Origin of the sequence: Fictibacillus barbaricus (genome assembly GCF_014635025.1) — a bacterium.
Lineage (GTDB): Bacteria > Bacillota > Bacilli > Bacillales > Fictibacillaceae > Fictibacillus > Fictibacillus barbaricus.
The window spans coordinates 1-55152 of the sequence record NZ_BMCE01000007.1; the positions used below are offsets into that span (position 1 = coordinate 1).

At 40.8% G+C, this 55152-nt stretch carries 58 protein-coding genes and 1 tRNA gene; 1 reads left to right on the plus strand and 58 read right to left on the minus strand.

Annotated features, from left to right (window positions below; all coding sequences use genetic code 11):
• Positions 1–430 precede the first annotated feature (430 nt).
• From lysS to metG, 47 genes are all read right to left on the minus strand, one after another.
• Positions 431–1924 (minus strand): lysine--tRNA ligase, encoded by a 1494-nt coding sequence (gene lysS / locus IEV52_RS20910; RefSeq protein ID WP_188404500.1) that lies wholly within the window; start codon positions 1922–1924, stop codon positions 431–433.
• A 16-nt stretch (positions 1925–1940) separates the two neighbouring features.
• Positions 1941–2354, minus strand: coding sequence for a GreA/GreB family elongation factor (locus IEV52_RS20915; protein ID WP_188404501.1), 414 nt, complete (start codon positions 2352–2354; stop codon positions 1941–1943).
• 109 nt (positions 2355–2463) lie between these two features.
• On the minus strand, positions 2464–3456 hold the full coding sequence (gene dusB, locus IEV52_RS20920) for a tRNA dihydrouridine synthase DusB (protein WP_188404502.1): 993 nt from the start codon (positions 3454–3456) through the stop codon (positions 2464–2466).
• Between the two features lie 41 nt (positions 3457–3497).
• Positions 3498–3695, minus strand: a complete 198-nt coding sequence (locus tag IEV52_RS20925; RefSeq protein ID WP_188404503.1) for a helix-turn-helix domain-containing protein — start codon at positions 3693–3695, stop codon at positions 3498–3500.
• Positions 3647–4180: a 2-amino-4-hydroxy-6-hydroxymethyldihydropteridine diphosphokinase gene (folK, locus tag IEV52_RS20930; RefSeq protein WP_188404504.1), complete on the minus strand. Its 534-nt coding sequence runs from the start codon at positions 4178–4180 to the stop codon at positions 3647–3649. The genes IEV52_RS20925 and folK overlap by 49 nt, the downstream gene beginning before the upstream one ends.
• Entirely contained in the window at positions 4181–4543 is a 363-nt protein-coding gene (gene folB, locus IEV52_RS20935) for a dihydroneopterin aldolase (RefSeq protein ID WP_188404505.1), read from the minus strand.
• Positions 4536–5381 carry a dihydropteroate synthase gene (gene folP, locus IEV52_RS20940; RefSeq protein ID WP_188404550.1) on the minus strand — a complete coding sequence of 282 codons (846 nt, stop codon included), beginning with the start codon at positions 5379–5381 and terminating at the stop codon, positions 4536–4538. The genes folB and folP overlap by 8 nt, the downstream gene beginning before the upstream one ends.
• 16 nt (positions 5382–5397) lie before the next feature.
• Positions 5398–6264 carry an aminodeoxychorismate lyase gene (pabC, locus tag IEV52_RS20945; RefSeq protein WP_188404506.1) on the minus strand — a complete coding sequence of 289 codons (867 nt, stop codon included), beginning with the start codon at positions 6262–6264 and terminating at the stop codon, positions 5398–5400.
• On the minus strand, positions 6249–6845 hold the full coding sequence (pabA, locus tag IEV52_RS20950) for an aminodeoxychorismate/anthranilate synthase component II (RefSeq protein ID WP_188404507.1): 597 nt from the start codon (positions 6843–6845) through the stop codon (positions 6249–6251). Before pabA ends, pabC begins: the two co-directional genes overlap by 16 nt.
• A gap of 28 nt (positions 6846–6873) precedes the next feature.
• Positions 6874–8295, minus strand: a complete 1422-nt coding sequence (locus IEV52_RS20955) for an anthranilate synthase component I family protein (protein WP_188404551.1) — start codon at positions 8293–8295, stop codon at positions 6874–6876.
• A 274-nt stretch (positions 8296–8569) separates the two neighbouring features.
• The gene (gene cysK / locus IEV52_RS20960; RefSeq protein WP_188404508.1) at positions 8570–9496 is read right to left on the minus strand and encodes a cysteine synthase A; all 927 of its coding nucleotides are present in this window, start codon (positions 9494–9496) and stop codon (positions 8570–8572) included.
• Between the two features lie 158 nt (positions 9497–9654).
• Entirely contained in the window at positions 9655–10539 is an 885-nt protein-coding gene (gene hslO / locus IEV52_RS20965; RefSeq protein WP_188404509.1) for an Hsp33 family molecular chaperone HslO, read from the minus strand.
• 12 nt (positions 10540–10551) lie between these two features.
• Positions 10552–11322: a type III pantothenate kinase gene (locus tag IEV52_RS20970; protein WP_188404510.1), complete on the minus strand. Its 771-nt coding sequence runs from the start codon at positions 11320–11322 to the stop codon at positions 10552–10554.
• A gap of 222 nt (positions 11323–11544) precedes the next feature.
• A complete protein-coding gene (gene ftsH, locus IEV52_RS20975; RefSeq protein ID WP_188404511.1) occupies positions 11545–13452 on the minus strand; it encodes an ATP-dependent zinc metalloprotease FtsH in 1908 nt (635 codons plus the stop codon).
• Positions 13453–13494: 42 nt separating this feature from the next.
• Positions 13495–14040: a hypoxanthine phosphoribosyltransferase gene (gene hpt / locus IEV52_RS20980; RefSeq protein WP_188404512.1), complete on the minus strand. Its 546-nt coding sequence runs from the start codon at positions 14038–14040 to the stop codon at positions 13495–13497.
• Between the two features lie 14 nt (positions 14041–14054).
• Positions 14055–15452 (minus strand): tRNA lysidine(34) synthetase TilS, encoded by a 1398-nt coding sequence (gene tilS / locus IEV52_RS20985; RefSeq protein WP_188404513.1) that lies wholly within the window; start codon positions 15450–15452, stop codon positions 14055–14057.
• Positions 15453–15522: 70 nt separating this feature from the next.
• Positions 15523–16497 carry a serine/threonine protein kinase gene (locus IEV52_RS20990; RefSeq protein ID WP_188404514.1) on the minus strand — a complete coding sequence of 325 codons (975 nt, stop codon included), beginning with the start codon at positions 16495–16497 and terminating at the stop codon, positions 15523–15525.
• Positions 16460–17212 carry a vWA domain-containing protein gene (locus IEV52_RS20995; RefSeq protein ID WP_229754404.1) on the minus strand — a complete coding sequence of 251 codons (753 nt, stop codon included), beginning with the start codon at positions 17210–17212 and terminating at the stop codon, positions 16460–16462. Before IEV52_RS20995 ends, IEV52_RS20990 begins: the two co-directional genes overlap by 38 nt.
• Positions 17213–17359: 147 nt before the next feature.
• On the minus strand, positions 17360–19855 hold the full coding sequence (gene spoIIE / locus IEV52_RS21000; protein WP_188404516.1) for a stage II sporulation protein E: 2496 nt from the start codon (positions 19853–19855) through the stop codon (positions 17360–17362).
• 312 nt (positions 19856–20167) lie between these two features.
• Positions 20168–20244 (minus strand) — tRNA-Met (locus IEV52_RS21005).
• Between the two features lie 183 nt (positions 20245–20427).
• Positions 20428–20868: a S1 domain-containing RNA-binding protein gene (locus IEV52_RS21010; RefSeq protein WP_188404517.1), complete on the minus strand. Its 441-nt coding sequence runs from the start codon at positions 20866–20868 to the stop codon at positions 20428–20430.
• Positions 20869–20959: 91 nt separating this feature from the next.
• Positions 20960–21319, minus strand: a complete 360-nt coding sequence (locus tag IEV52_RS21015) for an FtsB family cell division protein (RefSeq protein WP_188404518.1) — start codon at positions 21317–21319, stop codon at positions 20960–20962.
• 20 nt (positions 21320–21339) lie between these two features.
• On the minus strand, positions 21340–21939 hold the full coding sequence (yabQ, locus tag IEV52_RS21020; RefSeq protein WP_188404519.1) for a spore cortex biosynthesis protein YabQ: 600 nt from the start codon (positions 21937–21939) through the stop codon (positions 21340–21342).
• Positions 21936–22244 (minus strand): sporulation protein YabP, encoded by a 309-nt coding sequence (gene yabP, locus IEV52_RS21025; protein WP_188404520.1) that lies wholly within the window; start codon positions 22242–22244, stop codon positions 21936–21938. The genes yabQ and yabP overlap by 4 nt, the downstream gene beginning before the upstream one ends.
• A 493-nt stretch (positions 22245–22737) precedes the next feature.
• Positions 22738–23004, minus strand: coding sequence for an RNA-binding S4 domain-containing protein (locus IEV52_RS21030; RefSeq protein ID WP_188404521.1), 267 nt, complete (start codon positions 23002–23004; stop codon positions 22738–22740).
• A gap of 2 nt (positions 23005–23006) precedes the next feature.
• Positions 23007–23279 carry an HU family DNA-binding protein gene (locus IEV52_RS21035; RefSeq protein WP_188404522.1) on the minus strand — a complete coding sequence of 91 codons (273 nt, stop codon included), beginning with the start codon at positions 23277–23279 and terminating at the stop codon, positions 23007–23009.
• A gap of 128 nt (positions 23280–23407) precedes the next feature.
• Positions 23408–24850, minus strand: coding sequence for a bifunctional methyltransferase/pyrophosphohydrolase YabN (gene yabN, locus IEV52_RS21040; RefSeq protein WP_188404523.1), 1443 nt, complete (start codon positions 24848–24850; stop codon positions 23408–23410).
• On the minus strand, positions 24850–26433 hold the full coding sequence (locus IEV52_RS21045; RefSeq protein WP_188404524.1) for a putative polysaccharide biosynthesis protein: 1584 nt from the start codon (positions 26431–26433) through the stop codon (positions 24850–24852). The genes yabN and IEV52_RS21045 overlap by 1 nt, the downstream gene beginning before the upstream one ends.
• A 255-nt stretch (positions 26434–26688) precedes the next feature.
• On the minus strand, positions 26689–27225 hold the full coding sequence (gene spoVT / locus IEV52_RS21050; protein WP_188404552.1) for a stage V sporulation protein T: 537 nt from the start codon (positions 27223–27225) through the stop codon (positions 26689–26691).
• Between the two features lie 143 nt (positions 27226–27368).
• Positions 27369–30908, minus strand: a complete 3540-nt coding sequence (mfd, locus tag IEV52_RS21055) for a transcription-repair coupling factor (protein WP_188404525.1) — start codon at positions 30906–30908, stop codon at positions 27369–27371.
• 102 nt (positions 30909–31010) lie between these two features.
• Complete coding sequence (fin, locus tag IEV52_RS21060; RefSeq protein ID WP_188404526.1) at positions 31011–31241, minus strand: anti-sigma-F factor Fin; 231 nt, start codon at positions 31239–31241, stop codon at positions 31011–31013.
• Positions 31242–31305: 64 nt separating this feature from the next.
• Positions 31306–31866, minus strand: coding sequence for an aminoacyl-tRNA hydrolase (gene pth / locus IEV52_RS21065; RefSeq protein WP_188404527.1), 561 nt, complete (start codon positions 31864–31866; stop codon positions 31306–31308).
• A gap of 99 nt (positions 31867–31965) precedes the next feature.
• Positions 31966–32628: a 50S ribosomal protein L25/general stress protein Ctc gene (locus IEV52_RS21070; RefSeq protein ID WP_188404528.1), complete on the minus strand. Its 663-nt coding sequence runs from the start codon at positions 32626–32628 to the stop codon at positions 31966–31968.
• A gap of 113 nt (positions 32629–32741) precedes the next feature.
• Entirely contained in the window at positions 32742–33692 is a 951-nt protein-coding gene (locus IEV52_RS21075) for a ribose-phosphate diphosphokinase (protein ID WP_188404529.1), read from the minus strand.
• 36 nt (positions 33693–33728) lie between these two features.
• Positions 33729–35108 carry a bifunctional UDP-N-acetylglucosamine diphosphorylase/glucosamine-1-phosphate N-acetyltransferase GlmU gene (gene glmU / locus IEV52_RS21080; RefSeq protein WP_188404530.1) on the minus strand — a complete coding sequence of 460 codons (1380 nt, stop codon included), beginning with the start codon at positions 35106–35108 and terminating at the stop codon, positions 33729–33731.
• Between the two features lie 238 nt (positions 35109–35346).
• Positions 35347–35637, minus strand: a complete 291-nt coding sequence (gene spoVG / locus IEV52_RS21085; protein ID WP_066238133.1) for a septation regulator SpoVG — start codon at positions 35635–35637, stop codon at positions 35347–35349.
• A 495-nt stretch (positions 35638–36132) separates the two neighbouring features.
• Positions 36133–36507, minus strand: coding sequence for a RidA family protein (locus IEV52_RS21090; protein ID WP_188404531.1), 375 nt, complete (start codon positions 36505–36507; stop codon positions 36133–36135).
• Positions 36507–37337, minus strand: coding sequence for a pur operon repressor (purR, locus tag IEV52_RS21095; RefSeq protein WP_188404532.1), 831 nt, complete (start codon positions 37335–37337; stop codon positions 36507–36509). Before purR ends, IEV52_RS21090 begins: the two co-directional genes overlap by 1 nt.
• Positions 37338–37397: 60 nt before the next feature.
• Positions 37398–38261 (minus strand): 4-(cytidine 5'-diphospho)-2-C-methyl-D-erythritol kinase, encoded by an 864-nt coding sequence (ispE, locus tag IEV52_RS21100; RefSeq protein WP_188404533.1) that lies wholly within the window; start codon positions 38259–38261, stop codon positions 37398–37400.
• Between the two features lie 145 nt (positions 38262–38406).
• Positions 38407–38589, minus strand: coding sequence for a small, acid-soluble spore protein, alpha/beta type (locus tag IEV52_RS21105; RefSeq protein ID WP_188404534.1), 183 nt, complete (start codon positions 38587–38589; stop codon positions 38407–38409).
• A gap of 139 nt (positions 38590–38728) precedes the next feature.
• Complete coding sequence (gene veg, locus IEV52_RS21110) at positions 38729–38989, minus strand: biofilm formation stimulator Veg (protein WP_066238125.1); 261 nt, start codon at positions 38987–38989, stop codon at positions 38729–38731.
• Between the two features lie 275 nt (positions 38990–39264).
• Positions 39265–40131: a sporulation peptidase YabG gene (yabG, locus tag IEV52_RS21115; protein ID WP_188404535.1), complete on the minus strand. Its 867-nt coding sequence runs from the start codon at positions 40129–40131 to the stop codon at positions 39265–39267.
• Between the two features lie 85 nt (positions 40132–40216).
• Entirely contained in the window at positions 40217–41092 is an 876-nt protein-coding gene (gene rsmA, locus IEV52_RS21120; RefSeq protein ID WP_188404536.1) for a 16S rRNA (adenine(1518)-N(6)/adenine(1519)-N(6))-dimethyltransferase RsmA, read from the minus strand.
• Positions 41089–41661, minus strand: coding sequence for a ribonuclease M5 (gene rnmV / locus IEV52_RS21125; protein ID WP_188404537.1), 573 nt, complete (start codon positions 41659–41661; stop codon positions 41089–41091). Before rnmV ends, rsmA begins: the two co-directional genes overlap by 4 nt.
• A gap of 188 nt (positions 41662–41849) precedes the next feature.
• Positions 41850–43055 carry a resuscitation-promoting factor gene (locus IEV52_RS21130; RefSeq protein WP_188404538.1) on the minus strand — a complete coding sequence of 402 codons (1206 nt, stop codon included), beginning with the start codon at positions 43053–43055 and terminating at the stop codon, positions 41850–41852.
• 215 nt (positions 43056–43270) lie between these two features.
• A complete protein-coding gene (locus IEV52_RS21135) occupies positions 43271–44041 on the minus strand; it encodes a TatD family hydrolase (RefSeq protein ID WP_188404553.1) in 771 nt (256 codons plus the stop codon).
• Positions 44042–44224: 183 nt separating this feature from the next.
• Positions 44225–46189 carry a methionine--tRNA ligase gene (gene metG, locus IEV52_RS21140; protein ID WP_188404539.1) on the minus strand — a complete coding sequence of 655 codons (1965 nt, stop codon included), beginning with the start codon at positions 46187–46189 and terminating at the stop codon, positions 44225–44227.
• Between the two features lie 601 nt (positions 46190–46790).
• On the opposite strand from metG, the gene abrB reads away from it, so the two are divergent.
• A complete protein-coding gene (abrB, locus tag IEV52_RS21145; RefSeq protein ID WP_066238107.1) occupies positions 46791–47075 on the plus strand; it encodes a transition state genes transcriptional regulator AbrB in 285 nt (94 codons plus the stop codon).
• 54 nt (positions 47076–47129) lie between these two features.
• On the opposite strand, the gene rsmI is transcribed toward abrB, so the two are convergent.
• The 11 genes from rsmI to IEV52_RS21200 all read right to left on the minus strand — a co-directional run bounded on the left by rsmI (position 47130) and on the right by IEV52_RS21200 (position 54465).
• A complete protein-coding gene (rsmI, locus tag IEV52_RS21150) occupies positions 47130–48008 on the minus strand; it encodes a 16S rRNA (cytidine(1402)-2'-O)-methyltransferase (protein WP_188404540.1) in 879 nt (292 codons plus the stop codon).
• A complete protein-coding gene (locus IEV52_RS21155; RefSeq protein WP_188404541.1) occupies positions 47980–48276 on the minus strand; it encodes a GIY-YIG nuclease family protein in 297 nt (98 codons plus the stop codon). The genes rsmI and IEV52_RS21155 overlap by 29 nt, the downstream gene beginning before the upstream one ends.
• Positions 48263–49009, minus strand: a complete 747-nt coding sequence (locus IEV52_RS21160) for a tRNA1(Val) (adenine(37)-N6)-methyltransferase (protein WP_229754405.1) — start codon at positions 49007–49009, stop codon at positions 48263–48265. Before IEV52_RS21160 ends, IEV52_RS21155 begins: the two co-directional genes overlap by 14 nt.
• 54 nt (positions 49010–49063) lie before the next feature.
• Positions 49064–49414 (minus strand): DNA replication initiation control protein YabA, encoded by a 351-nt coding sequence (yabA, locus tag IEV52_RS21165; protein WP_188404542.1) that lies wholly within the window; start codon positions 49412–49414, stop codon positions 49064–49066.
• A 14-nt stretch (positions 49415–49428) separates the two neighbouring features.
• On the minus strand, positions 49429–50259 hold the full coding sequence (locus tag IEV52_RS21170) for a PSP1 domain-containing protein (protein ID WP_188404543.1): 831 nt from the start codon (positions 50257–50259) through the stop codon (positions 49429–49431).
• Between the two features lie 4 nt (positions 50260–50263).
• Positions 50264–51250, minus strand: coding sequence for a DNA polymerase III subunit delta' (gene holB / locus IEV52_RS21175; protein ID WP_188404544.1), 987 nt, complete (start codon positions 51248–51250; stop codon positions 50264–50266).
• A 15-nt stretch (positions 51251–51265) separates the two neighbouring features.
• Positions 51266–51706 (minus strand): YaaR family protein, encoded by a 441-nt coding sequence (locus IEV52_RS21180; RefSeq protein ID WP_188404545.1) that lies wholly within the window; start codon positions 51704–51706, stop codon positions 51266–51268.
• A 21-nt stretch (positions 51707–51727) separates the two neighbouring features.
• Positions 51728–52057 (minus strand): cyclic-di-AMP receptor, encoded by a 330-nt coding sequence (locus tag IEV52_RS21185; protein WP_188404546.1) that lies wholly within the window; start codon positions 52055–52057, stop codon positions 51728–51730.
• 15 nt (positions 52058–52072) lie between these two features.
• Entirely contained in the window at positions 52073–52717 is a 645-nt protein-coding gene (tmk, locus tag IEV52_RS21190; RefSeq protein ID WP_188404547.1) for a dTMP kinase, read from the minus strand.
• 12 nt (positions 52718–52729) lie between these two features.
• Positions 52730–54154 carry an aminotransferase class I/II-fold pyridoxal phosphate-dependent enzyme gene (locus IEV52_RS21195; protein WP_188404548.1) on the minus strand — a complete coding sequence of 475 codons (1425 nt, stop codon included), beginning with the start codon at positions 54152–54154 and terminating at the stop codon, positions 52730–52732.
• A 116-nt stretch (positions 54155–54270) separates the two neighbouring features.
• Positions 54271–54465 (minus strand): sigma factor G inhibitor Gin, encoded by a 195-nt coding sequence (locus IEV52_RS21200; protein WP_188404549.1) that lies wholly within the window; start codon positions 54463–54465, stop codon positions 54271–54273.
• Positions 54466–55152 lie beyond the last annotated feature (687 nt).

Sequence of the window (55152 nt, forward strand, 5' to 3'; positions counted from 1 at the left end):
CTTTTGTTCAGTTTTCAAAGAACTTTTTTGTTGCTTATTTCGTGCGTCGCTCGTTTTGGCGACTTTATTAGATTACCATGTCGCAGCCCTCATTGTCAACAGCTTTTTTCAAAAACTTTTAATCGTTTAAGTGAAGCTTTCAACAAGTTAGTATTTCCTTGCGACGAAGAATAATATACCACCATTTTCGCTCTTGTACAATAGTTTTTTTGAAAAAAAGATTACTTTTATTTTTGTCATCATATAGTGATCGTGCATTATACCAAATAAGCTTGCTTCAAGACATGCTCTGCACAAGATATAGTGAAATGATATTACTGCAGCTTCCTCTAATAAACCACATTTCAATAAGGCCGTTTCAAGCACATTGACAAGGTTTATCTCCTAATAGAACAAAAAAACCAGCACAAGGCTGGTTTTTAATGATTCATTATTTTTCAGAGTGACGCATTTGAGGGAATAACAGTACATCACGGATAGAAGGTGAGTTTGTTAAAAGCATAACTAGGCGATCAATTCCGATTCCTAGTCCGCCGGTAGGAGGCATACCATATTCAAGAGCCTCTACAAAGTCTTCATCCATCATATGTGCTTCGTCATTACCTTCCGCGCGCTCTTTTAGTTGTTCTTCAAAACGTTCGCGTTGGTCGATTGGATCGTTAAGCTCAGAAAAAGCATTTGCATGCTCACGGCCTACGATAAATAATTCAAAACGATCCGTAAACCGTGGATCTTTAGGGTTCTTCTTCGCTAGAGGAGAGATTGCAACTGGGTGGCCGTACACGAATGTAGGTTGAATCAGCTTCTCTTCAACAAAGTGCTCAAAGAATTCATTTACAACATGGCCATAAGACATGTTTTCTTTTACAGGAACATTATGCTTTTTAGCTAATTCGCGTGCTTCTTCGTCTGTCATTTCTGTCCAGAAGTCTACGCCAACGGCTTCCTTAATCGCATCGACCATATGAACTCTCTTCCAACGAGGCTTAAGATCTACTTCATAGTCACCATACGTTACAGTTGTTGTTCCAAGGACATCTTCTGCAATATGAGCGATCAGGTTTTCAGTCAGTTCCATGATATCTAAGTAATCTGCATATGCTTCATACAGCTCGATCATTGTAAATTCAGGATTATGACGGGTAGAAACACCTTCATTACGGAATACGCGTCCAATTTCATAAACCTTTTCAAGTCCCCCTACGATAAGGCGCTTTAAGTGAAGCTCGATTGCAATACGCATATAAAGCTCCATATCAAGTGCATTGTGATGCGTAATAAACGGACGAGCCGATGCTCCACCTGGAATAGAATGCATTGTAGGTGTTTCTACTTCTAAATAACCGTGATCATCTAAATAGCGGCGCATAGAACGAATGATCTTAGAACGAGAAATAAAAGTATCTTTAACTTCCGGATTCATGATCAGATCTACATAACGCTGACGGTAACGCTGTTCCACATCTTTTAAACCATGGAACTTATCAGGAAGTGGTCGCAGAGATTTCGTAAGAAGCTGGAAGTCCTTCGCTTTAATAGAAAGTTCTCCTACTTTTGTTTTGAAGACTAATCCCGTTACACCTACCCAGTCACCGATATCGATCGTATTGAATAGTTCATATTGCTCTTCACCAACAGCATCTAATCGAACGTAGATTTGAATTTTACCTGTAAGGTCTTGAATATGAGCGAATCCCGCTTTCCCTTTTCCGCGCTTTGTCATTATACGACCAGCAAGGGTTGCTTCGATCTCTTCGCTATCCAGGTCTTCTTTTTCCTTTTCACCGTATTGAGAAACCAAATCGGCCGCTGTGTGTGTACGGTTGAATTTAGTACCAAATGGGTCTAGTCCCTTTTCTGTTAGAGCAGCTAACTTCTCTCTTCGTACACGCAGCAAATCATTTAATTCTACTTCTTGACTCATGGGAACACTCCTAGCTTTAGCAGTTTTGAATATCAATTATGGTATAAGTTAAGTTATCGCCTAAAGGAACACGAACACTAAACGTTGAATAAACGGCTTTTCCTAGTGCAGCTTTTGCAATAGGAGATTCAATAGAAATCATATTTTCCCGAGGATCCGCTTCGAATGGGTGAACGAGCGTATACGTATACCTTTCTTTATAAACCGTTTCCTCTATTGTAATGGCAGAGCCTGGTTCTACAAAATATCCTGGTTCCCTTACAATCGGCCAAGTACTGGACTGAGATAATATATCCTCTATCTCGGCCATCCGTGACTGTATGAATTCTTTTTCCGGAGAATGCCTGAATTCCTTTTTGCGTTTTGTTAGGTATTGAAGTTCTTTTTCTAGATTCCTGGTGCCTTCTTGTGTGAGTTTAAGCATAGCCATAAGCTATTCCTCCTCAATTTTTAAATAAGGAAAACACCGGATGCTGAATATGTTGTTTTTAAGCAAACAACAGCCAGTCATCTGATGATCTGGCTGTATTTCACTATCATTAGCTAATTTTTTGCTGTAAATCTTCTAGTTGATCAACGTAACCAAATAACAGCTTACTCATATCATCACGAGTTGTCATCTGGTTGATCTCATTACGGACAGAGCCCGTTTTTGGCAAGCCTTTCAGGTACCATGCTGCGTGCTTTCTCATTTCACGAACCGCAACATCTTCACCTTTTAGCTCGATTAAACGATCCATGTGAAGTATGCAGATGTTCATCTTCTCGCGAGCAGTTGGTTCTGGAGCAATCTCTCCGTTTTGAAGATATTGTACAGTACGGTAAAGCATCCAAGGGTTACCCAGAGCCGCTCTTCCGATCATAACACCGTCCACTCCATATTTATCAAGGCGGTCTTTCGCTTCCTGTGGAGTAGAAATGTCTCCATTACCGATTACCGGAATCGATACATTTTTCTTTACTTCTCCAATGATGTCCCAGTCTGCTGTTCCTTCATACATTTGAACACGCGTACGCCCGTGAACGGCTACTGCCGCTCCGCCTGCACGTTCAACTGCTTGTGCATTCTTAACCGCATAGACATGGTCTTCATCCCATCCGATACGCATTTTAACAGTAACCGGTTTTTGAACAGCGTCAACCGTTGCTGCTACCATCTCGTAGATCTTGTCTGGATCTAAAAGCCACTTAGCTCCTGCGTCACATTTTGTGATCTTTGGAACCGGACATCCCATGTTTATATCAATAATATCAGCGTTTGTATGTTTATCAACGTATTTAGCTGCTGCTACGAGAGATTCACGTTCTCCGCCAAAGATCTGCAGACTAAGTGGTTTTTCGCGTTCATCAACATAAAGCATCTTTAAAGATTTTTCATTCTCATAAAGAATTCCTTTGTCACTAACCATCTCTGCACATACAAGTCCAGCTCCGAATTCTTTCGCGATCAGACGGAATGCAGGGTTGCAAACACCAGCCATAGGTGCTAGAACTACTGGGTTCTTCATTGTAATATCACCGATTTTCAACATCCGTTTCACCTCTTTTCATCTGTTGTACTATATCTATCGTCTTACTGTAACTCTTCAACGTTAATACTGAATTGATTCGCTATTTTGTGAAGCAAATCGATTTTGGGCTTTCGGCTGCCTCTTTCTACCTCACCAAGAACGGACACGGAGATCCCGATATCTTTAGCGAGCTGTTCTTGCGTATAGCCTTTTAACTTTCTGAACGCACGGATGCGTCTTCCCAGTCGGTCTTCTTCCATATGCGTACACCTTCTTTATCTCTTTGTTCGCAAAGGACATGATGCAACGAAATCGATTTCTCCGGATAAACATCATCAGGAGCGATTTCACTTAGAGGTATGAGAACAAACGCCCTTTCAAGCATACGTGGATGTGGAATAGTTAACACTTCCGTCTGTATACTTACACTATTATACAATAAAATGTCAAGGTCTATTGTTCGAGGTCCCCATTTTTGAAGCCTTTTTCGGTCTAGTTTCGTCTCTATCTCTTGCATTTTACTCAAAAGTTCATGTGGAGAGAGTGTAGTTTTGAGCTTTAGGGCTAAATTTAAAAACACAGGCTGATCAGTAAAGCCAACGGGGTCTGTTTCATAGATGGATGAAACGGACTCAATTAAAATCTCAGGATACTCTCCTAAGAGGGAGATTGCTTTTTGCAGCAATTCCTCTCTGTTACCCATGTTCGAGCCAACTGATAAATAAGCGATATGATCTCCTGCCATCTATGCGCGCCCTCTTGTGATCTCAACCGCTACCGAATCGTAATGACCTGGAATGGGGGGATCTGGTTTTATGACCTTTATTGTTACTTCATCTATAAGAGTAAACCTTCCAAGTAGTGAAGCAGAGATCGTTTCAGCTAATGTTTCTAATAACTTTACTGGTTCGCCTTCCACTATTTCCTTTACGGCGTTATAGACTTCGCCATAATGAACCGTTTGTTCGAGGTCATCTGTAAGCCCCGCTTTTGAGAGGTCCATCGACAAAACTGCGTCAACGTTAAAACGCTGCCCTAGTTTTTGCTCCTCTCCAAACACACCGTGATAACCGTAAAATCTCATGTTGTTTACAAATATTTTATCCATGGGAAACTGCTCCTTTTTCGAGCATAATATCCATCATCTTTGCCATTCTGCTAATTTCCTTCACATCGTGAACACGCACAATAGAGCAGCCTCTTTCAATACCAAGGCAGACTGTCGCACCCGTACCTTCAACCCGTTCTTCTACGGGAAGATCAAGAGCTTTTCCGATCATTGATTTTCGTGAAGTACCTAATAAAACAGGATAGCCCATATCCACGATTTCATTAAGTCTTCTTATCGCTTCTAGGTTCTGCTTGAAAGTCTTCACAAAACCAACACCCGGATCCAAAATGATATTGTAAGGATTCACTCCCGCTTTTACTGTAATCGCGATGCTATGGTTTAGATCAGCGATAACATCAGGCATAAACTCTTGATAGTTTGTATCAAACCGGTTATGCATCAAGATAACGGGCACATTCGTTTCTGCCATCACGCTCGGCATATCTGGGTCGTATTTTGCTCCCCATACGTCATTGATGATATGAGCTCCAGCTTTAACAGCTTGATACGCGGTTTCTGCTTTGTACGTGTCGATAGATAAAGGAACATCTACTTCATTCTTCAAAGCCTCTATTACTGGAATTACACGCTCCAGCTCGTTTTCTAACGATACTTTTTCAGCTCCAGGTCTCGTGGATTCACCGCCGATATCGATAATATCAGCACCATCTCTCACCATTTGTTTCGCATGGGAGACGGCTTGCTCAATCCGGTTGTGATGACCGCCATCTGAAAACGAGTCAGGTGTTACATTAAGAATTCCCATAACAAATGTCTTTTTTGAGAAATCCAATACATATTCACCACATGTAAGCTTAGGCTGTTTCATTAACATTTCATGCATGGCTTATCTACCCTTTCAAAAAAACATCAATCGTTCGGCGTTTTTCTTTCGTATGGGCCTTATAAAGTGAAAGATACGACTGAAAAACTTCACCTTCGGCCCCAGGAAATACTTTATGTTCAAACCGCTTTACCGGTACGAGTTCTTGGATCGAGTTAGTGAGAAAGACTTCATCAGCTTGAACTAATTCTTCTATTTTATAATTCCCTGTTTTTAGAGGAATGTTCAAGGATTCTGACACATTCATAACCCATTTTCTAGTGATTCCCTCTAAAATTCCTGTAGAAGTTCCAGGAGTGAACACCTGGTTTTGCTTAACCCAAAACAAATTTGAGACTGTACCTTCACTGATGTACCCTTCTTTTGTTAGAAAAACACCTTCCTGGTTCACATCTGAAAGCTCTCTTTTACCAAGGATGCTGTTTAAGTAATGATGCGACTTTAACCGTTTTTCACCCTCTGGCGTGTTTCGGACGGTCTTTAGCAGGATCAGCTCTTTTTCTGAAACAGTATCTGTTTGTACAAGAGGTTTTGTATATAGAATAACTGTTGGTTCTTCGTAGGTTTCGGTTTGAAGACCAATATCTCCAGCTCCACCCGATACATTTAATCGAAAGTACGCATCACTCATCTCGTTCCTGCTTAAGAGGGTTTGGACCATTTTAATAACTTTATCTGAATCAAGTTCCAGACGAATATTCAGTTCATGTAAAGCTTCATGCAATCGGTAAAGATGTTCGTCGATCAAAAACGGAAAGCCGTCGTACGTTCTAAACGTTTCAAAGGCACCCACACCATACATAAATCCGTGGTCATACGGTGAGATAACAGCTTCCTCCTTTGATACGACTTTTCCATTTAAATAGATGTACATGATGCGTTTTTGCCCTTATAAAAATCGATAAAGTTTCGTAAGAGTTTCTTTCCGTCTTCCGTTAAAATGGATTCCGGATGATATTGAACACCCTCGATCGGGAGCTCTTTATGACGGATTCCCATGATCTCTCCTTCTTTCGTCCAAGAAGAAATCTCAAAACACTCAGGCAGCGTTTCCCTTTTTACTATTAAAGAATGATAGCGTGTTGCCGGAAACTCTTGAGCTAGTCCCGCGTAAACAGTCTTTCCGTCGTGGAGGACAGGTGACACTTTGCCGTGCATCAATCGTTCTGCTCGTACAACATCTCCTCCAAATACTTGCGCAATCGACTGGTGGCCCAAGCAAACACCGAAAATCGGAATTTTCCCAGCAAAATATTGAATCGCTTCTAAACTGATTCCCGCTTCATTTGGTGAGCACGGTCCCGGGGAAATCATTAAGAAATCCGGGTTCAATTGCTCTATTTCTTGTATCGTTATCTCATCGTTTCGTTTTACGACTAGTTCCTCGCCCATCTCCCCTAGATATTGAACGAGGTTATACGTAAAAGAATCATAGTTATCAATCATTAAAATCATCTCGTCTCTTCTCCTCTCATGTGCTGTGTTAGACCAAAATTGACCCGAGCTCGCTCTGCTCTTTGGCTCGCCACAGCGCCTCTGCTTTTTTTAGACTCTCTTTGTATTCACTTTCTGGTATGGAGTCAATCACAATACCAGCACCCGCTTGAACGTGTGCAGTTTCATTTTGACATACCATCGTGCGAATTGCGATATTCATTTCTGTGTCCCCATTAAAACCGATCCAGCCGATGCTGCCTGTATAAACACCTCTTCGTACAGGCTCGAGCTCCTCAATGATCTCCATCGTTCTCACCTTTGGAGCTCCAGTGATTGTACCGCCTGGGAAAGTCGCTTTGATACAATCAAACGCATCACACTCAGGTCTTAATGTTCCGATCACATTGGAAACAATGTGCATCACATGTGAATACCTTTCAATAACCATGAATTCGTCCACTTTTACACTTCCATAGACGGAAACCTTACCAAGATCATTTCGCTCTAAATCTACGAGCATAACGTGTTCGGCACGTTCTTTCTCATTTTCAATCAACGTGTTAGCAAGCTCTAGATCTTCTTCCTCCGTTCTCCCGCGTGGACGTGTACCTGCTATAGGACGAGTAGAGATCACATCACCTTTTTTCTTCACTAAAAGTTCAGGTGAAGCGCTAACGAGCTGAAAGTCAGGTGTCTCTAAATATCCCATATAAGGAGAAGGGTTAATTCTTCTCAGTTCTTCGTATACGTTAAAAGGAGTTGTTCGTAAAGCTTTTGATTGACGAACAGACAAGTTTACTTGGAATACGTCACCGTCAGAAATATAATCTTGGATTTTTTTAACTGCATCTACAAATACCTCTTCTGTCATAGAGACATGTTTGAAATCCTCAACAGGGTAGCTCTGTTCATCTTCAGAAGCATCTTCTTTAGATAACGGTGCTTCCCACATCTCCTTAAATGCACGAAGCTTGTCTAAACAATAAGGTGTGTTCTTCTCTTCTCCAAGCACAATCAACCAAAGCGTGCTTGTCTCATGATCGTAAACAAAAACATCTTTAAACAATAAGAAATATAAGTCCGGCAAACCGAGGTCATCTTCTGATGTAGTTGGAAGCTTTTCAAATTCACGTGTAAGGTCATAGCTAAGATATCCGATTGCCCCCCCAGTGAAGTCCGGCAATCCCTCTATCTGTTCAATTTGAAAATCTTTAAACCAGTTTTGAAATTGTTCGTACACCGATCCTTTTATAACAGCAGAGCCTTCCTCTGTTTTAATCGTTAAAACATCATCTTTTCCTGAGACTTCAGCAAAAGGGGATAACCCAATAATGCTGTACCTGCCTGTTCTTCCGCTCTCTAATAAAATATGGCGGGGCTCTGTTGCAGCTAATGATTTATATTTATAAAACCACTCATCTTTAGATAGCGGTAAACACGAATGCATGACATGCCATTTTTTATTCATCCCCATATGGTCACTCTCCCAAAAATCTTCTGTTTACATTGTACATGAGGTGTTTCACTTTGGCACACCTTTCTCCCAATTTCCTGCATTTTCATGAGTTTTGTCTCCACTTAAATGAGGACTGTTAAACTTCGCTGTTGCTTTTTAACAAAAAAGGAGTGGCTGAATTGCCGCTCCAGGATACTCGCTTCAACTACCTTTTTATCCAAGGATTGCTAACACATCTGAATGAAAACCCTAATGAAAAAAGCCCCCATAAGGGAGCTCTAAAAGGTTAGTCTTCAAATTGGTACAACGGTGTACTTAAGTATCTTTCACCGTTACTTGGAATAATTGCTAGAACTTTTTTGCCTTTGCCAAGTTTCTTCGCTACTTTTAAAGCAGCTGAAATCGCAGCACCTGAAGAAATCCCGCCTAAAAGACCTTCTTCACGTGCCGCTCTTCTTGCCCATTCAAAAGCTTCGTCATTTGTGATGGTTAACACTTCGTCATAGATATCCGTCTTTAAGATGTCCGGTACAAAGCCCGCGCCGATTCCTTGAATCTTGTGAGGTCCTGGTTTACCACCTGACAAGACGGGTGAATCAGTTGGTTCGACCGCATAGATTTGAATATCCGGAAATTTTTCTTTTAAAACTTCTCCTGCACCCGTAATGGTTCCGCCTGTACCGATTCCAGACACAAAAGCATCTAGACCGTCTGGGAATTGTGACACAATCTCTTGTCCTGTTGTATCTCTGTGAATAGCAGGGTTTGCTTCGTTCTTAAATTGCTGAGGCATAAAATAACCATTTTCCTTTGCTAACTCTTCTGCTTTTCTGATGGCTCCGCCCATTCCTTCTGGTCCAGGAGTCAAGATCAGTTCCGCTCCATAAGCTCTTAGGAGGTTTCTTCGTTCTAAACTCATGGTTTCAGGCATTACAAGTATGGTTTTATACCCTTTTGCAGCTGCTACCATCGCCAATCCAATACCTGTGTTTCCGCTTGTCGGCTCAACGATCGTATCTTCCGCTTTTAATTTTCCGCTCTTTTCTGCATCTTCAATCATCGCTAGTGCGATACGGTCTTTTACACTGCTTCCAGGGTTCATGAACTCTAATTTCAGATATACGTCTGCCATATCTTCTGTTGTAATTCGGTTCAATTTTACAACAGGGGTCTGACCAATCAGTTCTGTAATTGATTGTGCCACTCTTGCCATTTGCCATCACTCCTAAAACCGAGTATTTTTATTGGATTTATTGTAGCAACTCTGGAAATCATCTGTCAATTTAATTGCATATATGCGTTTTCTATTACCATGGTACGCAGAAGGTTTTATTTTCATGTATAAAACAAAACCCGGAAAAAATTCCGGGTTTACGCTTTTGCTTGTTCCAGCAGGTTTTCAAGTTCTTCTTTTGAAAAGATATAAGTGGCATTACAGAATTGACAGTTCGTTTCAGCTTGACCGTCTTCTTCTATAATATCTCTTATCTCTTGCTCGCCTAAACTGACAATCGCTTGTCCGAACCTTTCGTGTGAACATGTGCATTGAAAACGCACAGGGGATTTCTCTAGTATCTGAACCTGATCTTCTCCTAAAAGCTCAAATAAGATTTCCTCTGGTGTCATTCCCTTTTCGATCAACCGAGAGATAGGCGGAATCGCGTTAATTCTTTCTTCTAAAAGATCAACAATGCTGTCTGACGCATTTGGCATGACCTGAACAATAAAGCCGCCAGAAGCTTTAATCGAATTATCAGGGTTTACTAATACTCCAACACCAACCGCAGAGGGAACTTGTTCTGAAGAAGCAAAATAGTATGTGAAATCTTCACCAAGCTCTCCTGAAACCATTGGCACTTGGCCGGTAAACTTCTCACGCATACCAATGTCTTTTAACACCGATATGAAGCCATCTTTCCCAACGGCTCTTGCGACATCCAGTTTACCTTTGCTGTTTAGTTCAAAGTGTGTATGCGGGTTTGTTACATAACCTCTGGTCTCGCCTTTTGTGTTGCTGTCAACGATGATGACGCCGATTGGCCCGCCGCCTTCAATTTTAACTGTTATCTTATTGTCTTCACCTTTAAGCATCATACCCATCATAGTGGATGCTGTCATAGCTCTTCCTAATGCAGCAGATGCTGTTGGCCATGTATCATGTCTTCTTTGTGCTTCACTAACCATCTCTGTTGATGAGATCGCATAAGCACGGATTTGCCCGTCAAATGCCAGGGCTTTTATTAAATAATCATTCATCGTACTCACCCTTTAGCCGTTCTTATTTTTATCGTAAATAAGCAAGAGACCTTTTAATGTCAAAAATGGATCGACGTGATCGATCACGCTGCTTTCAGCTGCAATCAGATTCGCAAGACCGCCAGTTGCGATAACTTTTGGCTCGATAGAAGTTTGTTCCTTCATTCTTTTTACGATACCCTCTACTTGTCCAACATATCCATAAAGAATGCCTGCTTGCATAGCGTTAACTGTATTCTTACCGATTACGCCCTCTGGCTTGGCAATCTCGATCCGCGGAAGTTTAGCAGCCTTCGTATAAAGAGCTTCTGTAGAGATATTGATTCCAGGTGCAATTGCCCCACCCATATATTGTTTGTTTTCATTGATATAACAGTACGTAGTAGCCGTACCAAAATCAACGATAATAAGCGGCGAGTCATATTCATGAATCGCTGCAACTGCGTTAACAATGCGGTCTGCCCCTACTTCTCTAGGGTTCTCATACTTGATATTCAATCCAGTCTTTATTCCAGGCCCTACGACTAACGGCCGCTGGTTAAAGTATTTAAAACACATACGCTCTAGAGCGAACATGATCGGTGGAACTACTGAGGAAATAATGATCCCTTCGATTTGCTCTTTATGAATATTAACATGACGGAACAAATCGAGTATGAGCATACCATACTCGTCTTCTGTTTTTTCACGTGATGTATGAATCCTCCAATGATGTTTTAATTCATCATTTTCATAGAGCCCTAAAACAATATTCGTATTTCCGACATCAAACACAAAAATCATGGAATTTGTCCCCGCTTCTTATCTTAAGTTTCTATATTAGTTATAACATAAAAAAAATAGGAGTAAAGCAACCCAGCTTTATTAAGGCTATTTTCGTAAAGTTGCTACTAGAAGTGGTTGATTTCCACTCCAGGATACACAAAGAAATTTTTAACAAACGGGAAAGATTATCTGAGCTAAAAAGAAAAAGGATACCTCAAGATCTGAGGCATCCTTTCGAAATTAATCTTGTTTTGGTTTTTCTTCATCCTTCTTGTTAAGTGTAACCTTAACATCATCAGATGGTTTTGAAATCGTCTTTTTGTCAGGCAGCTGGCCTGTCTTAACGAGTTCCTTGATTTGTTCTTCATCTAGTGTTTCTACAGTAAGCAATGTTTGTGCGATTATCTCTAGCTTAGAGTTATGTTCAGTCAGAATCTGACGGCAGCGCTCATAAGATTCTTTAATGATACGCTGAACTTCTAGATCAATTTCATGCGCGATCGCGTCACTGTAGTTTTGCTCATTGTTAAAGTCTCTTCCTAGGAAGACTTGACCGCCTTGGGAAGAACCGAACTGCATCGGTCCTAGGCGTTCACTCATACCGAATTCTGTAACCATGCGGCGAGCAATGCCTGTCGCACGCTGGAAGTCGTTATGTGCACCTGTACTTACTTCATTGAACGTAATCTCTTCGGCAACACGTCCTCCAAGAAGTCCAACGATCTTATCTTCAAGTTCAGGTTTTGTCATGAAGTAGCGGTCTTCTTTAGGCAGCATTACAGTATAACCACCAGCTTGACCACGAGGAACCACCGTAACTTTATGAACCGTATCTGCTCCTTCAAGAACTAAGCCGATAACTGTGTGACCAGCTTCATGGTAAGCGACGATGTTCTTTTCTTTTTCAGAAATAACACGGCTCTTTTTAGCAGGTCCTGCGATAACACGATCAATGGCCTCATCAATATCATCCATATCGATCTTTTTCTTGTTTGTACGAGCAGCTACAAGGGCGGCTTCATTTAGTAAGTTCTCAAGATCCGCTCCAGAAAATCCTGGTGTACGCATCGCGATTGTCTTTAAATTAACATCCTCTGCAAGCGGCTTGTTGCGCGCATGTACTTGCAGAACTTCCTCACGTCCTTTAACATCTGGACGGTTAACCGGAATCTGACGGTCAAAACGTCCCGGACGAAGAAGGGCAGGGTCTAGAATATCGGCACGGTTCGTAGCAGCAATGATGATGATCCCTTCGTTTGCACCGAAACCATCCATTTCAACTAGCAATTGGTTAAGCGTTTGCTCACGCTCGTCATGGCCTCCGCCAAGTCCAGCACCACGCTGACGTCCAACTGCATCGATTTCATCGATAAAAATGATACAAGGAGCGTTTTTCTTAGCATTTTCAAACAAGTCACGTACACGGGATGCACCGACACCAACAAACATCTCAACGAAATCAGAACCTGAAATCGAGAAGAACGGTACGCCAGCTTCTCCTGCAACAGCACGTGCAAGAAGCGTTTTACCAGTACCCGGAGGTCCTACTAAAAGCACACCCTTCGGAATACGAGCACCTAATGCAGAGAACTTGCGCGGGTCTTTCAAGAACTCAACCACTTCAACTAATTCTTGTTTCTCTTCATCGGCTCCGGCTACATCTTTAAACGTAACCTTTTTCTTTTCTTCGTTGTAAAGTTTTGCTTTACTCTTACCAAAGTTCATAACTCGGCTGCCGCCGCCTTGTGCCTGGTTAAGTAAGAAGAAGAATAAGATAAAGATAATGACAAACGGAATAATTGATGTAAAGAATGTCACCCAGCCACTCGTCTGCTCCTGCTGTTTAAATTCTACATTCGCAGTATCAGCAAGCTGTTCAATCTCAGCGAGAGTATTGCCAGTTAACGGAGCGTTTGTTTGGAATACTTCTCCTTCTTTAGCTCCCTCAAGCTGGCCGCGAACAACATATACGCCGCCCTCAGGCTGGTAAACGATGCTTTCTACTTTGCCTGATTCAATGTACTTTGTCAGTTGGTCATAACGAATTTCTTTTACTTCATTGTTGTTGCCATTAAAAAAGCTGACAACTCCAACAACAACTAAAAAGATTAATAAATAAAATATAGTATTACGGAAGATGCGATTCATTCCTTACCTCCTTAGGCGAACAATCAAATCTTATGCGGTTTTTTATTCTTTCTTTTCGTAAATCTCTGGCTTTAATACACCGATATAAGGCAAGTTACGGTACTTCTCGATATAATCCAATCCGTAGCCGACAACAAAAGCATCAGGAACGATAAAACCGGCAAGATCCGGAGTAATATCAATCTTTCGTCCTGTTGGCTTATCTAGCAAAGTTACAATCTTAACCGATTTCGCTTTGCGCGCCTTAAACAGTTGAACCAGGTAGCTAAGCGTTAAACCACTGTCAATAATATCTTCTACAATGATTACGTCTCGACCTTCTAAGGAAGTATCTAAATCTTTAACAATTTTCACTTGACCGGAAGAAACGGTAGATGCACCATAGCTGGACACTGCCATTAAGTCGATCTCGAGATGGATATCCATACGTTTAATCAGGTCAGCCATAAAAGGAAGAGCACCTTTTAAAACCCCAATTACTAATGGAAAACTTTCCTTATATTCCTCAGATAGCTCTTTTCCAAGTTCTTTGATCTTGTTTTGAATAGCTTCTTCGGATATAAGTGTTTCTAAAATTTCATCATGCATGTTCAACAAGCCTCCTAGACGTCATGGCGATTTTTTTGAAAGTGTAAGATTACCCAATGTTCAGAATGATTTATTGTGTGGCGTCTTTTGTGTTTCAGTCCGGGAAGCCAAATGATATTTCCGTTTGCATCAACAACAACCGGCCAAACTTTCCGTTCTTCCTGTGGCACTTTAGCATCAATAAATATATCTTTTAATTTCCGAGAACCAACGCCGGCAATCGCCATCCGGTCACCTGGTCTGCGGCTTCGAACTCGTAAAGGGAGACTTACATCATTCATTGAAAACACAAAAACATCTTTTCCTCTTAGTAAAGCCGGCTCACGATCTGTTATTTCAGCAGTCAGCAGTCCATTCGGCAATTCAACATGGCCAGGCAGCTCTAATGAGTAATCAAAACCCGATTCTTCTTCGCGTTTGATCGGCTCAAAACTTAATAAACATCTGTCATAAGTTCGGCTGACAACAAGACCTGACGGAAAATGCAAAGACCCGGATGGATGCTCACTTCCGAGCAAACCAAGAAAGTTTTCCTTATGTACAGAGGAAAGAGATGAAGGATTTAATTTATACAGATAGTTCAATATTAGTGTAATCCCTCTTTTTTGTAAAGGAATAGGCATCTTGTTAAAAGCGGATACAGATAACTCTATTTTCCCCTCTGTTTGCCTGATTAAAACCTTTTCTAACTCTATTTTAGCCAGTTCCAATATATACGCTTCATCTTCCGAAATAGTTTCACTTAAATACTGAAATCTTTCATGCACGTTGGGATTTTCCTGTTTTAAAAAAGGCAATATATTTTTTCTGAACCGGTTTCGGACATATTTTTCACTTTCATTGCTAGGATCATATACAGGAAATAGTTTTTCTACTTTACAATAATGCTCGATTTGGTCTTTTGTTATTCCTAAAAAGGGGCGAATAATTTCTCCGCCTGCAAAAGGACGTCTTACGGGTATCCCAGCTGAGCTGAACCCTTCGCTGCCTCTCGTCATCCTCATCAGCATCGTTTCCACTTGGTCATCCCCATGGTGGGCGAGCGCAAGTGCGTCAGCGTTATATTTTTTCATAACTTTTTCAAAAAAGGCATATCTGCAGCTTCTGGCAGCAGTCTGCAGCGATAAGTGATGTTTCTTTTGGAAGCTTGCAACATCTCCCTGACCACCTTCAAATGTAATAGCTCGTTCCTCGCAAAATCTTTGTACGAAGGCAAGCTCACGAGCAGATTCATCACCTCTGAGCTGATGATCAAACGAAGCCGCGATTATACTGATGTTATAAAGAGAAGACCTTTTCCATAAGAAGTGCAATAGGGCAAGTGAATCCGGTCCACCTGAAACGCCTATCACTGCCGTTCTTACAGTCGAAAGAAGCTGGTGTCTTCTAATAAAGTTCTCTGCATCCTGCAATCCTAAACCGCTCCTTCACGTGGGATTTCCTCTTAAAATCATAACAAAGAATTGCAGGAACGAACACCAATTACATCGTCTGACCCAGCATGTAAAACAAGTACACAATAAAGACGAAGGTAAACACTAGTAATGTTTCTGTTAAAAAACTGCTTTGTTTTTTCTTCTGGGCTTGTCTAGTTGCAGGTTTTTGTATGGCTGTGCGGCTTTTTTTTAGTGGTGTTTTCCCTTTTTCTTTTGCATTTAATAAGAGAACCAGTTCATTTCTCATTTCTTCTGCATTTCGATATTTTCCGTTCCATGCTTTTTCCAATATTGAAGCATATGGTTTCAGCATAGGACTGCCCGCTATTTTTGCCTGCATCTGTTTATCCGGGTCGCTTGCTTTAGTGAATCGTGAAGGGTACGCCAAGTTGACCATCACCATTCCCGCTGAGAACAGGTCATATGAGGGTTCTGCTTTTCGAGTGCCTTTTCCCCAGTATCCCCGGTCATAGAATTCGGTATATTCCTTGATGGATCTATCCATTATAGTAGTACCTCCAACATCTATCCATCTGATTCGAAAAGGAGGTCCTGTAACAAGCAGATTATCAGGTTTTAAGTCACCGAAAGCCCAGCCAGCCTGGTGGAGTGTGTGCAGATCTGTCAAAAGCTGAACGAGCAAGATGCCAGCCCACTCTGGAGATCTTGTTTTCATAAAATCAAAAAGTGTTTCTCCTTTTAAATATTCCATCACATAGAATGGATATGTTCCGTTTCGCGTCAGCCAGTCATCCACATCGATTAAAGAAGGCCCAAGGACTTTTCCCTGGACCTTAGAAAAACGCTTCAGCACGTTCACCTCAGATGTGATCGACATCTGGTCATGTCCGATCTTCAGCGCAACCACCCCGTGGTCAGAATCAGCTAGATAGACAGCTCCTGTTGCGCCATAGCCTAGTCGACGGCGAATGCGATACCTGTAATGACTCCACTTTCCGCGTATTTCTTCTCCGACAGCTAGGTTACATACTGGACTCGTTCGTATATCCTGGGGCATCATCGGCCAAGAATCTCCTTTTTGAAGAACGTTTTCGGCTAAAAGCGGCAATTCCTTCTTTTATAGCAGGTCCTGTTGGCGTGATTCCGCCAAGTGTGAGTTTAGAGAAGATTTTACCGATAGAATCAAGCTTGGATGACCAGCTTAATAATTCTTCTGCTTCTGTCTTTTTTCCTGGGAAGGCAAAAATCGAAAACTCATTATCACCGATTCTGGAATTCAACGAGATCGATAGGTCAAGCAGGGATTCTTGAACCGTAAGCATCTTGTCTTCCATTGAACCTGAAGCATCGATAAGAACCAGAATTTCTAGATTCATTGTTTCTCCCATTTCATCTACGACTTCAATAACTTCTCCTCTTTTATCAGGAGGAAGGTCTTCCATCGTAGACTTACTTCCTAATATTTGCTGCAACTCAGCGTTAACGACTCCTTTTATCGTTTGTGCCATTGCTTTTTGTGTTACCATCTTAACGGTTTGTGCCAAATGCTTCGTATAAACGACTTGGCTGATTCCACCACCAGCCATGGCGATCTCTTCTACTTCTTTCAATCCTTGTCTATGGTACTCAGGTGCGTTTTCATTTAATACACCAATAACATTGACAGCGATACCTTGTTCATTAGCAAGCGCAGCCATTGCTACCGGGTCTTCACCTTGGTTCGAACACCCATCCGTTATTAGTAAGATCTGACGCAGCGTTCCTTTGGTTCGCATCACTCTAGCCCCTCTCGAATACGATTTTAAACTATTACCATCTTTGTCAAGATTACTAGAGTTTATACGCTTAAAAGTGACTCCTTACAAACAGAAAAGAGGCTTCCTCTTCCTCTTTGAAAGAGAGATGCCTCTTATTCTCATAATCTATTGAGCTTTTTTACGGTTAAGGTTTACCTTCGGGTAATGCGGCACTGTCGCCCACTTCGGAATATTTTTTTCAATCTTAGTTACCGCAACTGTCATGTCGTCCTCGATTCCATTGTTTCCAGAACGAATCACTTCCTCCATGATCAGATCTGCAATTTCTTGAGGATCATCTGTATCGATCTCTCTGATCTTGCGCTTCAGCCACGCATCAATGTTTTCAATATGACGAGGCGCTTCATAGATTCCGTCACTCATCATAATTAAGATGTCTCCTGCTTTTAACTGTTCATCGACAACATCCACATCAAAATCTTGGATGATCCCCATCGGAAGGTTGCTCGCTTCTACCGTCTTCACTTGATCACCGCGTTTAATGAAGCTTGGTGTAGAACCAATTTTTAAAAATTTGGCTGATGCGTCCTGCAGATCAATCATCGCAAGATCCAGCGTTGAGAAGATCTCATCTGTCGTGCGCAGTGATAACACTGAATTGACTGATTTAATGGCTACTTCCTCTTCAATTCCCGATTGAAGTATCTTTTGAAGAAGCTGAAGTGTCTCATTACTTTCTAAAAAGGCTCTTTCTCCGTTACCCATGCCATCGGCAATAGCAACAGCAAATTTACCTGCACCAATTTCAATCGTCGAATGGCTGTCTCCAGAAAGCCAAGCCCCTCCTTTAGCTGCTGATGCAATCCCGGTTTCAACCACATATTCCCGCGCTGAATGAAACGATAGATGACAGTATCCAGTCGCATAGTTTGCACATTCTTCATGTGTGACGATAATGGTCTCCTCTAAAATATCTGATAGGATCGGTGCGATCAGTTTCTCAGCGATCCCCGAACCGCCGCAAAACGGTATCGTCATCTCAATATCTACATTAGATGCTTCTAGACTGTAGATATCTACATGACCGACATCAATGCCTGCTTGAGAAAGCGAATCTTTGATCTGCTCCTCTTGAATTTGATGATTTTCTTGTTCACGCTGAATCTCTTTTGCAAAGTTACCCATTACTTGCGAAACACCCATCAGCTGATCTGCCACCAACCGGCGGCTCTCTTGTACCTGGATCTTTAATTTTTGAGAGGCTCTGTATTGTGATAGTTCTTGTTTCATTAAGTCCGTAATCTTTTGAGGCTTGATGCAGTGTTTTTCCCAATCTCGCTTTAACTTTCTATCCTTTATATCACTATAATCTTCCTGCTCCACCATCAGTTTTGTCATCAGGTCATAGGTGGTCGTAAAGTTCTGAGCCCAGCATTGTTCCTTTTTGAAACAAGTCTGACACGTTTTTTCTGTGATGTTGCTCAAGAACAGATCGACTTCACGTGTGCTCTCCTCTTCGTTTAACGTAGAGCCAACCGATTGAAACGAATGTGATAGAGCTTGGAATAGACTCGAGAACCTTTCAACACGGCTTGCCGTCACATCACGAATCTTCTTTAAGTATTGCTGCTGCTGCATAGAATGCTCTCTTGTTCCAGGTACATACTTTGAGATGTTGCTGATCGCTGTTTTTGGCGTCAACAAGAATAACAGGATCGCAAAGCCGGACTCCATTAAGGTAGAAGTAATTTCATTCCGCCCTTCGCCATACAGACCGATCAGTACTGTACCGATGACCAGACCTAAGCTTACGCCTAATCGCTTGCCTTCTTTTAAAAGGCCCCCGAGTAAGCCTGAGAATGCGAGCAAGCTCATCTGAGAAAGGCTCGCCACTTGTGCGAGACTAAGGATAAGGCCTGTTACCACTCCAACCGTGGAACCAATCGCAGCGCCTCCTACGAACGCAAACAGCAATACTAAATACCGGGAAACGACGTGTTCAACCGATACATCATTAATTTGCCATCCAATCGTTCCTGTCATAACAGATGCTAGAAGAATCATTAAACAAACAATTTCTTCATTCTTCAGTGACTGAGGTATCTTTTTATTTGTTAAAAGCGGAATACTTTGCAAAAATATTAAAGCTAGTACAAGGCTTAAGCCTCCTTCAACAAGTGCGAGCATCGTATCAACCCGTTCTAATCCTCCTTCACCAAACATTGAAAATAATGTTCGTGTAATTAAGGAGGACCCGAATACTAATAGCGGCAGGCTTTGTATGCGATTCTTTATGAAAAGGTCCGTTCCTTTTTGGAGACATGCATAAATCAGCAATGCACTTAGAAAGAACAAGGCATTTATAGGCTGAAGTGTCATAGCACCGGCCACTACAGCAAATACGGCAATGCCTGTCCGCTCTTTTCGCAAAACAAAAACACTGGCTGCAAAGGGTAAAGCAAATGGAGACATCTCAGCTAAAATCATAGCTCGTCCTAACAAAAAGCCAATTCCAAACAACAGCATTCTCCAATTAAAAATGCTCTGGTTCAAAAGCTGAAGCCATCTCTTACTCGTTTTATAAACCGCTTGCTGTCCTCTTTCTACCCACACCATTCCTCTGATCGGTTCGAGTACTTCTTGTTCAACCTTCTGCCACATCCCACACACCACCCGTTTCCAATTTGTGTAACCATTATAAACAGGTTTAGAACAAAGATTTTGTCAAAAGAGCAATGTTATCTCAAAAAACTTCTCGACGGACTTCCCCACCATTTCACGATAGAAGAGCAAAAGGGGACACCATTCGTATAAAAATGAAAAAGACGCCTTGGAATATAAAGAAATAAAGAAGAATTATGAAGAAAAATAAAAAACGAATACCTTTAAAGGGGATTTTTTTGAATTGAAATAAAAAAGAGCACCCTGCATGGGTACTCTTTGAAGGTTTATATGTAGATGCCAAATTAAAAATGGTAGCGGCGGAGGGAGTCGAACCCACGACCTCACGGGTATGAACCGTACGCTCTAGCCAGCTGAGCTACACCGCCATTTGTAAAAGACACAAGTAGTATATTACAAGAATCCTACCATACTGTCAACGGTTTCTTTAAAATTTTGTCGAAAATGTTTTTCGCCTCGATTTTTACGGTTGCTGTTTTGGACAAACAAAAAGCATCCTACGATCAGGATGCTTGCCATATATAGATGAATGAGCATTAAAAATGCAACAATTATCCTCTTCGGCCGCCGCGGCCACCTCTTTTTGATTCAGTACTACGCTTTAAAGTAGTGAGTCGGTCTTCACTATCTTTAAGGAACTTATTCATCTTATCCTCAAAAGATAATGCAGTAGAATGGTTGTTTCCACCTCGGTTAGGACCTTTGCGGTTTTTGTTAAATCCGCCTCTAGAAGGGGCTGGTCTAGCAGAAGCAGCATTTTCTTTTGCTTTCTTAATAGACAGACCGATCTTACCGTCCTTTTCGATGCTCATAACCTTTACTTCGACTTGATCACCAACTTTAAGAAATTCGTTGATGTCCTTTACGTAATTATCCGCAACTTCGCTAATATGCACAAGTCCTGTTGTACCCCCTGGCAGCTCAACAAACGCTCCAAAATGAGTAATCCCAGTAACTTTCCCTTGCAACTTGCTGCCTACTTCAATTGACATGCAAAAAATGCTCCTCCTTAAAAAATCTCAAAAGATATCAATACTTATTATACAATCGAAAAAATCTGCGTGTCAATCAACGCTTAATGCTTTATTCTGGAAGTTTAAAGATTGTTTCACCGGGCTTTGACATAAAAAAGTCGCGTCTGGCGATTTCTCCAATGTATTCTTCGTCTTTTAGTTTATTCACTTCATCTTTAAGTTGTGCCTTTTCTTCTAAAAGAGCTTTATATTCATCACTAAGCTCTTTTTGTTCCAATTGTTTTTCATTTAAAAGGGAAAGCTGTTCTGCAATACCCGTTATAATTAAAAAAGCAAAAAAGGAAAATACGATAAAAGCCCCCGTTAAGCGCCTGTACAAACCGCGCTTACGTTTAGCGATCACCTTCTCATGGCGTTCTTTATTCTGGATGTAATGTGAGTGAATCTCTGTTATTTTCTTTTGGCGCATTTGTTCGCTGTTCCCCTCCTTTACTTCTTTTTTCCCTTCCAATTGCTGACTTTATTCTTCGCCGATTTCAAAAACCCTGCAAGTTTGAAATATTTCTCCTTTAAATTATACCATTTTTGCTTAGGAATGAAACGCCATATAAGCCGTCCCACCCACTTAAAAGGAGAGAAAAGAATCATAAATATGACCATAACAAGTTTACGCAAAATATTAAATAGGTATAAAAGAATGGCCGTAATGAGCATAATTAACCATTTTATCGGCATAACGATTAAAGAGTTAAGTAAACGGTATATAAAACGATACAATGAAACAACTGCTTTAACCATCCATTCTAAAAGCTTCTTATACATTCGATCAAAGAGCGCCCGGTAGGCAGCATAACCACAAATGAGGGCAATAAAAATATAAAAGCGAATTTCTGCGTGATTCACGTGAAGAAGAACATAAAAGACCAGCAAAGCCTGTACCAGCCAAAAAAGCAGATCATTTAGAAAATGAAGCCAGTGCCACTTCCGCTTTTCATGGATGAACCGGCTGTACGTATCGACAGCCATGCCGATCCATATTCCCATGAAAACCATTGACAGCATGGTTTGAAACTGAACGGTTAAGGTCATTTGAACAATTTGCCAAAGAAGCCTTTATTCTTTTCACCGGTCTGCTGGTCCAGGTAAACGAGGTCAAAAACTTTGCCTTCAATATTCACAACACCTGATTCCACATCCAGGTTCTTCATCTTCAAGTTCATCCCGCGAATCGCTAAAAAGCCCATCGTCGTCTCAAGCAGGAATTCTTCGTTATCAAAACTCTCTACCTGTTTAACCCCTGTGATCTCTAAACTCTTTCTTCCTATCATCCTTACATCGTGATTTGGTGTACTCACTTTTTGATTATATCCGTTAAGATCGTATCGTTGGTCCATACATTCCCCTCCTCTATTCCATACAAATGTATGAAGCTGGTGAGGGGAATAGAACAAGCTGTATCGAAATGCTGAGACAGCCGTTCAGACAAGACAAGCACTTAATTCTTGACTGAAGACACGCTTTTTGTGTCACAGGGAAAGAGGAAAGTGACCTCGACCGGTTAGCCCCGCGGTACACATTCTATCGATATTTGTAGACTCGTGGATATAACTCCAATTTTTGTGGATATATTAGACAAACTCGTGGAATTAATACCGGAATTTATGGAATTACAGCTAAAACTTTTGGAATTAACGTTTTCAGACTCTCATCCGAAGGTATATGTCACCTTGTTTGTACTTATTAGAGAGCCTATATGTGCTAGATCAACCTCATTATTTTAATTCAGAACAGTTTTGTTTCCAAAACTGCACCTAAATTGATATTAATTTCGCATTAAACAGCGTTCAACTGCTGAAAATGGAAAAGAACCTGAAAAATTCAGGTTCTTTACTCAGTCGTTTCGATGCGGTTTTCTTCGAGGACCGTATACATGTTATCCGCGTCCTCTTTTTTGGTCGTATCTTTAAGCTCGTTGACTTTAACCTTCACAAGCTTTTGGCCAAAACGAATCGTAAGCTCGTCCCCTACTTTCACATCAGAAGAAGCTTTTGCCTGCAATCCGTTAATCGAGATACGGCCTTGATCTGAAATCTCCTTCGCAACGGTTCTGCGTTTGATCAAGCGGGAGACTTTCAGAAACTTATCTAGGCGCATGCTTACTTTACAGCTTCTTTCAGCTTGTTTCCTGCTTTAAATGCCGGTACTGTTGCAGCCGGGATTTGAATTTCTTTCCCTGTTTGAGGGTTGCGGCCTGTACGGCTTGAACGCTCACGAGTTTCGAAAGTTCCGAATCCTACGAACTGAACCTTGTCTCCGCCTTTAAGAGCAGCAGTGATCTCATCGATTACGCCATTAACGACTGTTTCTACATCTTTCTTTGTAAGTCCTGATTTTTCTGAGATATTTGTTACCAATTCATTTTTGTTCATTTTTAATTACCTCCTTGTTTATCTACCACATTAATTCGGCAGAAACCCCTTATAATTAAGGGTTCTTGTTATTTCTCGAGAAAATATTCTCTATTTTTCACTATAATCCTTCTTTGTAGAAAAAAAAATTATTTTGCCTCGTCCCACAGACGGTCCATTTCTTCTAAGGTTACATCCTCAAATGAAAGGCTTTTTTCCTTTAACGCATTCTCAATATAGTTAAAGCGCTTTTTAAACTTTTGGTTCGTTGCGTTGAGGGCTTCTTCTGGATCTATCTTATAAAACCGCGCTAGGTTTATCACTGAAAATAACAGATCTCCCAGTTCCTTTTGCTGTTCATCGCCTTCTGCTTCCTGAAACTCTTTTAATTCTTCTAGAATCTTATCAAAAACAGGTCCTGCTTCTTTCCAGTCAAAGCCCACCTTTGCCGCTTTTTTCTGATAAAGAAATGCTTTCTGAACAGCTGGGAGTCCTTTTGGCACTCCGTCTAGAAGTGACTCTCTATTTTCTTTTCCTGATTCTTTTGCTTTAATAGCTTCCCAGTTGGCTACAACTTCATCTGCGTCCTCTGCTGAAACATCACCAAACACATGCGGATGCCGACGAATCATCTTCTCTGTTAAAACGGCGATAACATCATCTATGGCAAAGAACCCTTCCTCTTCTCCGATCTGTGAGTGAAGAAGGACTTGAAGCAATACATCACCCAGTTCCTCAGCAAGAGCCTCATCATCTTCTTCGTCAATCGCTTCAAAAACTTCATACGCTTCTTCAATTAAGTACTTCTTTAACGTTGCATGGGTCTGTTTTTGATCCCACGGGCATCCGCCGGGCCCTCTTAGCCTAGCGATCACGTTTCTTAAAAACGAAAAGTCTCGATACAGAAGCTCCTCTTCTTTAACAGGAGGAACATAAACCGCGGTTAAGTTGTTTAACGTCACTGTCTGGTCTAACTCATGGAGCGGAACTTTTTTTATGGATTCATCCGTACTGCCAGCTGCCGTAACAACCACAACTTCATAATCGTCTGGGTATTTTTCCATCAGTGTCAGCTTCACTTCAGATGCAATAAACGCATCATAGACTTGTACGATAACAAGATGATGGCGAATCTGGATCTCATCTGCAACTAGAGCAGTTCCATCAAGGATCTGGCAGCCTTCAATAGGATCAATTTTTAGAGAAGTATACATTTCGTCAAGAAAACTTTTCCCGCCAGCAACTGCAACTTCAATACCCCTGCTCTCAGCTTGGTGCAGCAGAATCTGAACGGCTTGTTCCGCGACTAATGGATGACCCGGAACAGCATAAATAACGTGGCCTTCCTTTTCAGCTGCTTGAAAAAGCGTTTCTGCAATCTCCTCATAAACCGGTTCAAACTGATCATGCTTTTCATAAATAGCATCAAAGGCAATAAAGTTCTTTCCTTGTTCGGCAAGCTCTTCTATGGCAGGGTGATGCACCGTGCGTACATATACTGTTTCAGAGGATCCAAGCATTCTATAGATACCCAATGTCATCTGGTCTAAATTACCAGCGCCTAACCCGATAATTGTTATTCTTTTTGTCATCATGGTCTCCTTTTTTTTAGACGTTTAAACAGTTTGCTCACAAAACTAACGGAATGAAACACAGATTCCCATTCTGCTTTAGAAAATATCTTTAGCTTCATGATACTAATTAGATAGATGGCTGCACCTATTAAAGATGAGCTGACGCTGATCAACATCGCCTGGAAACGAGTGTCGCCGGTAAACAGAACGATCTCTGCAACAAATACCCATAACGAAACTCCAACTGCCATAAGCCCCAAGGATAAAATGTAAGAAAGAAGTTTAGACGTATTGGCACCACTTAAAAAATGAGTTGATTGCTGAAGCTTTATCAGTTGAACAACCGCTGCAATAAGCGTTGCAGATACAGTTGACAGTGCAGCGCCCTCCATTCCCATAAACGGTATCAATAAAAGGTTTCCGGTAACCTTCACAATAACAGCTAATAAAATTGAAATAGCAGCAAATCGACCGTGGCCAATGCCTTGTAAAAGCCCGGTAGCCGTATAGATAATAGATACAAAAAGAATGGAAACACAAAGAATGGCGAGGGCTAGGGAACCTTCTTCATTTTTAAAAAGCATTATATTAAGGTTTTTCATAATACAGATCAGTCCTACGGCAGCCGCTCCTCCAAAAACAACAGAGATCTTCGTAGAAAGTTTGGCAAGGGACTGGATCTCCGTTTTTTTCTTTTCTGTTACTAATGATGCCATCTCTGGAACAACGGCAAGGGCTACAGAAGCTGCAGCTATAGTTCCCAGCTGAAGGAGGGGCTGTCCACGATCAAAAACTCCTTTTAGCAGCCTTGCATCGTAATCTTTCATTCCACTTTCTACCCATACATTTACAAAAAGAAAGGCATCGACAAGCTGCATAAGAGCGAGGATGAGTGCACTTAAAGAAAGGTAGATACTTGATTTAAGAAGTTCGGCTGCATATAAAAACCTAATCTTTGCACGTTTATTATATGAACTCGCAAACCCCTTTTTCCAAAAGGATAAAAGAAATAAACCGGAAGCCAGAGCACCGACAACTGACCCGGATAGGGCAGCAGCACCTGTCTCATAGCTTGAAAATCCTTTTGAAACAAAGTAATAGGATAACAATAATATGCCTGAAACTCGTATAGTCTGTTCAATCAATTGTGAAACGGCAGTTAGCTGCATATCTCCGTATCCTTGATAAATACCCCTAAAAAAAGCAGAAAGAGGAATGAATAAAAACAGGACTGAGATCACTCTAATCGGCAGATAGAGGCTGTCATCCCCCATCCAGTGCGCGATGAAAGGGGCTGTTATAAATAAGGAAAAGAACGAAAAAACTCCAAGCCAAAAGGATGTCCATACAGACGTTTTAATAAGGTGATCATTATTGTTTTTTTCTGAGACGATCATTTTTGACAATGCCATAGGAAAACCTGTAAAGGCAATTGCAGCTGCAATCGCATAAAACGGGTAAGCCTGTTGAAATACATAAAAACCGAAATCACCCGTCATATTTTGATAGGGAATTCGGTAGACTGCACTTAATAATTTCACTATAAGTGCTGCTGCGGTCAGCAGCAAAGCACCTTCCCACACAGAAGACTTTTTTTTCATGGTATAACCCTCAATACTATGTAGTCACGTTACTAACAAACTTATTTCCCGGGACGACACATGTCGACACGCTCTTCATGAATTCAAGGTATTATACCATAACTTAAAAAATTACCCGAAGGCATACACACTGCACCTGCAGATTCTCGGTACAGCTCACAGTTTTCGTACAAGTTTTGCTCGTCGCTGATGAAGAGATGCGACGCTTATCAATCAGCCAAAAAACAAAAAAAGAAAGAGCATATGGCCCTTTCTCTATTGCTCCATCTGTCTGGCTAAAAATCCAGCAGCTGTTTCAGCAAGCTTCTGCTCTAGTTCTGAGAGCTTTTTTCCTTCTTTTCCAATCATGACAACTGCTCCAATTGGGTCTCCGCCTGCAATGATTGGTGCAATAACATGGGATGTGCTTTCTTTTATCCCATCGATCAGCTCGGCGTCGGTTCCGTTGGATTCAACCAGCGTCTTCCGGTCACTCATGGAGGCTTCCACTACTTTACCGATGCTCTTATTGTGATAATCTTTTTTGGATCCGCCAGCTACCGCAATATATGTATCACGGTCAGCGATTAAAACAACATGACCAGTACTATCAGCAAGGCTTTCTGCATACTCCTTCGCAAAATCACCTAACTCATTGATCGGAGAGTATTTTTTTAAGATGACTTCTCCATCTCTGTCTACAAAAATCTCAAGCGGGTCTCCCTCACGAATCCGAAGTGTTCTGCGGATTTCCTTTGGGATAACAACACGCCCAAGGTCATCAATACGGCGAACGATACCTGTCGCTTTCATATAAATAATGCCCTCTCTTTCGGATGATGATGAATCCTGATGTAACAACAAAATGGTTCCTTCTCTGAAAGAATGTTCCATTTTCTAGGTTTATTATTTGTTACATCTGCTGTTCTATACACAAAAAGAGGGGTTAATAAATTTTACGGAGTATTTACTGTCTTTTCTTTCCTAGCATGCTTTATTTCTTTTAGGAAAAGATCGATTTGCTTTAACAGCTCCAAGTCTTTAAGACGCTTACGGTTTATAACTACTTTCATTAAATTGTTCTGCATGCCTAGGTTTACATGTCTCCCAATTTTGTTGGCAATGTCAAACATCTTAGCTCCATCTAAGGATGCCGTTGCCTTTTCATTAAGCAGCATCATAACCGTATCTTGTTTCTGTTCAATTGATCTAACACCCTCACGTTTTGCGCGAAGTTTAATTCCGGCTGCAAGAAGCAAACATTCAACTTCTACTGGATAATCTCCAAAACGATCGATAAATTCTTCCTGCAGATCTGAAATATCTTTCAGTGCTTTCGCTGCACGAACATGTTTATACATTTCAATCTTTTGCTTTTCGTCACCTATATAGCTTGTTGGAATATACGCATCAACTTCAACGTTAAGTTCCACATCTTCTTCAACTTCTTTTGGTTTGGTTCCTTTTCTTTCTTGTATCGCTTCTTCAAGCATTTGTGAATAGAGATCAAAACCTACTGAATCAATAAATCCATGCTGCTGAGCACCAAGCAGGTTACCCGCTCCTCGAATAGAAAGGTCACGCATCGCAATTTTAAAGCCCGACCCTAACTCTGTAAATTCTTTGATAGCTTGAAGACGTTTTTCTGCTACTTCTGTTAAAACTTTGTCTCGCTGGTAAGTGAAATAAGCGTAGGCAACACGATTCGAACGTCCCACGCGCCCTCTAAGCTGATAAAGCTGAGAAAGACCCATCTTATCAGCGTCATAGACGATAAGAGTATTAACGTTTGGAATATCGACGCCCGTCTCGATGATCGTGGTCGAAACCAATACATCGAAGTTCCCTTCTAAGAATTCCAGCATGACGCTTTCGAGCTCGTTCTCAGACATCTGGCCATGTGCATAAGCCACACGGCAGTCAGGTACAAGCATGGAGATCTGCTCTGCCATACGTTCTATCGAATCAACACGGTTATATAAGAAATAGACCTGTCCCCCCCTGCCCATTTCTCGTTCAATTGCTTCACGGACGAGGGAGCCGTTGTAATCCATTACATAGGTCTGCACTGGGAATCGGTTCTCAGGCGGCGTCTCAATAACGGACAGATCACGTACACCTAGCATTGACATATGCAGAGTACGCGGTATAGGCGTTGCTGTTAACGTGAGTACATCCACGTTTGATTTTAGCGTCTTGATCTTTTCTTTATGCGTTACACCAAAACGCTGCTCTTCATCAATGATCAATAAACCTAGATCCTTGTATTGAACATCTTTTGAAAGTAAACGGTGTGTACCTATCGCAATATCCACCGTACCTGCTTTTAATCCCCTGAGTACTTCGTTTTGTTCTTTTTTTGATCGAAACCGGCTTAAGCTGCCGATGCTGATTGGAAACTCAGAAAAGCGTTCACGGAACGTTTCATAGTGTTGTTGTGCAAGGATTGTGGTAGGAACAAGAAATGCTACCTGCTTCCCATCCATGATTGCTTTAAAAGCTGCACGAATTGCTACTTCTGTCTTCCCATATCCAACATCTCCACAAAGGAGGCGATCCATTGGACGGATGCTTTCCATATCTTTTTTGATCTCTTCAATCGCTCGCAATTGATCGTCTGTCTCCTGATAAGGGAAACTTCCCTCAAACTCGCTCTGTTCCGCTCCGTCCTCAGCAAATGCGTAGCCTCTGCTTGCTTCGCGCTCTGCATAAAGCTTGATTAAATCATCTGCAATATCCTGAACAGAAGACTTAACTCTGCTCTTTACCTTCTTCCAATCGCTGCCGCCAAGTGAATAGATCTTAGGCTCTTTGCCTTCTGATCCCACATATTTTTGTACTTGATCGATCTGTTCTACTGGCACATAGAGCTTATCGTTTCCCGAGTATTTAATATGCAGGTAATCTTTATGAACACCTTTGATTTCCAGTGTCTCAATGCCTAAGTATTTACCGATCCCGTGATTCACGTGAACGACATAATCGCCTACCTTGAGTTCGGAATAACTCTTAATCCGTTCTGCGTTTGTCATTCGCTGTTTTCTAGCAGGACGTTTTGCTTTTTTAGTAAATACCTCTTCTTCAGTGATGACGACGAGTTTTTGTTTAACTGATTCAAATCCGCTTCCAAGGTCACCAAGCAGGATCTGACTTGTTTTCGGTTTGATATCCTGATCTTTATCAATGATACCCGCATCCATCTCATAGTCTGCAAGAACACGTTCCAGCCGGTTTGCCCGCTCCTTGTTCATCGCAACGAAGACAATCGCAAAACCTAGTTTTTTCCATCGGTCCATCTCGCCTTTTAAGACGTTCATCTGTCCATGGAAGTTCTGCATGCTCTTACATTCTACATTTAGAATATTTTGAGGCTGCGTGTGCTGAACATGCCTTAAGAACAAGGATAGATAAATGATCGGAAACGCCTTTTTGTCACCTAGAATGTTGCTTGTATCTGGGGATATCGTCAGATCTTGAACAAGTTCTCCATGTTCGAGCAGAGCAGTTTGCCACTCTGCTTCTTCTTTATCGAGCTGCTGGCTCGTTTCCTGAATGCGTCCGATTTCATCCATGATAATTAAACTGTCAGATGAAATATAATTTAGAAGGCTTGCAGGGTTATCATAAAAGAGTGAAGCGTATTTATACATACTTTGAAACTGCTGATGTTCACGCAGACGGCCTGTTTCATAGCTGATATTCTCAACGAGTGTTTCTTTGAGTGCATCATCTTTTATGTTTTTTAAAGTAGCAGCAAGTTTTGCCTCTATTCTGTCTGCTGCCTTATCATAGTGCTCATCGAATAGAATCAGTTCCTCTGCAGGTGCAATAGTGATTTCTTCTACCTTGTCCTGTGAGCGTTGTGATTCTGCTTCAAAGTATCGAATGGAGTCTACTTCTGTATCAAAAAGTTCAATCCTAACCGGGTTTTTCTCTGTTAACGGATAAATATCGATGATTCCTCCGCGCACACTAAATTCTCCAGGTGTTTGAACCATGGACGTTCTTTCATATCCCATCGCAACAAGTTTATTTAAGATTTGATCAGGATTGATATCCTCACCCATCCGAAAAGAAAGACCCGCTTGTTTCCAAATATCAACCGGCGGCAAATATCTCCGCAAGCCTGCCACAGGTGTGATGATCACACCTTTAGAAGCATGACTTAAATAGTTTAGCGCCTCAATCCTTTGGCCTTTAAGCTCAGGACTTGAGATCGCCATCTCTGACGATATTAAATCATTAACCGGATATAAATAAACCTCATCTTCAGATAAAAGAGAAGTTAGGTCTTCATATAGTTTTTGTGCTTGGAATAAATTATGGGTCACCACAAGCTGGGGTTTTCCGGTCTTCCCATGCAGACTGCTAATAAGCATGGTTCGAGCTGAACCCGAAAGACCAGCTACAAGCTGTTCTTTCAGTCCTGCGTTTATGCCATCCACGATAGATTTAAAGTCTTCTCCCTGACTAAAATATTTCTTTAATCCGAGCATTACTTACTCCCCCTCTCACGCGCTAGTACTCGTATATGAACTGTAATTTTAAACAGAAAAAGGCTTTGGCCCTCGTAATTGACGTAAGGCCAAAGCAACACCTTATTGAATAAAAGATTTCAACGTATGATATTCAGGATAGCGTTCTAATGTGTCCTGACAATCTTCACATGTAGTCGTAACTTCTATATCTCCATTCTCTTTATAGGAGAGTAATTCCTGCCGTTCTTCTGCACTTAATACTTCAAACCCAAGATGTGCTGCATCAACAGTATGATGGTCTATCGTGCCAACATGTGTTTTACAATGCCTGCACCGGTAATGAATAGCCATGTACGGTCCCCTTTCGGTTAGCATTATACTAACCATTATGAGCGGAACACGTGTAATCTATTCTTTACCCGTTAAACTTATTCATGACTTTATCAAACGTTGTTTCAATAAAGGCTTCACATGCTTTAACAGATCGCTCAATACCACTTTCGACATCAATCTGTTCTTCTTTTGAAAAACGATTTAGTACAAAGTCAGGGACGGGCTGTTGATTTGTGGGGCGGCCAATACCAAATCGTATTCTCTTAAATTCTTGTGTCCCAAGGTGAGCAATCATTGATTTAATTCCGTTATGTCCTCCAGCGCTCCCTTTTGTACGGAGTCTTAGTTTTCCTGGAAGTGTATCGAGATCATCATAAACAACTAGAATATCCTCAACTGGAATTTGAAAGTAATCCATAAACGGACCGATGCATTCCCCGGATAAGTTCATATACGTTAACGGCTTCAGGATAAATACCTTTTCTCCACCAACGATTCCCGTTCCATACAGGCCTTTAAATTTTGTTTGCTGCATCTGAATGTTTAGAGAGTCGGCAAGTTTGTCGATCACTTCAAATCCAATGTTATGACGGGTTCCATCAAAACGCGACCCAGGATTCCCGAGTCCAATAAACAATTTCACTTTATGCTCACCTAACCTTTAATTGTCTTACAATCATTATACATCAATTCCTGCAAACACAATAAAACGCAGCAGCCGCTGCGTTCTATATGCATTATTCTATTCGTCTTTCTTACCTTCTTCTTGACTGTCCTGTGTAACAGATTCAGAGGACTCTGGAGCATCTCCAACTTTATCCGCTTCTTCTGTATCTGGGTCTGTTTCGTCATCTTGAATTTTTGGTGGTGTTACACTTGCAACCACATCATCTTCTTGATGAAGGATTTCGTATTTACTGCCAGTCGGTAAATCCTTAACATATAAAGAATCACCGATGTTCAGGCCTTCAACTGAAGCTTCCAGTTGTTCTGGGAAATCGGAAGGAAGCGCCTTAACGTTCACTGTCGCAAGCACACGCTGCAGAACTCCGCCTTCTTTTACTCCAAGAGAGTCACCTGTCAGTACGACTGGCACCTCAGCCTCTGTTTCTTTATTTAAATCAATCGCAATAAAGTCTATGTGTGTTACAGCATTTTTTAATGGATGAACTTGCATTTCCTGTACCATGACAGAGTAGTCTTTTCCATCCACTTTTAATTTGATTACACCGTTTTTACCTGCTTCTCTGTACGCCTTAATAAATTCTGGCTCATCCACAGATAGAGCTACAGACTCTGTTCCATATCCATAAAGGTTAGCAGGAACATGTCCTTTATTTCTTAATTCCGTTAATGAAGAACGTTTGTCAGTATTTCTTTTGTCGACTGTAAGATTCGTTGCCATATTGAGATCCACCTTTCCTATTTCGAGTCTCTTTAAAGCATTACCCGAACTGAAAGATTTTAAAACGCGAGTTAGAAATCTATTTGAGCAACGAACTCTCAATCACACCGTTTTTAATCGAACAATTTAGAAACAGACAGCTGCTCGTGAACACGAATAATCGCTTCTCCTAATAAAGGAGCTACAGATAGCTGTGTCACTTTATCAATTTTCTTTTCTTCTGGAAGGACAATTGTGTTTGTAACAACAAGCTCCTTAATTTGAGAGTTTTGGATACGATCCATTGCAGGTCCTGAAAGAACAGGGTGTGTACAACAAGCATACACTTCTTTAGCACCGTTCTCGACAAGTGCATTGGCAGCCAATGTAATCGTGCCAGCTGTATCAATGATATCGTCGATTAGGATCGCTGTCTTTCCTTCAATGTTACCAACAATGTTCATAACTTCAGAAACATTCGGGCGAGGACGGCGCTTATCAATAATCGCAATCGGCGCCTTAAGACGGTCTGCCATCTTACGCGCTCTTGTTACACCGCCATGGTCAGGTGAAACAATAACAATATCATCTAGTTCTTTATTTGCAAAATAATTTGCTAAGATAGGAACACCTAGCAATTGGTCAACCGGGATGTCAAAGAAGCCTTGAATTTGAGTCGCATGAAGATCGATTGCAATCACACGTGTTGCTCCAGCAGTTTCTAATAAGTTGGCCACTAGCTTAGCTGTGATCGGTTCACGGGCACGAGCTTTACGGTCTTGACGTGCATAGCCATAGTAAGGCATTACAACATTAATTGTTTTTGCAGATGCACGCTTAAGAGCATCGATCATGATTAATAGTTCCATCAAGTGCTGGTTAACAGGGTCACTCGTAGATTGAATAACGTATACTTCGCAGCCGCGAATACTTTCTTCAATATTAATTTGAATTTCTCCATCGCTAAACTTTGTTACTGAACTTTCTCCAAGTTCAATTCCAATGTGCTGAGCAATCTCCTTAGATAATTCCTTATTAGAATTTAACGTGAAAACTTTCAATGTAGGATCTACATACGTACTCATTGATGGCTCCATCCTTCCCCACTCTTAAAATTATTGTTATTGGTTTTGCTTTTCATTTAACTTTTGAACATAATTTTCTTTTACAGTCTGACGCGATCTTGCAATGGATAATGATTCTGCAGGTACATCATTCGTGATGGTCGAGCCTGCTGCAACATAAGCGTTTTTCCCAACGGTAACAGGAGCAACTAAGTTGGAATTACAGCCAATAAACGCTCCATCTTCTACTTTTGTTAAGAACTTGTTCTTTCCATCATAATTAACAGTGATAGATCCGCAGCCTAAATTAACATCCTTACCGATCTCAGCATCTCCAATGTAGCTTAAATGAGATGCTTTACTTCCTGTACTCATGATAGACTTTTTCACTTCAACAAAATTCCCGATCTTTACCTTGTTCTCAAGAACGGACTTGGGGCGGATGTGTGCAAACGGACCGATCGCTGCTGCATCGCCGACTTCACTGTCATGAACGACAGACTGACGGATCGTGTTTCCATTTCCGATCAAGCTGTCTTTAATTTCAGATTGAGGGCCGATGATGTTTTCCTCACCAATTTTTGTTTGACCTAGAATAACAGTACCCGGGTAGATGACCGTATCGCTTCCTATCTCAGCATCATCTGAAATATAAGTTTGTTCTGGATCGATCAATGTAACACCATTTCTCATGTGACGCTCATTGATACGTTTCTTCATATAACGTTCTGCTTGCGAAAGCGCCACCCGATCATTTACACCAAGTGTTTCGTTAAAATCAGGCGTTTGGTAAGCTGCTACAACTTCGCCTGCATTTTTTAAGATTTCAATAACATCTGGCAAATAATATTCGCCCTGTACGTTATCGTTGTTCACTTGCTTTAGCGCTTCAAATAATGCTTTATTATCAAAACAGTACGTTCCTGTATTGATCTCAGTCACTTTGCGTTCTTCTTCTGAAGCATCTTTATGCTCAACATTTCGTTCAACAGTACCTTCGCTGTTACGGATAATACGTCCGTATCCGGTTGGATCCTCTGGCTTCGCAGTAAGAATCGTTGCTTTTGCACCAAGTGACTCATGCTCAGCAATTAGCTTTTCCATCGTTTCTGAAGTGATAAGAGGTGTATCACCACAAACAACAAGGGTGATTCCTTCTTCATTAGCTAATACTCCTTCAGCCTGCATGACAGCATGGGCTGTACCAAGCTGCTCTTCTTGAAGCACATACTGAATGTCGGAGCCTAATTGTTCTTGAACTTTTTCAGCTCCGTGACCCACAACAGCCACCATTTGTTTCATCTGAAGAGAGCTGATCTGATCAACAACATGTTGAACCATCGGCTTCCCGCAAACAGGATGTAATACTTTATATAATTTGGATTTCATCCTTGTTCCTTGACCCGCAGCAAGAATGACCGCATAGCGATTTGTCATAGTGAACCTCCATCCATCTTCCTAAATCTTAAATATTTCTTAACATACCATTACGAATATATCTTAAACACGTAGTCATTTCAAGAAGGGACGCGGGATTGTCAATGGTTTGATAAATTTTACTGTAAAAAAGGGGGAATTGCGGATATAGATAGGAAGGTTCTTTCTTATGAGGAAAAAAAGAGCAAACAAAAAGAACCCAATCATTTTGACCAGGCTCTAGATTCTTATTGAGATATTAAGAAGCCCCTGCTTCTTCTAAAGCAGACTCCATTTCTCCCATACGGTGATATTCTGTTAATACCGCATTTTGAATCTTCTCACGAGTACTTGAAGTAATCGGATGTGCGATATCACGGAACTCTCCATCTGGTGTTCGTTTGCTTGGCATAGCTACGAACATTCCATTATTGCCATCAATTACTCTAATATCATGAATAACAAATTCATGATCGATTGTAATGGAGGCAATCGCTTTCATACGGCCTTCTGTATTTACACGGCGTAATCTTACGTCAGTCACTTCCATTCACAAACACCACCTTTTTCCAAAATAAGAACGTAATACTACAATTCTTCAACATTTTACAAAATCCTTCTTCGAATAAAAAAAAATTTTCAAAAAATTTGTGACGTCTGTCTGGAGTGCATTTTAACCCAAAAAAGGAGTGGCTGAATTCCGCTCCAGGTTGCTCCCTTTCCGCGGGGCGGGCGTTGAGCCTCCTCGGCCTGCGCCTGCGGGGTCTCACCTGGCCCGCTGGCTCCCGCAGGAGTCTCGCACCTTCCGCTTTATCAACCGGTGGCTTTCACAATCTTTAGAAAAGAGCCTTTTTTGAATGTTTTTTCAATATGATTCATAAAGCACAAGATCTACGACACTCCTGCGGAAAAACTGGCTGACGAGACCCCGCAGGGAGGAACGAACGAGGAGGCTCGGCAGTTAGTCCGCGGAAAGGGAGGAGATCTAGTGCTGCTAAACGAGCTGTATAACAAAACTCAAAAAAAATAAGCCCCGCATAGGGACTTATTTTGTAAGTGCGATTACTTCGATCTCAACTTTAGCATCTTTCGGAAGGCGCGCCACTTCTACACAAGATCTAGCGGGCTTATGTTCATTAAAATATTCGCCATACACTTCATTAATAGAAGCAAACTCATTCATGTCGCTAATAAAAACTGTAGCCTTGACTACTTGCTCCAGTGAAGAACCCGCTTCCTTCAACACAGCTTGTAGATTACGGAACACTTGATGCGTTTGTTCTTTCACATCACCGTCTATCATAACTCCTTCTTTTGTAAGGGGAATCTGCCCTGAGCTAAAGAATAATTGGTCGATCACGATCCCTTGAGAATAAGGACCGATAGCTGCAGGTGCTTCTTCAGTATGAACTTTTTTCATTACGCATGACCTCCGTTTAATGAATAATTGCCTTTTTCTACTTCAATACGGTTTTCCTTTTCATTCACTTGCGAGAGACGTGCAATTGATACATAGTCATCAACAAGACGTTCAGAGACTTCCTGAGCTTCTACCAGAACGCCAATCCCCTCGATATGTGCCTGAAATTCTTCAATCAAACTTATCATACCTTTAATCGTTCCGCCGGCTTTCATAAAGTCATCAATAATTAATACGCGAGAACCCTGTTTGATGCTTCGTCTAGCAAGCGCCATCGTTTGAATGCGTTTGGTTGATCCAGAAACATAATTAATACTCACAGTCGAACCTTCTGTTACTCGACTGTTGCTTCTTACCACTACTACAGGAACGTTTAAATGTGTAGCAACTGCGTAAGCTAGCGGAATTCCTTTTGTCGCTATCGTCATTACGACATCAATTTTTCTTGAAGAAAAGATGGATGCGAACAAGCGGCCGATCTGATTCACTAACCGAGGATTTCCGATTACATCTGTTACGTATAAATAACCGCCAGGCAAGATACGGCTGGGATCTTCAAGCAGCTGAACAAGCTCTTCCACTGTAGCTTCAGCCTCTGCATGATCGATGCCTGGAATATATTTAACACCGCCTGCTGCACCAGGAACCGTTTGGACGTGTCCTAAGCCGTGCTGCTCAAAATGTTCCTTAATAATAGCAAGATCTTCACTTATTGAAGATTTAGCGGATTCGTATCGTTCTACAAAATAAGATAAGGGAATGAGTTGATGGGGATGATGAAGAAGGTAAGCTGTCAGGTCTACCATTCTTCCGCTTCTTTTTAATTTCATATTATCCTCCAAAACCGAATGTTTGAAGATAATATACCATTTTTATACGGATTTTATCAATCATTCCCCTAATAAACGAACGGCATATACTTCATGACAAAAGCCTCTTAAGCCGTTATAGACTCTCTGAAGACGAGACTCATGCTGAAAAAGGCCAAAAACAGTCGGTCCGCTTCCGCTCATTAAAACCGCATCTGCTCCAAGCCTCATCATTTGTTCTTTGATGTGCTTCACTTCTGGATACATGTTTAACGTCACCGATTCTAATACATTTCCAAGAAGATTGCAGATCTGGTCATAATCTTTATCTTCAATTGCCTTGACCATGCCTTCCACATCAGGATGATCCAGTCCTTGAAGCTTTAAATTGCGATATACTTCTCCAGTGGATACACCGATAGGAGGCTTAGCTAACAGAACCCAGCAAGGAGGCGGTGATGAGATGTGGTGAATCTTTTCACCTCTGCCTGTAGCAAGTGCGGTTCCTCCATATACACAAAAGGAAACATCTGAACCTATCTTGGCTCCAAGCTCAGCAAGCTCATCAAGTGACAAACCTAATTCCCACAGCTTATTCAGTCCTTTTAACGTAGCTGCTGCATCACTGCTCCCTCCGGCCAAGCCTGCCGCAACTGGAATTTGTTTAGAAATATGTATAAAGACACCTTTATTAATGGAGAATGTCTTCTTTAAAAGCAAAGCTGCTTGAAAGGCTAGATTCCGTTCGTCGAGGGGCACAAACCCTCCTGAGCTTTCAATTCTTATCTCATCTGTGTCTAATAAAGTCAGTTCTATACGGTCAGCTAGATCTACCGTTGTCATTACCATAGCCACTTCATGAAATCCATCTTCTCTCTTACGCAGCGCATCGAGAGATAGGTTAATTTTAGCTGGAGCTTTAATGGATACTTTATTAATTGTCATCATTATCCCTGCCTACCATATTGCACATTTTTGATATTTTTAATAGTAACACAGTATGACGAATGAAATATAGTTAAAATCAACTCTATATCAATAGAGGAAAACCGGAGACACAAGGGCCTCCGGCTAATAATTACCGCATATTTTATCTGTTTCCATTGTTATATCTCTGTTCCGCGATCTCAAGTGCACGTTTCACCATATTGCCTGCATCTTTAGAACGAATACCGCCCCAGCCTTCTCGTTGGACAGTATCATAAAAACCAAGCTCTTTTGCGATCTCAGTTTTTAATCCTTCAGACATCATTCCTTGTTTTCTGCGTCCCATGATGAAAACCCCTTTCATATGCGATACTTCATAGTATCTCCAAAAGGGGTTTTAACTATATAAATAAATTTTTTACTGATCTATGTATGTTTGTTTAGAACATAACCAGACGGGTAAAAAAAATAGCAGTAAAGAATTCTTACTGCCCGATTGCTGCTTGTGTATCTTCTAAGAATGTAAGTTCTACTGTTTCTGTGAGTACATCCGCGTAACTATAAGAAACACGTTCAAAAGCGTTGGTGTCCTGATCTAATTTGATAATAAAAACTGCAGGGTACGTTTCTTCCAGTGTTCCTAAACGTTCGATCGTTTTGCGTCGACCGCCATTTGCACGTAAAGAAAGTCTTCTGCCCACGTTGGACTCTAAAGAGCGTCTGATGTCCACAATTGTTTTACCCATTTTAGGCTCCACCTCACTTAGACAAATTGTAACACAAATCGTGCTTTTTTGTCAAATTAAAATTTTCATTATAGCAAGCAAAGCAATTTCATGTCAATGACCAAATATCCTTTTTTTGCTCTTTTTAGTATGTCAATACTCCTGGGGAATATGTATAAAATGAATATTTTTTACAAATAATTCTTTAATATATCCACTTTTGGGGTATTTTTGTGATTTTATAAAAACTTTTCCCATAAATAAAAAACTCCGGACTTCCGGAGTTCTCATGAGTACTATGGCTTTGTTTTTATAGGCATTCCCGTTCTTAGAAACCCTCTCGTCTCAACCCCGCCTAAACCTTCTTTACCAGTCAATGTATTCCGCAGAACGTCCATAACATTCACCCGGTCCATAAACGAGGTCAGGCTGATTTTTGAGACGATGTATACTGGATCTAGTGCATGTATGTTAATACGGGCTGGTGAACTTGCAAAATTGGATCCTACTTTAATCAACGATTCAAAGTGAGATTGACAGGCACCTGCAAAAATCATGAGATGGTCGAGGTGTGTATACTTCCTTCTCACTTCTCTGACGGTTCGTATGAAGTATTTAGTATGGCGGTATGCATTCACATCAGTTATATCGCCTTTTGACTTCATATAGGCATCATGACCCGTAATCACAAGTATATCTGGCCTGACTTCATCAACTAGTGCCGGCACCTTTTCTGGCATCTCCGTTTCCTTCATATGAATACCGTATACGGGAACGCCAAGTTTTTTATATAGCTCCAGACATTTATTTAAGTATAAAGGGTCTCCGTCAATATGAAGCACTCTTCCCGGCAGCTCAAAGTAAGATTGATCATATTGATATCCGTTCGTCGATAAGTACTCCCTCTTTTGTCGAAGAAGATAGTAATCTTGCCTGAATAATTTAAATGAAGATTCTTCTTTCTCTTTTTCAACTTGCCTGTGTTCAGACATATGTTTATCGTCAACAACAAATAAATCATCGACAGGTGCGTCTGCCCATAATCTAAGCTCTTCTCCAGCAAGTTCAGCAATCGTTCGATCTTCACTAAATCCTACAATACGAAAAAGCAGATCCCGTTTGTAAGAGTTTCTGGTCACAATTGATCCAATCTCTAGTTTCATTTTACTCCCCCTATTTGGAGTAACAAGCTCCTGCTCCCAATGTTCCTTTAATAAGAGTATGTGAAAGTTGGGGGAAAAATGAGGTTTATTTTATAAGCGGCAAAAGAGCATCAGCTAATTTACCAAATTCCTGTATCGTTAGTGTCTCACCACGGCGTTTTGGATCAATTTCAATCTCTTCTAGTATAGCTTGCAGCTCTTCTTTCTTATCCTTTGTTACGAGCTTGCTTGTCAGGTTGTTCCATAATGTCTTTCGTCTTTGTGCAAAAGAAGCTCTTACAACTTCGAAAAAGAATTCTTCATCTTTCACTTCTACAGCCGGCTCTTTTCGCAGCGTTAGCTTAATGACAGAAGAGTCCACATTAGGAGCTGGAACAAAAACCGTTTTAGGCACTTTAATCATTGTCTCAGCTGTCGCATAATATTGAATAGCAATGGAAAGAGAATTGTAGTCCTTCGTTCCTGGAGATGCCGCCAGACGGTCGGCTACCTCTTTTTGAATCATACAAACAATTCCACGGATGGGAAGCTTGTCTTGAAGAAGTTTCATAATGATCGGTGTCGTAACGTAATACGGCAGGTTAGCTACAACCATCAGATCCTGTCCTTCTTCAAAATGTTCTTTTATCACTGCATGAATATTCGCTTTAAGAACATCTGAATGGATGATTTCCACATGCGGATATGGTGCTAAAGTTTCTTCTAAAATAGGCAGCAGACGCTGATCGATCTCAAATGCCACCGCTTTTTTTGAGGCTCTTGCGATAAATTCAGTCAGAGCTCCAATTCCCGGGCCAATTTCAATCACACCTGAATCCTCTGTTAGATCTGCAGCATTCACAATATTATTTAAGATGTTGCGATCGATTAAAAAGTTTTGCCCCAAACTTTTTTTAAACGTAAAACCATGCTTCTCAAGTATGGCTTTTGTGGATTGGGGAGTAGATATGTCTTTTCTCATGCCTTATTATCCTCCTCATTGCTATAAAGCGCCTTTAGTGCCTGTTCAAATTCTGCAGGTGTTACTCTGAACATATTTAAGCGTTTATGTAGCTGTTTTGCATTCATATAACCTAACCGCAGTTCTTTTCCTATAATCTCACGTCTATGTTTTGAATCTGACCCACCTGTTAATCCTGCAGACATCAGATCATCCCAGGAGATCAGTTCATCTTCTGGTTCTATAAGCTCTTCTCGTACATGTGACAGAGCTGCAATAATAGCTTCTCTGGATGCATGTTCGACCCCTACACCTTTATTGCCTTTTGCAAGTGCATCTGCCTTATCTAAATAGGCATGTTTACATCCAGGAACAAACTCAGAGACGATTTGCCGAATTCTTTTACCTGGAAAATCAGGATCAGTAAAAACGATTATTCCGCGTGTCTCATGAGCTCTTTTTATCCGATTCAGTGTATCTATACTAATTTCAGAGCCGTTTGTTTCTATCGTATCTGCTATAACAGATCGCTTAATGGCAAGCGTATCGCTCTTTCCTTCAACAACAATAATTTCTTTAATTTTTTTCATGATTTCCTCCAAAACGGTGAAACCTTTTTAGGCATTGCAACGTCTAATAAATTGAACGAAAAAACATCTTTTACTAGTATACCCCAGGCGTCAAGAAAGTCTAGGATTACAAAAGAATAACTTCAATCAGTCTTCGTTATCCCATGCATACAAAAAAGCACAGGGATTTTTCCCCATGCTTCAAAAGTTTAGTCTATGATGCGAATGGTAACCGATTTTCTTCCCCAAGACTCCGCTCGTGACTGAGAAGAAAAGAATACGTCAATCTTGTTGCCTTTAATAGCTCCTCCAGTATCCGAAGCGATAGCATATCCATATCCTTCAACATACACTTTAGAGCCAAGCGGGATTACATTAGGATCTACTGCGATTACTTTCGCATTCGGGTTTGCTCTTAAGTTAAAGCCTGTAGCCGTAATTCCTGAACATCCAGCACAGTGTGCTGTATAAGCTGTACTTGTGACTGTTATTACTCTGCCACCAGAGTTGCTTGATGATGATTTACTACGCGAAACAACTGGCTGTGGCTGCGCCTTTGTTCCAACAGCAACAATTTTATCAGTGCTGTCTGCTAACGTTTTTTCGCTGATCAGTTTTCTGGAAATCTCTTTTCCGTTTTCCATAACAACCTCAAAGCGCTTTTCACGTTTTCCTTTTTTGCCATCTTGCACAACACGTTCTTTGCCTTTTGTTAAACCACTGTCTTTGCGGTTAACAACAGCAAAAGGTGTTTCTTCTTCCACTACATCGGTGACCTTTTCTACTCGGATGACTTCAACCTGCGTTTTGCCGGTAATTTTGTCAGTTTTAGCAGGTGTTACTCGATCAATTTCACCTAATGATACCTTTTGTTGCTTCAAAAGGTCAGCGACGGTAGTCGAAGTGGTCCAAACTTGCTGAGCTTTTCCGCCCACAACAAGCTTAACCGGGAATGCTGATTCAATTTTTATCTTGCCTTGATCTTGAATATCAGCAGTCAGATTGGGCTTAATAGAATCATGTTCATTTAGCGTTAGCTGCTGTTCTTTTACGAATTGTTCAACAGTCTTCGCTGTCGTCCAGATCATCTTTTCCTTGCCATCAACGGTAAGGCTAACTTCTTTTGCTTCTAGATAATCAACCTTCATATTGTCTGTAACCTCAGCATCAAGCCCTGGTTTTACTAGATCATGCTGGTTGAGATTTATGTTTTGTTCGCTTAACAGTTCTCTAACCGTGTTGGCATGTGTCTTCACTTCTGTTTTCTTTCCGTCGAGCATGAGCGTTACTTCAGCTTTCGTAGTTTCATAACCTACGAATCCAGTAGTTACTGCTAAAACGAGAAGAGCAGCTATCGAAAGATAAATTTTCTTTCTTGTGATACTTGAGAACAAAGCTGTAATATTCCTATACATTCAATTTCCTCCCCTACAAGGACTGCATTATAAATATCTTTTTTCTCTCTGTCAAATCACCCTCCCTTTCGTCATTAATTGACCCAAGCCAATTATGAACATAAAAGGATAAAAAAGGGAAGAAAAACCGTATGACAAATTTCCATTCCCTTTTGTCAATTCTTGAAAGATTAACGCGATATTCTTCATGCTTTGCTAGTTTCCGACAACATTCCTTATCGGGAAATGTTAAAGATCCGAAAAGCATTGTCGGAAGTTTTCTTTATGATGTCTTCAAGTGGAAGAACTTTTAATTCTGATAGTGTTTCTGCGACATACTTTACATAAGATGGTTCATTTCTTTTGCCTCTAAGTGGATGAGGACTTAGATAAGGACAATCCGTTTCAATCAATAGCCGGTCCATCGGAATCTCTGCAGCAACTTCCTTAACCTTCTTGGCATTCTTGAACGTTACTGGTCCACCAAAGCTTATGTAGAAATTCATTTCCATACATTGACGGGCAACCTCAATGCTTCCGCTGTAGCAGTGCATGATACCGCCAACTTCATGGGCTTCTTCCTCTTTCAATATGTCAACTACATCTTGTGTTGCTTCCCGGTTATGAATGACGATCGGAAGCTTCACTTTTTTTGCGAGCCGGATCTGGCGTCTGAATACTTCTTTTTGAACATCTGCAGGCGACTTGTCCCAATGGTAATCTAATCCCATCTCGCCAAGAGCGACAACTTTTGGGTGTGCTGCAAGTTCTTCAATCCATGCCAAATCTTCGTCTGTCATATCGATCGCATCAACAGGGTGCCACCCTACGCATGCATAGATAAAGTCGTATTCTTCAGCAAGCTGCATAGCGCCTTGAATAGTTTCACGGTCAAAACCAACGACCACAATATGTGTTACGCCTTCATCTATAGCCCGCTGGATTACTGCTTCGCGATCTTCTTCAAACTGTGTTGCATTCAAATGAGCATGTGTATCAAACATAATGTACAATCCTTTCAACTTTACAAATCTTATCACATTTTCCATTCATTCGGGTAACAGTAGCGTTACAAGTTAATTACATTATAGGTATTAAGACCTATTTTCAACATGGGATACACCAGGAAATCACTGCCAAACGCACTAAAGATGGCAAAAAAGCAGGGATAAGCTCCCTGCTTTTTGTTTTTATTTAACTTTTGAACCGTTTGGAAGGGACGGATCTACTGTGGCCAATGTTAATTGCCCTTCAGAAGAACCAGCCAAGATCATTCCTTGTGACAGTTCTCCGCGTAACTTGACTGGCTTTAAGTTCGTTACACAGATTACTTTTTGACCGACTAGATCCTCTGGCTTGTAAAACTGTGCGATTCCAGATACAACTTGGCGTTTTTCATAGCCTAGATCTAACTGAAGCTTTAATAATTTATCTGCTTTTTTAACAGGCTCGGCTTCAATAACAGTCGCTACTCTTAAGTCTACCTTCATAAAATCATCAATAGAGATCTCGGGTTTTTCCTCAGCAGCAGGCACTTCATGTTTTTCTGTCTTCGGTTCTTCTGCTGGAATTGAAGCTCCGCCCATAGAATTTTTTATAAATTCGACTTCTACTTCTGTTTCTAATCGCGGAAAGATCGGGTCTCCTTTTTCAACAGCAGTCTCTGCAGGAATAGCACCAAACTCTTTAAGTGATTCCCATTCAGTAATGTTCTTATCTTTCAGACCTAGCTGTGTCCAGATCTTTTCTGGTGTTTCTGTCATGAATGGCTGAATCAAAACAGAAACAATACGGATGGATTCCGCAAGGTGATACATCACACTAGCCAGTTCACCTTGTTTCGCTTCATCTTTTGCAAGAACCCAAGGCTGTGTTTCATCTATATATTTATTCGTGCGGCTTACTAACTGCCAAATGGTTGAAAGTGCAATTGAAAACTCAAGTTTTTCCATCGCTTCTTCTGTCTTTCTTACAGTTTCCATTGCAAATTCTTGGAGTGTGCCGTCAAATTCGGTAACTTTGCCTTCATATGAGGGGATCTTTCCATCAAAGTATTTACCGATCATGGCAATCGTACGGTTCAATAAGTTCCCTAAGTCATTTGCGAGGTCAGCATTTACCCTGTCGACAAAGCTCTCAGGAGTAAACACGCCATCTGATCCAAACGGCACCTCACGCAGTAAATAGTAGCGAAGCGGATCTAATCCATATCGATCGATTAAGACATTCGGATCGACTACATTTCCTTTGGACTTGGACATCTTGCCGTCTTTCATTAGTAGCCATCCATGCGCGATAACTTGCTTTGGTAACGGAAGGTCTAATGCCATCAGCATGATCGGCCAGTAGATCGTATGGAAGCGAACAATTTCCTTACTCATTAAGTGGACATCGGCTGGCCAGTATTTCTTATACTTTTCATCATTTTCACTGCCATAACCAAGAGCTGTAATATAGTTAGATAACGCATCGATCCAAACATAAATAACATGTTTTGGATTTCCAGGTACTTTTACGCCCCAGTCAAAAGACGTACGAGACACAGCTAGGTCTTCTAAACCTGGCTTAATAAAGTTATTGATCATCTCGCGCTTTCGTGATTCAGGGAAGATAAACGCAGGGTTCTCTTCATAATAAGCGAGTAGACGATCAGCGTATTTGCTCATACGGAAGAAGTAGCTTTCTTCTTTTACTTTCTTCACTTCACGGCCGCAGTCAGGACACTTGCCATCTTCAAGCTGGCGTTCTGTAAAAAATGACTCACAATCTGTGCAATACCAGCCCTCATATTCACTTAAATAGATATCATCCTGATCTAGAAGCTGCTGAAAAATCTTTTCGACAGATTTTTTATGTCTATCATCTGTAGTACGAATGTAATCATCATAAGAGATGTCCATCTTCTTCCATAATGCTTTAATATCTTCGACAATGCCGTCCACATACTCTTGGGGATGAAGGCCTTGTTCGTTCGCTTTCTTTTGAATCTTTTCTCCATGCTCATCCGTTCCTGTCAGATACATAACATCATAACCTCTTAAACGCTTATATCTTGCCATCGCATCTCCTGCTGTAGTCGTATAAGCATGACCGATATGAAGTTTGCCGCTTGGATAATAAATAGGGGTTGTAATATAGAATGTTGGTTTTGTCACTCGTGCCGCCTCCTCAAAATAATTACCTTATAGGAAAAAAAGCCCCTCGATTTAGGGACTATTTGTTCTTTACATTTAGGAAAAATATAACTGTAACGGTAAATGTATCTTTTTACAAAAACTATAAAAAACTGTTTGCATTAGGTCATAAAAGTAAAAAAGTAAGCGAAAGATTTCTATGTAAATACTTTCATTATTCTCTTTTCTTCCTTCAAAATATACCTAATGCATTGAAAGTGTGTCAAGGCATAGAAGCCAATGGTCGGAAAGGGAAATATGAATAGTATTTTTTCGTTGTTAGTTTTGTCGAAATTTGACGTTTTATTTTATTGATATTCCCAGTTAAATTTTTTCATCTTTTACACATTCTTGAATTCTATATGACAATATATGAATATATCTTCCATAAATGGGTTTTGAAAATATTATAATATGGGTATAGTCTATTAAATTTATTGGTAAAAGTGAAAAAATGTTTAAATCAAAACTATTGACGACAATTGGAAATGTTGGTAAGATGTTCTCGTAGGATTTTGTCGAATTCTGACGATTTAAATAGATAGGGAAATCTTTTATATATTTTGGGAGGAGAGATTTTATTATGAAATCTACAGGAATTGTACGTAAGGTTGACGAACTAGGACGTGTCGTTATTCCAATCGAACTTCGCCGTACTTTAGGAATTGCAGAGAAAGATGCATTAGAAATTTATGTTGATGATGACCGTATCATCCTTAAGAAATACAAGCCAAACATGACTTGCGCGGTAACTGGTGAAGTTTCTGATGACAACTACACAGTTGCAGGCGGAAAGATCATTCTTAGCCGTGAAGGTGCTAAAGAAGTTATGGAAGAACTTCAAAAGCAATTACAAACATCAAAATAAGAACATAAAAAATAAGAGCCTTCGATTAGAAGGCTCTTTTCCTTTATACAATGACTATAGTCCATGGTATTCTTGATAAATTTCCCGCTTCGGCATGTTTCGATCAGCTGCTGCTAGCTTAATTGCATCTTTTGGTTTCTCGCCTTTGTCTACATAATGTTCCACGTGATCGATAATCGAAAACGACTCCCACCACTGTTCTTGCTCTTCGAAACCTGAACTCCCGCTTCCTTCAACAACTAAGCAGAACTCGCCTCGTATTTCAGCATCTTCTTGATCAAAGAACTCTGTTACTTCAGATAATGAACCACGAATGATTTCTTCATATTTTTTTGTTAGTTCCCGTACAACCGCGATATTCCGGTCTTCCAATATACTACTCATAGCCTGAAGTGTTTCTTTTAATCGATGAGGAGCTTCATAAAACAGCAGGGTAGAAGGAAAACGTTTAAGTTTCTCTAACTCTGATTTCTTTTCTTTTTTTCCTCTTGGAAGAAAACCGTAGAATGTAAATAGTTCTGTGTTAAGTCCTGATGCAACAAGTGCTGGCAGTGCTGCATTCGCTCCAGGCAGTGGAATAACAGGAATGTTCTCTTCTACACATTGAACAACAAGTTCATATCCAGGATCTGATATGCCGGGCATTCCTGCATCTGTGACTAATGCGATTTCCTTTCCTTCTTTTAATGATTCTATAAGTTTCATACCACTATGTTGTTTATTGTGATCGTGATAACTCGTTAAGGGTGTACCGATCTCAAAGTGGTTGCATAACTTTTTGGTCTGCCTTGTATCTTCTGCCGCGATTAAATCTGCTTCTTTTAAAATACGGATTGCCCGAAACGTCATATCTTCCAAGTTGCCGATCGGTGTTGGAACCAAGTACAGCATACCGCTTCCGGTCTCATTTCCGTAGCTCTTTTGCTGCCACATACGAAACACTTCCCTCTTTTATAATTCTTTCTTTTTCAGATCGATTCAGTTTCTTTACTGCAAATTCCATCCGCATTGCTTCTTGTTTTGTAGAAAACGATTCCTGGAACACAAGTCTTAGAGGACCTCTTCCCCTCGTATACTTAGCGCCTTTACCTTCTTCATGCTTACGTAAACGCTGAGTTAGATCATTGGTATAACCCGTATAGTATGATCCATCGCCACACTCTAAAATATAGATATAATGATTAACATTATTCTTCACCATAGAACATCCTTTTTAACTCATCTGTGTAATGGCCGTCTTCACCATACACTGTAATAGGAGGTAAAATGTGCAGATCTGGTTTGCCGTTTTTCATTCCTTCTATTAAAAGCATATTTGCCTCACTACCTGCTTTTGGGTAGATCAGCTGTAATTTCTTTGGTTCTAGTTTATACTTCCTCATAAAAGCTAATATTTCCATCAATCGGTTTGGACGATGCACCATTGCGACTTTTCCGCCTTGTTTAACTAGCTGGCTGCTAACCCGTATAACATCTTCCAAGGAACAATAGATCTCATGGCGTGCGATAGCAAGGTGCTCATTTTGGTTAAAATCTTTTTCATGAACAGATGGGAAGTACGGTGGATTGCAGGTTAGGGCATCAAACGTTCCATGTCCATACTTACTGGGAGCTTCTTTAAGGTCAGCTAGATCCATATGTAATTGCTCACCCAAACCGTTTAGCTCAACACTTCTTCTTGCCATGCTGTACAATCTTTCCTGTATTTCTACACCCGTTATGTCAGCTTTCGAACGCTTACTTAACAAAAGGGCAACCGCACCGTTTCCAGTGCATAGATCAATAATCTTCCCTCTTTGAATAGGTACCCAAGCAAAACGGGCCAATAATACAGCATCGAGAGAAAATGAGAAAACAGAAGGACTCTGTATGATTTTCAAATCAGGATGAACTAAAAAATCAATCCGTTCATCTGGCAGGAGCTGTTGTTCCACAGTAACTCCCCCTTTCTTCTATATAAAAAGAAGCCTTCCCAATAGGAAAGGCGTTTATTTCTTATTTAAAAATGAAAGACAAAACAAACAATCTCCTTCTGAACGTACACTGCCATAATGAAGGTTGCAAATGTGGAATCCTTCCTGGTAGAGACGTGCCAGGTTATCATAGCCTTCTCCGATGTCAGTAGACTCTTTTTTGGCTTTAGCCGAAGACTTTTTAACGATATTCCGCTTTTGATCGGAATTCAGTTTGTTCCGCAGATTTTCATTTTCCATCACGAGATGGTGGTTTTCTTCTATTAATGTAGCCAAATGGGTCTTAAAATCTTCCAGTTGCTGTGAAAGCTCTGTGATTTGCTCTTCCATCTGTACTACGCGGGAAAATATTGTTTTCTTTTCCACGAATTCCACCTCTTTTACTCTGTGGCCTGACTGAATAATTCCTCTCTCTTGCCAGCGAGCTCGTCCAATGTAAACTCGGTTGTTCTTTCCATTGATGGAATGTTCACTTGAATGAGTTTTTCAAGCAAGTTTAAGCCGACAACACGACCAACACCATGAGGGGTCATAATCTCTTCACCAACATCAGGCATTTCTTCTTTAACTTCTTCATAATAGTCATTTTCATACTTTAAACAGCACATTAAGCGTCCGCATAGCCCTGAAATTTTTGCAGGATTTAAGGATAGGTTCTGATCCTTTGCCATCTTGATCGATACAGGTTCAAAGTCCCCAAGGAATGTGGAGCAGCAGAGCATTCGGCCACATGGACCGATTCCGCCTAGCATCTTCGCTTCATCCCTTACGCCAATCTGTCTGAGCTCAATTCTTGTTCGGAAGATAGAAGCCAGGTCCTTTACCAGTTCACGGAAATCAATTCTTCCGTCTGCAGTAAAATAAAATATGATTTTGTTACGATCAAACGTATATTCAACATCGACAAGCTTCATATCGAGCTTATGTTCGATGATTTTTTCTTCACAACTTTGAAACGCTTCCTTAGCGGCTGCTTTATTTTCCTCTACAGACAAAATGTCTTTCTGTGTCGCGAGCCTAACGACTTTTTTTAAAGGAAGAACAACATCATTCTCGCCGACTAGTTTCTTATCGATAACTACCTTGCCATATTCTATTCCACGCGCTGTTTCCACAATGACAAACGCGTCTTTTTTCACTTCAAGGTCGCCGGGGTCGAAATAATATACTTTACCCGCTTTTTTAAAGCGGATTCCCACTACCTCATACAAGGTTTTATCCCTCCCGTAATCGTAAAACCAACTGCTCCATCACCATCAGGGGGCTGACGTTGCTCCTGAGTCTGGCTTGAGCAGTCAGTATAGCTTGCAGTGCTTCACCCGTCTTCTTTTGAGAAGTGTGAAGTGCCTGCTGCTCTAATGCTTGAAGCTGATCGAAAAATACAACATTTTCCGAGTTTGATAAATGTATAGATAAAAGATCTCGATACCAGATCAAAAGTAAGTTCAACGCTAAACGCAACTGATCTTTCTCTTTAAAGAAACTTAAATACTGGTCTTGCAGTACAACAAGACAGTAATCAGGCCGCAGCCGCAAGTCCTCCGTTAATTGTATCACTTTGGCTCTAGCTTGTGCAAACCACTCTTCCCTACAAATTTCGAGCGCTTCTGCATAATCAGATGTCAAAGAAGACGCTAATAGAGCGATGGGCTTTGGGATATCTTCGAGTAATTTTTGTAAAATCCCTTGTGGCGGAAGAGGTGTAAAGGATAATGTCTGTGCTCGGGAACGAATGGTCTCAAGTAAACTATGAACCTGTTCCGTAAGCAAAATCGCTATCGTGTCTGCACCAGGCTCTTCTAAAAACTTCAAAAGACTATTCGCTGCCTGAACTGTCATCTTGTCAGCATGTTCCACGATATATACCTTCTTGGAAGATTCCATACCGCTATAAGCAAACTCCTTTTGCAGTCCTCTTATTTGATCAATCTTGATCGTCTGCCCATCGGGTGTGATGATATGAACATCCGGATGATTTCCTGATGAGATCCTCTTACAGTTCGGGCAGCTTTCACATGGATTTCCATCTTCCATATTTCTGCAGAGAAACGTTTTTGCAAGAACAGTTGCTATCGCCATTTTTCCTGTTCCATGTGCCCCTTCAAAAATATATGCATGAGCAAGGCGCTGTTTTCTTATACTGTTTTTTAATAACTTCACAACACGGGGCTGTGTCTTGCTGCTTTCTACCCAGCTCGCCATACTCCAACTCACCTACTACGTATATAGATTCACTAACAACCCTTTTATTTCACCGATTCTATCGAGCAAAGAGATTGAATCTTTTTCCTGGCCCAAAACAGCTTCTGTCAGTAAGATCAGATGTTCATCTACTTCTTTTACAAGCTTTAGTGTTCTCGATCTTCCTTGTTCGTTCCAGCTTTTATTCTGCTTCAGCTGCATACCGAAATCAACTGCTTCTTTTACAAAGCGCTGAACTAAATTTTTATAAAGCTGCAGATCTCGTACTGTCTGAGATTGAAGCAGCCTTTTTCCTTGGTTCTCTATATCACCTAACAGCCTAGTTAACTGTTCGGAATGTAATTTCTCACTCTGTTTGGAAACGGCTTCCCCAAAGGAAAGAGCTGGCTTTTTTCCTGTCTTTCCTTCGTTTTGTTTTGTCTCAAGAACTGGTCTTATGTCTTGGCCGATTTTCATAATAACCCCTCAAATTTGGTATTAGAATTGCTGAAAACTTTCAACTGGGAGAACAAACACCGTCGCACCGCCTACTTCAACTTCAACCGGGTATGGTACATAGGCATCTGCGTTCCCACCCATCGGTGAAACAGGCGCAACCATCTGATTACGGCTTTTGCAGTTTTCACGAATAAGCTCCATTACATCATCAATCTGAGCATCTTCCACACCAATCATAAACGTTGTGTTTCCGGCTTTTAGAAATCCACCTGTTGTAGCGAGCTTTGTAGCACGGTAATTTTTTTCAACAAGCGCATCTTGCAGTCGGTTGCTGTCTTTATCTTGAACAACGGCTATAATCATTTTCATGGCAAATGCCTCCTTTTACTTTTCCTTATGATTCGCTAAAAGTTGATCTAAATCCTTCGCAATCTCTTTGAACACCGTTTCATGATCTTGTTCACCATTTACTCGGACGATCCGATCAGACTGTTTGGAAAAGATATGTTCAAATCCTTCCCGTACTCGCTCATGATATGTGAAGTCTTTCTGTTCAATACGATCCAGACTGGCTGTCCCGTATCGGGCTTTCATTCTTTCTCTTCCCACTTGCGGAGAGACATCCACGAAATAACTGCGATCTGGTACCAGGCCGCCAGTAGCAATATTGTTCACTTGCATGACAGGTTCTTCTCCGACACCAAGGCCAAAACCTTGATAAGCAAGTGATGCATCAACAAAACGATCGCAAATAACAACCTTGCCTGCTTCTAATGCTGGAATGATCTTTTCATGAACATGCTGAGCGCGCGATGCGGCGTAGAGGAGTACTTCAGTAAGATCATGCATTTCTTTATGTTCAGGGTCCAAGATGAGTGACCGGATCTTATCGCTTATTCTAGTACCGCCCGGTTCCCGTGTTTGAATAAAGTTGATGTTCTTCTTGCTTAAATAATCTGCAACTTTTGCAACCTGGGTTGTTTTTCCGGACCCATCAGGACCTTCTAATGTAATAAATAAACCTTTCACTTCTACTGCTCCTTACGTTCTATCAAAAACATACATTTTATTATCCATAAAGGCACCTTGAAACCTCGCACCTTTCTTCTTTAATGAAGAATAATGATGAATGTGTTCTGATGTAATTTGTTCTCCTTTTGCAATCAGCGGAATCCCTGGCGGATAAGGAATAATCGCTTCAGCTGCTATGAATCCTTCAGCCGACTCGATTGAAATGGGTTTTACTTTTAACCTTCTCATTTCCCTGTATGATAACGCTAACTTACTGACTGATGTGGAAATGGATGTTGTTTTATATTGTGAATGCCTCGCTTGATAGCTGGCCATTTGTTCAGATATCTTTATGAAGACTTCTTTAAGTTCTTTGATTTTATCAATCGGTCCAAGCGGCAGCACCAATAATACGTTTCGATCATCTGCCAACTCGGTATATAAGCCTTCTTTCTCCAATAAAACTTGCAGATCATATCCTGATATTTCCCTGTCCGACTGAATGGTAACTTTCAATGGATCTAAAATATAATCAATCGGCGCATCTAAAACATTCAAATAAGGAATTGAATCAATAAACAGTCTTAGATCCTTTGTTTGATTGAGTATTTCTTTTATCTCATCGTTTGAAAGGTTTTCGAGAAAAAGACGGCTTAGATCGAGTGATGCCATGATGAGATAAGACGGCGAGCTCGACTGAACCATCTGCAAAACATGTGATAATCGTTGAATATCAGCTCGGTCACTATTTACGTGTAAAAAGGCACCCATCGTTAGTGCAGGAAGTGTCTTGTGCGCAGATTGCACCACAATGTCTGCTCCTCTATGTATCGAGCTCTCGGGCATATCCTTTAGTCCGAAATGTGCTCCATGTGCTTCATCAACTAAAACAATGCCGCCCACACTATGAACGATTTCAGCTATTTCGGTAATATCTTGCTGCATCCCGTAATACGTAGGATTTGTTAGAACGATCCCCTTTAATCCAGGATGCTTTTCAATAGCTTTTTTAACCGTTTTATAAGAAATCCCCAAAGGGTAACCACCTTTTTCATCGATTTCTGGCTGCAGGAACACAGGTGTCACTCCGGCAAGTTCCAAACCATTTAGAACCGATTTATGGCAGTTCCTCTGAACAAGAACAACATCTCCATCTATAAAAGAAGAGAGAATCATCGCATGATTTCCTGAAGTGCTTCCCCCCACAAGAAAAAAGCTTTTCTGCACGTTGTAATAAGAAGCTAATAACTCTTGTGCTTCTAAAATAGGTCCTTCAGGATGATGCAGGTCATCAAGTCCTGTAAGTTCTGTCACATCCAGGGGCAGAACAGATTGAAAAAAAGAGGTTGCTGTCTTTTCAAAAAGAAGGCCGCTTTTATGACCTGGAACATGAAAAGACCATTTAGTACTTTTTATGTGATTGACTAACGCTTCATACAGCGGTGCATGTTTCATCTTATTTACCCTTTGTTATAAACGTTTTTGGTCCTGTTTAATATACTTATTCTATCATAGTTTCAAGTTCAGCGAATTTGCTGGAAACAAAAAAACAGGCCATTTTCAGCCTGTTTTTATGAAGACGCATTTACTAATTTTAATTTTCTCAATTGTGATAAGTAATGTTTATAATAGTCATCATTGGTTTTAGCCGTCAAAATTTTCTGTTCACATTCCTGGCAAATAAATTGATGAAGAATGTGTAATCCCTGATCCTTCTCCTCTTCACACACCATACAAACTTCCCCGTACTTTCGTGTCGTTTTCATTCTTCCACCTCCATAATGCCATTGTTGCCAGAATTGTTTATTCATATACGTTTTTTCAGATTATTTAAGGTTCTTTAAAATGTATGAAAATCTGGCTCTCGTTGTGTCTGTCTTTATGCAAATCAATAAAATAAACCGAGTTCACGTCTTCATGCTTCCTAAATCCCCGCTATGACAGGTTTTAAAACTAACTGATGTGCTTTGGGAGAGAGTTTGAATATGAGTGATATTTTTATTTTTGCAAAGGATTAATATGTGATGGATAGGTTTTGGGTGGATAGAAGAATGAGAATATATCAATGACTTAATTAGGCCTGGTTTTGACTTAATTGAGTTTGTTCGCCTCTGTGCCAACCCTTGAAATGATGGAAAAGAAGATGGTTTTGTCCATCTTCTTCCTTATTTAAAGGTTTTCGCATCACGTTTCTGCTCATTTCCTGCCTTTTCTATACAAAAAAGAAGATGAAATGAATTCATCTTCTTCCTCTTTATATATTTTGTTTGATTTATAAGTCTTCGGGAGATTTTATAAGTCCTCAAAAATTCTTATAAGTCTTCAAAAATTTTTAAACGCCCTCAAATTTATTTATGCGTCTTTACCATACTTCGATAAGATCCCGTAATCCATGCTACAACTCATTTTTCAACACAAAAAAAGAAGATGGATATCATCCATCTTCCTTCTTG

Bases quoted from the DNA above. Each gene is read 5' to 3' on its own strand.
- lysS (WP_188404500.1), bottom strand. From the start codon at position 1,924: ATGAGTCAAGAAGTAGAATTAAATGATTTGCTGCGTGTACGAAGAGAG.
- IEV52_RS20915 (WP_188404501.1), bottom strand. From the start codon at position 2,354: ATGGCTATGCTTAAACTCACACAAGAAGGCACCAGGAATCTAGAAAAA.
- dusB (WP_188404502.1), bottom strand. From the start codon at position 3,456: ATGTTGAAAATCGGTGATATTACAATGAAGAACCCAGTAGTTCTAGCA.
- IEV52_RS20925 (WP_188404503.1), bottom strand. From the start codon at position 3,695: ATGGAAGAAGACCGACTGGGAAGACGCATCCGTGCGTTCAGAAAGTTA.
- folK (WP_188404504.1), bottom strand. From the start codon at position 4,180: ATGGCAGGAGATCATATCGCTTATTTATCAGTTGGCTCGAACATGGGT.
- folB (WP_188404505.1), bottom strand. From the start codon at position 4,543: ATGGATAAAATATTTGTAAACAACATGAGATTTTACGGTTATCACGGT.
- folP (WP_188404550.1), bottom strand. From the start codon at position 5,381: ATGTTAATGAAACAGCCTAAGCTTACATGTGGTGAATATGTATTGGAT.
- pabC (WP_188404506.1), bottom strand. From the start codon at position 6,264: ATGTACATCTATTTAAATGGAAAAGTCGTATCAAAGGAGGAAGCTGTT.
- pabA (WP_188404507.1), bottom strand. From the start codon at position 6,845: ATGATTTTAATGATTGATAACTATGATTCTTTTACGTATAACCTCGTT.
- IEV52_RS20955 (WP_188404551.1), bottom strand. From the start codon at position 8,295: ATGAATAAAAAATGGCATGTCATGCATTCGTGTTTACCGCTATCTAAA.
- cysK (WP_188404508.1), bottom strand. From the start codon at position 9,496: ATGGCAAGAGTGGCACAATCAATTACAGAACTGATTGGTCAGACCCCT.
- hslO (WP_188404509.1), bottom strand. From the start codon at position 10,539: ATGAATGATTATTTAATAAAAGCCCTGGCATTTGACGGGCAAATCCGT.
- IEV52_RS20970 (WP_188404510.1), bottom strand. From the start codon at position 11,322: ATGATTTTTGTGTTTGATGTCGGAAATACGAATATTGTTTTAGGGCTC.
- ftsH (WP_188404511.1), bottom strand. From the start codon at position 13,452: ATGAATCGCATCTTCCGTAATACTATATTTTATTTATTAATCTTTTTA.
- hpt (WP_188404512.1), bottom strand. From the start codon at position 14,040: ATGCATGATGAAATTTTAGAAACACTTATATCCGAAGAAGCTATTCAA.
- IEV52_RS20990 (WP_188404514.1), bottom strand. From the start codon at position 16,497: ATGATGCCCCAGGATATACGAACGAGTCCAGTATGTAACCTAGCTGTC.
- IEV52_RS20995 (WP_229754404.1), bottom strand. From the start codon at position 17,212: ATGCGAACCAAAGGAACGCTGCGTCAGATCTTACTAATAACGGATGGG.
- spoIIE (WP_188404516.1), bottom strand. From the start codon at position 19,855: ATGTGGCAGAAGGTTGAACAAGAAGTACTCGAACCGATCAGAGGAATG.
- IEV52_RS21010 (WP_188404517.1), bottom strand. From the start codon at position 20,868: ATGTCAATTGAAGTAGGCAGCAAGTTGCAAGGGAAAGTTACTGGGATT.
- IEV52_RS21015 (WP_188404518.1), bottom strand. From the start codon at position 21,319: ATGCGCCAAAAGAAAATAACAGAGATTCACTCACATTACATCCAGAAT.
- yabQ (WP_188404519.1), bottom strand. From the start codon at position 21,939: ATGACCTTAACCGTTCAGTTTCAAACCATGCTGTCAATGGTTTTCATG.
- yabP (WP_188404520.1), bottom strand. From the start codon at position 22,244: ATGGACCAACGATACGATCTTAACGGATATAATCAAAAAGTGAGTACA.
- IEV52_RS21030 (WP_188404521.1), bottom strand. From the start codon at position 23,004: ATGCGCCTAGATAAGTTTCTGAAAGTCTCCCGCTTGATCAAACGCAGA.
- IEV52_RS21035 (WP_188404522.1), bottom strand. From the start codon at position 23,279: ATGAACAAAAATGAATTGGTAACAAATATCTCAGAAAAATCAGGACTT.
- yabN (WP_188404523.1), bottom strand. From the start codon at position 24,850: ATGACAAAAAGAATAACAATTATCGGGTTAGGCGCTGGTAATTTAGAC.
- IEV52_RS21045 (WP_188404524.1), bottom strand. From the start codon at position 26,433: ATGAAAAAAAAGTCTTCTGTGTGGGAAGGTGCTTTGCTGCTGACCGCA.
- spoVT (WP_188404552.1), bottom strand. From the start codon at position 27,225: ATGAAAGCGACAGGTATCGTTCGCCGTATTGATGACCTTGGGCGTGTT.
- mfd (WP_188404525.1), bottom strand. From the start codon at position 30,908: ATGCTCGGATTAAAGAAATATTTTAGTCAGGGAGAAGACTTTAAATCT.
- fin (WP_188404526.1), bottom strand. From the start codon at position 31,241: ATGGCTATTCATTACCGGTGCAGGCATTGTAAAACACATGTTGGCACG.
- IEV52_RS21070 (WP_188404528.1), bottom strand. From the start codon at position 32,628: ATGGCAACGAATCTTACAGTCGACAAAAGAAATACTGACAAACGTTCT.
- IEV52_RS21075 (WP_188404529.1), bottom strand. From the start codon at position 33,692: ATGAGTACGTATGTAGATCCTACATTGAAAGTTTTCACGTTAAATTCT.
- glmU (WP_188404530.1), bottom strand. From the start codon at position 35,108: ATGACAAATCGCTATGCGGTCATTCTTGCTGCGGGTCAAGGAACAAGG.
- spoVG (WP_066238133.1), bottom strand. From the start codon at position 35,637: ATGGAAGTGACTGACGTAAGATTACGCCGTGTAAATACAGAAGGCCGT.
- IEV52_RS21090 (WP_188404531.1), bottom strand. From the start codon at position 36,507: ATGAAAAAAGTTCATACTGAAGAAGCACCTGCAGCTATCGGTCCTTAT.
- purR (WP_188404532.1), bottom strand. From the start codon at position 37,337: ATGAAATTAAAAAGAAGCGGAAGAATGGTAGACCTGACAGCTTACCTT.
- ispE (WP_188404533.1), bottom strand. From the start codon at position 38,261: ATGACAATTAATAAAGTATCCATTAAAGCTCCAGCTAAAATTAACCTA.
- IEV52_RS21105 (WP_188404534.1), bottom strand. From the start codon at position 38,589: ATGGGACGCAGAAAACAAGGAATGATGTCTGAAGGATTAAAAACTGAG.
- veg (WP_066238125.1), bottom strand. From the start codon at position 38,989: ATGGGTAAAACAATTGTGGACATCAGACGCTCTTTAGAGTCCAACGTG.
- yabG (WP_188404535.1), bottom strand. From the start codon at position 40,131: ATGAAACTAGAGATTGGATCAATTGTGACCAGAAACTCTTACAAACGG.
- rsmA (WP_188404536.1), bottom strand. From the start codon at position 41,092: ATGAGAAAAGACATATCTACTCCCCAATCCACAAAAGCCATACTTGAG.
- rnmV (WP_188404537.1), bottom strand. From the start codon at position 41,661: ATGAAAAAAATTAAAGAAATTATTGTTGTTGAAGGAAAGAGCGATACG.
- IEV52_RS21130 (WP_188404538.1), bottom strand. From the start codon at position 43,055: ATGTATAGGAATATTACAGCTTTGTTCTCAAGTATCACAAGAAAGAAA.
- abrB (WP_066238107.1), top strand. From the start codon at position 46,791: ATGAAATCTACAGGAATTGTACGTAAGGTTGACGAACTAGGACGTGTC.
- rsmI (WP_188404540.1), bottom strand. From the start codon at position 48,008: ATGTGGCAGCAAAAGAGCTACGGAAATGAGACCGGAAGCGGTATGCTG.
- IEV52_RS21155 (WP_188404541.1), bottom strand. From the start codon at position 48,276: ATGGTGAAGAATAATGTTAATCATTATATCTATATTTTAGAGTGTGGC.
- holB (WP_188404544.1), bottom strand. From the start codon at position 51,250: ATGGCGAGCTGGGTAGAAAGCAGCAAGACACAGCCCCGTGTTGTGAAG.
- IEV52_RS21180 (WP_188404545.1), bottom strand. From the start codon at position 51,706: ATGAAAATCGGCCAAGACATAAGACCAGTTCTTGAGACAAAACAAAAC.
- IEV52_RS21185 (WP_188404546.1), bottom strand. From the start codon at position 52,057: ATGAAAATGATTATAGCCGTTGTTCAAGATAAAGACAGCAACCGACTG.
- IEV52_RS21195 (WP_188404548.1), bottom strand. From the start codon at position 54,154: ATGAAACATGCACCGCTGTATGAAGCGTTAGTCAATCACATAAAAAGT.
- IEV52_RS21200 (WP_188404549.1), bottom strand. From the start codon at position 54,465: ATGAAAACGACACGAAAGTACGGGGAAGTTTGTATGGTGTGTGAAGAG.